We start from the raw sequence: 55,641 nt of genomic DNA on the forward strand, positions 1-55,641 counted from the left end.
TCCGTCCCGGGTAATAACGCCCAAGGTCTTGCACCACCTCAGCGAGTGTTGCCTTGTAGTAATTGAGCCATCCCTGACGCCACGCCAATTGCGCTTCGCTGTCGACCGCATGGAGTTTTTCCGCCGAACCCTCGCCATAGGCCACTTGCTGGCCAGCGCTGAGAATTTGTTGCTCGGCGTGCCTGTCCGCCGTCACGCCCACCCGCCCGGACAACACCGTGACCTGCGCACCGAGCGGTTGCAGCCGCACTTCGAACTGAGTCCCCAGCACCCGCGCCTGGCCTTTTTCAGCGTCCACCACGAACGGCTCGCCGGTGTGGGTCACGCTGAAAAATCCGGCGCCGCGCCGCAGCTCAACCCGCCGCTCGCCACGACTGAAATCCACCGCAATCGCGCTGTCGGCATCAAGCGTGACGTGTGACTGATCCGCCAGCGTGACGGTGCGAATTTCCCCCGGCGCCGATACATAGTCCGCGCCCAGATCATCGACCCAGCGCGACGGTTGCCAGCCAGCACCGACGCCGATCATCAACACCATGCACGCGGCCATCGCCAACGCACCGGACCAACGCAGAACGCGGGTACGGCGCGAGCGATTCATGGCGCTGAGGTAACCCTGCAAGGCAAACGCCTCTTCGTCGGCCAACGTTCGGGCCGGTGTTTCGGTCAACTCCCACACCACTTGCGCCTGGGCGTAAGCCTCGGCATGGGCAGGGTCGGCCTGTAGCCAATGGCTGAAGGTGGCCTGATCGCCGCTGCTGGGCTGGTCATGCAACAGACTCAGCCAGGCGAAGGCCGCCTGTTCCTGAGCAGGCGTCGGGGTGACGCGTTCGGTGTTGTTCACGGTGCTTTCCCTGGCGTGCGCGGTTCGGGTTCCCGCAGGCTGGCCTTGCAAGCCTCGAGGGCGCGCATCATATGTTTTTCCACCGCGCTTTGGGACAACCCCATGGCCTTGGCGATTTCGGCGTATTTGCGCCCGTGGATACGGTTGAGCAGAAAAATCTGTCGGGTGCGCTCAGGCAGCGCACGCAACGCCGCTTCGACGTGACGCAAATCGTTGCCCGCCTCCAGCGCCGCTTGCGGTTCGCTGCCGTGACTGTCGGGTTGATCCGGCATCCAGCCCTCGTTGACCCGCACCCGCGTGCCTTCGCTGCGCAAATGATCGATGGCGATGTTGCCGGCGCACCGCAACAGGTAAGTGCTGAGCTCTTCGACCTGCACCAGCGGCCGACGCCAGAAACGCAGGAACAAATCCTGCACCAGATCCGCGGCGGTCGCCCGACAACCGACACGGCGGCTCACCAGTGCTTCCATTTGCGACCGCTGGGAAAGGAACACCTGCAGGAAATGCGCACGCGCACCGCGATGTTCGTCGTCATGGGATTCCGGGGGGCTGCTGATCATCAGGTCAGCCTTGCGCAAACACGGCGACGGGGCTGGCGAGCACGCTCAACCCGGCCAACGCCAGGGCCAGGCGCGGGCGATACGGCATCAACAACACCAGCAGCAAAGCGCTGAGCATCAACACCGCAAACCACTCCACCAATCCAAGTCCCCAGCCCGTCGACGACACTGCGGCCCACAGCGATAACGCCAGCAACAGCCAGCCACTGAGTTTCATCCCTTGTCGGCGACGGGCCGAGGGCTTGCGCCCGAGCAGTTCGGCGTGATGCCGATCCATCGATAAACAGAGCGCGGTGAAACCGCCGTAGCACAGCAACAAGGCCAGGAACATTCAGTGCGCCTCTTGCGCAAGCGCTATCGATTTCGCCCGCGGCCGGGTGACGATTCCAGCCTGCCCCGCGCGCTGTTTTTTCCACGCAGCCCACGCGAAAAACAGACCGCTGCCCAGGCACGTCAGATCGAAACCGGCCATGGCCCAATCGCCCTGCATGAGGGTGACGCCCAAGTGATAAGGCGTGGTCAGCGCGTTCAGCAGCGGCAGCGCACAGAACAGCAACGCCGTCAGCGCCAACTGTTCGACCCACGCGGCGCGACCACGGCGGACCATGGCGTGCAACACACTCAAGCCCCAGACGATAAAGAAGCTGTTCACTTCCCAATCCGCCCGCCCGGCCATTCCTACCGGTAACAATCGATTGGCCCAGAAGAACGCCGCCACCGCGACCATCAACCCCGACATGCTGGCGATATTCAGCACTTCCACCAACCGCAACTCAAACGGCATCACACCGCTCTTCGCATGTTTGAGCTGACGCTTGCCGAGCCAGATCACCAGCCCGGTACCGATCATTGCGGTGCCCGCCAACCCACAGATGAAGTACAGCCAGCGCAACACCGGACCGGCAAAATGGCCCATGTGCAAGCCGTAGAAACTGCCGGCAATCGCCATGGGCAATGCTTGCTTCGGCGTTGCGCCGAGCAACTGCCCGGTCATCCCATTGAATGTCAACGCGCTGCCAACGTCGTGGACCACTCGGTCGGCGCCGTCCCGCGCAAGAATGACCGAGGCATTCGCATCGCCCGGATTGTTCACCGTCAGCCGCCCGGTTCGCCCGCCCCCCCACTGCTCGCTGGCCTGTTCCAGCAGCGGGGCCAACGGCGCCAACTGACCCGGTTTGCCTGCCATTTCAGGCGGATTGGACGCTGGAAGCACCTCATCGTAAAACGCCTCGACACCACCTTCGTACGAGGCAAGGATGCTCGCCGGCATCACCATCACCATGAAAATCACCAGGCTGCTGTAGGTGATCATCAGATGAAACGGCAACACCAGAACGCCCACCGCGTTGTGCCCGTCGAGCCAGGAGCGCTGGCCTTTGCGCGGGCGGAAGGTGAAGAAGTCCTTGAAGATTTTCTTGTGGATGATGATCCCGCTGATCAGCGCGACGAACATCACCATCGCTGCGATCGTCGACAGCCAGCGCCCCCACGGATAGGGCATCTGCAGCTGAAAGTGGAAGCGGTAAAAGAACTCGCCACCGCGGGTGTCCCGGCCCTGCACTTCTGCGCCGGTTTGCGGATCGAGGAGTTTTTCGGTGAATTGACCGCGCGTGCCGGGCTTGGCCGCTGCTTGCTGCCAGCGCACCGACAGCCCGGGTTCGCGAGCATCCGGCAATTCGATGAGCCATCGCGAGGCACCCGCAGCGTGCTGCTCGAGGTACTGCTGGGCCAGGGTCAGACTGGCTTCGGAGGACAGCGAGCGGGCGGGAATTTCCGGCTGCATCCAGTGGCTGATCTCATCCTTGAAATAGGCGAGCGTGCCGGTAAGGAAAATCGCGAACAACAGCCAGCCGAAGATCAACCCGGCCCAGGTGTGCAGCCAGGCCATGGCCTGTCGAAAGCCCTCTTTCATCAGTGGCCCATCCAGAACGCCAGCCCCGACACCGCCGCCAAAACCACGCTTGGCACGATCAACCCGAACCAGGCTTGCCACGCACTGCGACAGGCAAAACACCAGAGTACGGCGACCAGATAGACCAGAAACGAGGTCATCATCCCGGTGACCACCGATTCACTACGAGCCAAGGGCAGCCACATTGCCAGGGTGACACTGGCCAATGCCGCGACGACGTACCCTCCCAGCACAGCGGCCAACACTCGGGAAGTGACGGCCAGTCGGTAGGAAACGGGGAGCGCAGTGATTTTGCCTTTCATGTTTCGACCTTGAAACGGGTGAGACCCCGTGAATGTCACGGAGCCGACAAGGTCGCAATATTAATGATAAATATTCTCATGTGCAAAAGAGATCCGACGGGATCGTTGTTACAGCAGTCAACGTTCAGTCAGCACGAACAAAAACGGGCCTGCATAAGCAGACCCGTTTGTCAGTGGTGGAAGGTAAAAACCTAATCAAATATCAGCCGTTTTGAGCAGCCTGTTCGTTCTCGAGAAACTCGTCTTCCAGCAGCGCATCGGCTGCAACTCTCTCGAACGGCACCACAGCGGCACGTGGTTTGCCCCGCAGTTTGCCGAACAGGTGCTCAAGCGCATGTTCAAGTTTTTCGGCCGCCCCGTCGATCGCCAGTTCCAGGGAGTCGGCTTTATGGGTTACAGAAATCGGTTGGTGGCCTTTTGGCCGCGCTTCCAGCTGACAGCGCATGTCATGGGGACCGGGCTTGTCGCCGTTCTCGTCCCGCAGATGAACCTCGACGCGTGTCAGGTCCTCCTCATAACGTTCGAGCGTGCTCTCAATGGTAGTACGTACCCACTCCTCCAGTCGGATGCTGCTTTGAATATGGTTATCGCTGTTGACTTGGATTTGCATAGTTCATCCCTTATTTCAGCTAGCTCGCGAGAGGCACATCGGCTGGCCCTTGGGCGTCATCACCGTGACCTCTTACTTACACAATCGGTCTGCGCGCAGAACAATTCAACCCCTAAAAAAAGATAAATTTTGATTCGCAAAAAAAGCCGGACAAGGAGCAAAAGCGCTGTTAAGGTCGGGAGTTGGGTCGCCGGACTCTTTTGTCACAATTGCTCACATCTGCCGCTCCGCCAGCGGATGCAGGCTTCGAAATATCCCCGCCTCTTCCACCAGCCAGTCATGCACCGCGCGCACGCCCGGATGGCTCAGCGCCCCCGGCGCATAGAGCAGCACGTAACGCTTGTGATTGGGTACCGCCAGGCCAAACGGCACGATCAACGTCCCCCGCTCCAACTCGTCATTGAGCAAGGTTCGCCGCGCAATCGCCACGCCCATCCCGGCAATCGCCGCTTCGATGGTCAGGTGATTGCGATTGAAAGTGTGCCCGCGCCGCACGTCCGCACCTTCGAAGCCGATGGCATTGAGGTAAAACTCCCATTCCGCGTACTCGTAACTGCCGCGCCAGGCGGTAATGTCGTGCAGCAACGGGAAATGCACCAGGTCCGCCGGACCATGCAGCGGCGGCCGACCACGCAGCAGGCTTGGGGCACAGACCGGGAAGATCTGCTCGTCGAGCAAGGTTGTGGATAACAAACCGGGATAGCTGCCGTCATTCAGGTCGATGGCCAAATCGAAGTCGCCTTCGTGCAAGGGCACGCTGCTGTCCTCGGCCACCAGCCGTAATTGAATGTCCGGAAAGCGCTGCTGCAAGCGCGGCAACCTTGGGGTCAGCCATTTGCTCAGGAACGATGGAATCGAACGCAGCCGCAGGATGCCGCTGATCATGCCCGCATCCAGTCGTCGCAATTCCGCATCGATGCTGCCGTAAGCCTCGTTGACGGTGATGGCCAGTCGCTGGCCTTCGGCGCTCAATTCCACGCCGCGAGCGCGACGATGAAACAGGCGAAAGCCCAGTCGCTCTTCCAGCTGTCGGATTTGCTGGCTGACCGCACCCGGCGTGATGTGCAGTTCTTCGGCGCAACGGGTGAACGACAAGTGCCGCGCGGCACAGGAAAACACGTGCAGCCAGACGTAAGTCTGGGCGTGCAATTGGCGACTCATTGTTTAGTCCTGCTAAAGGCTGTCTTAGGAAGTTTCGTTGGTCACGTAGGACCGAGGTAGGCAGTATCGCCGACATTGCGCTTGTCCTACAAAAATGGCAGCGATTTCTCTTCCATTGCTTGTATAGGCTTTAGCATGGCTATCAGTGTTTTCGATCTCTTCAAAGTCGGCATCGGTCCGTCCAGTTCCCATACCGTCGGCCCGATGCGCGCCGCCGCGACCTTCGCCCAAGCCCTGATTGACCAACAATTGCTGGCCGACGTACGGCGCGTAGAAATCCGACTGTATGGCTCGCTGTCGGCGACCGGCGTCGGTCACGCCACCGACCGCGCCTGCGTCATGGGCCTGATGGGCGAGTGGCCGGACAGCATCGATCCCACGTCCATCGACAGCCGAATCCAGACCCTGCGCGAAACCGGCGAACTCTCCCTGGCAGGCAAAACCTCCATCGCCTTCAACTGGCAAACCGACCTCCTGCTGCTCGACGAGAGCCTGCCCTACCACCCCAATGCGATGTCCCTGACGGCCTTTGGCGAAACCGGTGAATTGTCGGAGCAAACGTACTACTCGATCGGTGGCGGTTTTATCATCGAAGCGGCCGAAGCCGAGTCCGGTATCGCGCCCACCAGCGATGTGGTGCTGCCGTACGATTTTTCCAGCGCCGCCGAACTACTCAAGCTCTGCAACCAGCACGGTCTGCGCGTTTCCGAGTTGATGATGGCCAATGAACTGGCCTGGCGCAGCGAAGCGGAAATCCGTCAGGGCCTGTTGCACATTTGGTCGGTGATGCGCGAATGCGTCGAGCAAGGGCTGCGCCATGAAGGCATCCTGCCCGGCGGTCTGAATGTTCCGCGTCGCGCGGCGAAATTGCACCGCAGCCTGTTGGAAATCGGCAAGCCGAATGTCATCACCTCCACGCTATCGGCCATGGAGTGGGTGAACCTGTTTGCCCTCGCCGTGAACGAAGAAAACGCAGCGGGCGGGCGCATGGTCACGGCGCCGACCAATGGCGCGGCGGGGATCATTCCGGCGGTGCTGCACTACTACATGAAATTCAACCCGGACGCGTCGGACGATGACGTCGTCGCGTTCTTCTTGGGCGCTGCGGCCGTAGGAATTCTCTGCAAGAAAAACGCGTCCATCTCCGGTGCCGAAGTCGGCTGCCAGGGCGAAGTCGGCTCCGCCTGCGCCATGGCCGCCGCCGGGCTGGCGGACGTACTCGGCGCCACGCCCGAGCAACTGGAAAACGCCGCCGAAATCGGCCTTGAGCACAACCTCGGCCTGACCTGCGACCCGGTCGGCGGCCTGGTGCAAGTGCCGTGCATCGAGCGCAATGCGATTGCTGCCGTCAAGGCGATCAACGCTACGCAAATGGCCCTGCGCGGCGACGGCAAACACTTCATTTCCCTGGACCGGGTCATCCGCACCATGCGCGATACCGGCGCCGACATGCATGACAAATACAAAGAGACTTCACGGGGCGGCCTGGCTGTCAGCTGGGTGGAGTGCTGAGGAGCATTCCCGACGCCCGTAACACGTGAGCCCGAGCAAGAACAATAACGAGGCCAAACGATGACCGATGTACGTACACCTGCTGCCGATAATCCTGCTGTAGACCTGACACGCAATAGCGAAATAACCCACAAAGGCTGGAACAAACACGACACCACCTGGATGCTTGGCCTTTATGGCACAGCCATCGGCGCCGGCACGCTGTTCCTGCCGATCAACGCCGGCGTAGGCGGTTTCTGGCCGCTGCTGATCCTGGCAGTGCTGGCATTCCCGATGACCTTCTTCGCCCACCGCGGCCTGACCCGTTTCGTGTTGTCCGGGCGTTCCGGGGACATCACCGAAGTGGTGGAAGAACACTTCGGCATCGGTGCCGGCAAGCTGATCACGCTGCTGTATTTCTTTGCGATCTTCCCGATTCTGCTGGTGTACAGCGTGGCGCTGACCAACACCTTGAGCAGCTTCATGGAGCATCAGTTGCACATCGCCCCGCCACCACGGGCGATTCTGTCGCTGGCGCTGATCCTCGGCCTGATGGCCATCGTCCGTTGCGGCCAGGGTGTCATCGTCAAATGCATGAGCGTGCTGGTTTATCCGTTCGTTGCAGCGTTGCTGCTGCTCGGTTTGAGTCTGATCCCGAACTGGAACGGCGCATTCTTCGCCACCGCCAGTGAAGGCATGCCGATGCCGCTGTTCTTCAAGACGTTGTGGCTGGCGATCCCGGTGATGGTGTTTTCGTTCAACCATTCGCCGATCATCTCTGCCTTCTCCGTCGATCAGAAACAACGTTACGGCGAACAGGCCGAACGCAAAAGCAGCGGCATCCTCGCCATCGCCCACGCCATGATGGTGGTGACGGTGATGTTCTTCTGCTTCAGTTGCGTGCTGGCCTTGTCGCCGGCTGATTTGGCGGCGGCGAAGGCGCAGAACATCTCGATCCTGTCGTACCTGGCCAACCACTTCCAGACGCCGGTCATCGCTTACGCGGCGCCGCTGATTGCGCTGGTGGCAATCACCAAGTCCTTCCTCGGCCATTACATCGGCGCCAGCGAAGGCTTCCAGGGGCTGATCGTGAAAAGCCTGCGCGGTCGTGGCCGGGTGATGTCAGCGAACTGGCTGAACCGCGTGACCGCGCTGTTCATGATCCTCAGCTGCTGGGCCGTGGCGACGTTCAACCCGAGCATCCTCGGCATGATCGAAACCCTCGGTGGGCCAATCATCGCGTGCCTGCTGTTCCTGATGCCGATGTACGCCATCCGTCGAGTGCCGGCCTTGCGCCAGTATTCGGGTCAGGTGTCGAACGTGTTCGTGGTGTTGATCGGTTTGATTGCACTGTCTGCGATCATCTACTCATTCATGCCCTGAAACGGGCAGGAAAAAAGAAGGCGGGCCACAGAGTCCGCCTTCTTTTTTGCCGTGTCTATTGTTCGACAATTTTTGCGGCATGGCCCTTGCTACGTCACCTGTGAGGCAAAAGGACTTTTGAAAACCTCAGCGAGAGCGATGTGCCGGTGGTCTGGTGTTGCGAACTAACCCCGATCATGGCCGGTCAACAACTGCACGTTCAATTCAGGCGGTGACGCATCATGGACAACCCTTTTCAGCTCATTACTGATGCTTTTGCAGCGGATTATCAAATCAACCTGAGCATTCAGGGCCTGGATGGCAGCATCATGCTGACCCTGTCCAACAACGGTCATGTGGTCGCCAAACGGATGATCAGCGCCGAACAACGCAATGACCCCCTGCGCCTCAAACGCCTGGTGCAAAGCATTCAGTTCGGCATTGCCATCGAACAGGGCCACAGCGCCGTGGCCATCCTCGAAGCCATGACCGACGGCGACCACAACCTGCCGCCGCCACGCGTCAAAGGCCACAGCCGGCCCGCGATGAGGTTCTAAATCTCGCCCTTCTCCACTTCGGGATGCTCACCGGAACCCGCACCGATCTTGCGTTGCGGGTGTTCGATCTTCACCGAAGGGAATTGCGACGAAGCGTAACGCACCACCAGAATCGCAAACGCCAGCAGCAAAATCCCGCCGCACAGGTAGATGATGCCGATGTCCGGCGGGTTGTGATGCGAGACGTTGGAGATCAGCAGTCGCGTCAGCGCGGTGATCGCCACGTAGATCAGGAAACGCACCGGCATGTGGTTGGTCTTGACTCACCCTTCACCTTCCAATCCGCTATCTTGAGGTAGTTCTTTACCCCCTCGCAGTGATATCAATTTGACACTAAAGCCCTGGCTATTCAAACTCCAACCTGCATTCTAGTGCTCAAATAAATTAGATTCATGTCAGGGAAATAATATGATTATCGGTACATTCATAAAAAACTACAAAATATATCAGAACATTACATTTCTTCCATTTATAAAAAACACAGATCATAAATTAAGCATTTTTATTGGAAAAAATGGTGCTGGCAAATCGTCAATTTTAGAAGCACTAGATACCCTATTTAACGATAGAGAGTGGAACTCAAACATACACTCTAGAAAATCAGACGGCTTTATTTGCCCTGTTTTTTTGATTCCCAAAAGGCTATTTCGCACTAGCAAATTCATAGAGGCACTCAGCGATTATTTCTGGAACTATCAAATCCCGGAGAATACAGGAGCTGTACGCAATGAAATGTGGAAGGATTTTATAGTTTTCCGAGAGTCTCTAAAAATAAAAATAAACACTTCCGATTACTACCTAATAATTATAGGTTGTAACGAACAACGCAATCTGAGTTACACATCAACACATAACCATCTAGAAAAAAAACTGAGAGATCAAGGAATCAATCTCAACGAACAAACCAAAGCTCTTGAGCTGATTTTGAACCGGTATGTCTACACCTATCTACCAATCCATAGCTCCCCCACAAGACTACTAGACTTAAAAGCAAAAGAGCTCCAAGCACTTCTTGATAAGAACTTCATAAAAGAAATAGAATCCATACTAACCAAAGATGATGAAACTATAAGCCCTATTAAAAATATAAATACAAAACTAGAAAATTTCATTTCAGACATCAACAAAAAATTCCAAGACATGGATGGCAGCTATCAATATAAAAACCCACACACAGGAAGAGTTACAGCCTCAGACATCACTGACACCATAATAAATAAATTCATTTCAAAAAGACCTTTACAAAAAGACGGAAAACCGATTCAACACCTAAGCTCCGGTGAGCAGAGAGTGGCTATTATTGATGTGGCGTATGCATTCTTAAGCAAAAGCACAGACACAAGTAAAGAGCTGATAATCGCCATAGATGAACCAGAAGTAAGCCTTAGCCCTACCAACTGCCTCAATCAATTCAAAAGAATTTTTAGTATTTCTAAAGACTTCAAAAAACAAGTTTTAGTCTCTACGCACTGGTACGGCCTTTTAATGGCACCCGCAGAAGCCACATTAAACCATATAAACAGAGACAGTGAACAACCGACACTAAAATCTCTGGACCTTTCTAAAATACAAGAAGAACGCAGACACTTCCCTGACTCCTTTGAGATGAAGAGCTATTTCGATCTTGTCTCTTCAATATTATCAATAATAAAAGGCAGTCCGCAAAATTGGATTATTTGCGAAGGAAATGACGACTCAAACTATTTAAAAACCATTATTTCCGATCAGATAAAAAACTTAAACATACTACCAATCGGGGGCCGAGGCGGAGTAATAAAAGTTTATGAATATATGCGAATCGCAGCGGAAGACAAGGCAGAAAGAGGTCTATTACAAGGCAAGGTTCTGTGCATTATTGATAGCGACCCAGAGATAATCGAAGTATCTTCTTGTTCGTCAAACGCCCAAAAGTCATTAAAAATCCTTAGATTCCAAAATTTTAAAAACGAGCAATCCGATCTAGTTCCTATCGCACCAAATGGACACTACACAGAGACTGAACTTGAGGACACTCTCGACCCTGAAGACTTTTATAATGCGGCTAAGCATATCGTTCGCAGCCAAGCTCCTGAAGCAGTTAAAAAAGCATTCTTAGCTGGGCAGGCGAACAAAAACGCTAAATACGCCGGAATAAACTACGATCTTGATTTCCTATTATTAGAGAATGGGGATCACTACCTAAAAAACGACATCAAAGAATTCTTTTTACAAGATCATGTAAAAAGCGATATATCGAAACGATATTCTGCAATCCATACAACACCAAAATGGGCTTCAACAATTATAAAGTTCTTTAACCCTCAAAGCACTAAAGCATCGACCAATAAAGAAACAGCAGAGCAACCAGCAAAACTATCCGAAAATGCAGATCACGCCTGACCGATTAAGCAGCTCCACAAAAGTAGAGCTGCTCCCCACCACCAAAACCGAAGACTTCCAGAGGAAAATATCATCCAAGCAGTTACCAACTCCACTGCAATCTTAAGTTTATGCTTTTTAGGTTTCAACTTTATCTTTAACTGACGGATATTTTGACGAGGCGAATCGAACGATAAGAATTGCAAAAGCAAGTAGTAAAATCCCACCACAAACATACAAAAGGCCAGCATCAGGATCTTTGTGGTGCGACACATCACCAATCAACAACCTTGTCAAAGCGGTAATGGCGACATAAAGAAGAAATCTGATCGGCATGTGATTTGTTTTAAAATAAATTCCTACCATAGCCCCTAGTTCTAGATAAATAAATAGCAAGAGAATGTCATCAACACTCACACTGCCTTCGCCCAGCATCCTGATAAACGTGACAACGGCAGCGTAGGCGGTGATAGCTCCAATGCCAAACAAGGCTAGGTAGTGGAAGGCCTCAACACATAAATTTCCCAGCGAATCAGCCGAGCAATGAAGGTTTTTGCGGAGCTTATCAGCCCAATTCAGGTTATCCATTTTCTGCTACTCCAATCAGATACAACACCAAGACGAGAATACAAAGTCAAGCTGGGAGAAGCCCGTTTTGGCTAATTTTTGATTCTATTCCGAGTGTTAGTATCGTGTGGTTGGTCTTGAAGTAAATCCCGACCATCGCCCCCAATTCCAGGTAGATGAACAGCAGCAAGATGTCATCGATCTTGATATGCCCTTCTTCGATCATCCCCAGAAATTCCATCACCGCCGCCCACGCGGTGACTGCACCGATGGCGAACAGCGCCAGGTAGTGGAAGGTCTCGACAAACAGGTTGCCCAGGGACTCGGCCAATTGATGCACGTTCTGCCGCAGTTTCTCGGCCCAGTTGATTTTCACGGTGATTCTTCCTTAGCTCGGTTCGAGCGGATGATGCGGGTTTGACGTGACGGTTGTTCTGCATGCAGAAAAAAGGCCAGAGGCGCCTGCCACATGATGGCGAGGTGCTCTAAAACGCGCTCCGTGGCGTTTGGTCGCACCTGCACCTCACAAACCCTGATTTCGGTCTACATTAAAAAGCCACTACCCAAAGCGCAGGGATTCGCTTATCCTTTTCGCTGTATATAAATACAGTAGTCAACAAGACAACTTAATGTGAAGGCATGTGAGGTGGTGAATGGCCGTCGAAGTGGTATACCGCAGCAGCCGAGATCTGGAGCGCTTGTTCATGGATAAAGCCGAAGCTGACCGTCATGACAAAATGCTCGAACTGGCCGAGTTGCTGGCCGAAGTGTTGCAAAAAGCCGTTCCGTCCCTGACCGAACAGCAAGTGGAAGAAGCCGGGATCTACATGGCGAAGAACCGCGATGTGTTCGCCAAGGCGTTCAAGAGTCAGCCGGATGCTCTGTCCGAACTGCTGAACGCACCTGCTGAAGTCGTTGAAAAGGCTGCCCCCGTTGAAGCGCCTGCACCTGTTGAAGTCGCTGAGCCGATCAAGCCAGCTAAAGCGCCCAAGGCTGCCAAGTAAGCAACGCCCGAATTGAATAGGCCCTGAGTCAAACGACTCAGGGCCTTTTTCATGCCTGCAAAAAGTCAGGCTTCGGGTTGTTCCAGCGAAAGCGGCTGACTAATACGCCTATACATTGCTTTCACGTCAATTCACGTTCTCTGCATTAGCCTCTCAAATCCCTGTCGGCAAGAGGGCTGATTATTTTTTGGGGAGCGATGCGATCATTTGATCAAAGGCCGTTACCGAGTATCTTTCATCAAGGTTTTCTACGGTGGGCATTTTTGAAGGGAACCCGAATCGCACTCTGCCGGGAAGCGCTTCATTCATAGCTGAGTACCAGGTCAGCAGAGCTTGTTGGAGGCGCACGTGTAGCTCGAATCTACTCCGTCGGCGGGTGGTGTCTGCTTTGGCTCGTTCGCGCGCGAGCTGAGGATCTATGCGGCCAACAATGTAACAGTCAGCAAAGCCAATACGTCCTTGTGCGATCGTTTCTCTTGTAGCGTCCAACTCTATTCGCCAGTCGTGTTCGCTCGCCTCGTCGATCTGCCAAAGACTCCAAATGTAGTGGAGCTTGAGAGGGTCACTGTCACACAAAGCCCACGAAGAAATGTCTTCCATGGCCAGCGCCGTTTGCCAGCGATCCACGTTTCGCTCTGCCCAAAAAGTTGCCGCTCCGACCGGATCCTTTATCCGATCTGGCTCGTTTTCAAAACGGCCGTTTTCAGGAATGACATGTTGCCCTCCATGCTTATCGCACCAAGTGGTTTTCCCACTGGCGCTGATACCCTCAACAACCAATATCATCGTTATGACTACTCCGTTAATTGCGCCATGATCTCACTTGCTCGCTGTGTCGGCAGCCGCATCAGCACATTTTTAAGATAGGCATACGGGCCATACCCATTCATGCGCGCTGACTGGATCAGGCTCATGATCGCCGCCGCCCATTTTCCGCTGCATAACGACCCGGCAAACAACCAGTTCGAGCGCGCAAGTGCCCACGGTCGGATTCAGCTGTTCCATAGTCATCTGGTCGTGAGGACGTCATGCCGCTGATTGTGCCAGAGCAGGCGATCAGCAGCGATAAACCGATGGGCTACCGGAAGGTGTCAAAGCACTGTGATCGATCCGACCGCACCGCCTCGCTGCCTTGGGCAGCCCCAGCACAAGGCCTGAAGCTGCTCGCTATTCACTATGACTTTCGGGGCATGCCGAATGCTGCTGGCTGACCCCGGTGGAGCGGCATCCACTTGCGAATGACGTTGGCATTGATGCCGTGGCTGATAGCAGCGCTGGAGATGATTGCTCCGGGTTGCAGGCAATCCTGAACAACCTGGGCCTTGAACGATTTGGGACAACAGCGTCGTAGGCACATGAAAAACCTGGCGATAAGGGTGATCGCGTCCGCTTAAAATACGCGGACACCATCGTCCCTAAAGCTGGAGTTCGGAAGGTGATTTGGCCGGATGCTAACGCTCCAGCGCCTCGACCAGCGCCTTGAAGAAACGCGCCGCTTCGCCCCCCGTGACCACGCGATGATCGAAAGTCAGGGACAGCGGCAAAACCGGATGCACCACTACAGCGCCGTCGACCGCCACCGGTTCGTCACGGATCGCGCCAGCGGCGAGGATCGCCACTTGCGGCGGCACCACCACCGGGTTGGCATAGCGGCCGAACAAGGTGCCGAAATTCGACAGCGTCAGGGTCGCTCCCATCATTTCCTTGGGCGGAATCGATCGCGCCTGCACGTCGGCCCTTAATCGCATGACGCCTTCCTTCAAATCAGCCGAAGTGCGATGACCGACATCGCGCAGCACTGGCACGAACAAGCCGTCCGGGGTGTCCACGGCGATGCCCAGGTCGAGCCGTTCGTGTTGTTTGATCGACAGGCTTTTGCCGTCGAAAGCGCTGTTGAGCACCGGCTCCACGGCGCACGCGGCCGCCATCGCCTTGGCGAGACGAATCAGCGGTTCGCGGGCCTGCCCCCAGCGATGCAGGTCGGCGTCACCGAAAATCGTCACCGGCACGACTTCGGCGTGGGACCGGGCCATGTTCAGCGCCATGCTGCGCCGCACACCGCGCAACCGTTCGCCGCCAAAGCGATCCAGTTCAGTTTGTGCCGCGTTTTCCACATCCGTACGGGTGATTTGCCCCTCGTGGCCAGAACCCGTCACCCCGCTCAACTCCACGCCGAGTTGCCGGGCCAGTTGCCGCACGGCCGGGGTGGCGCGAGTCGCCAGGTGCTCTCGGGTCGAGGGAGCCGCGCCGATGAAAAACGAGTCTTCCTGACTGCTGCCGCCACCTTCGAGTCGCCCCACTACGGTGCCCGCATCGGCTTCGCCTTCGTAACCGAGCAAGGGTTCACCGACGTGAACGATGTCGCCCTCGCCGCCGTAAAGTTTTGCCACTACGCCGTCGTAGGGTGCGGGAATATCCACCAGGGCTTTGGCGGTTTCTACCGATACCAGCAATTGATCGGCCTTGACGGTATCGCCGACCGCGACGTGCCAGCGGACGATTTCCGCTTCCTGCAAACCTTCGCCCAGATCCGGCAGTTTGAAATATTTCATCGCGACCTCCTTGGGCTCAGGCAAAGTGAAGAACGCTGTCGCAGGCCTGAAGAATGTCCTCGACGTTGGGCATGTACAGCGATTCCAGTCGATACAGCGGCGGCGGAATGTCCGGCGCCGTGACTCGCTGGATCGGTGCCTGCAAATCCAGCAGCACCCGTTCATAAAGGCTCGCGGCGATTTCCGCACCGACGCCACAGGAGCGCGGCGCTTCATGAACGATCACGCAACGGCCGGTCTTGCGCACCGAAGCTTCCATCGTGTCGAGGTCCAGCGGCTTGATACTCGCGACATCGATCACTTCCGCCGAGACGCCCCGCTCGGCCAATTCGGTGGCGGCTTGCAGGGTTTCCATCACACTGGCGCCCCAGCTGATCAGCGTGATGTCGCTGCCTTCGCGCAGAGTGAAACAGCTGTCCAGCGGCAGGCGCTTGCCATCGTCCAACAGAGGTTGCGGGTTCATGCGATAGAGCCGGGTCGGTTCGAGGAACAGCACCGGGTCCGGGTCATCGATGGCCGCCAGCAACAAGCCATAGGCCCGGGCCGGCGATGACGGAATCACCACCCGCAGCCCTGGAACGTGGGCGAACAATGCTTCAGTGCTTTCGCTGTGATGTTCCGGCGCGCGAATCCCTGCGCCCATCGGTGTGCGCATCACCATCGGGCAGGTGATCCGCCCGCGGGTGCGATTGCGCATGCGGCTGGCGTGGGACACAAGGTGTTCCATGGCCGCGTAGATGAAACCCATGAACTGGATTTCCACCACCGGTTTCAAGCCCTGAGCGGCCATGCCGACCACCAGTCCGCCGAGCATGGTTTCGGCCAGCGGCGAGTCGATGACGCGCTTGAAGCCAAAGCTGTCGCGCAGCCCTTGGGTGGCGCGAAACACGCCGCCGTTCACTCCGACATCCTCACCGAGGACGATGACGTTCTCGTCTTCGCTCATCGCCCGATGCAGCGCGAGATTCACCGCTTCCAGCAACGTGACTTTGCCGTTACTCATGGCTCGCATCTCCCGCGCGGCGCGCCGCCCTTTCGAGCAACTCTTCACGCTGCCCGGCGAGGGACGCCGGCCATTGGGCGTAGACGTGATCGATGATCGATTCGGGCGCCTGAAGACCCGCCGCTTCGAAGTTATCCACAGCGCGCTGCACCAAGCCCTGGCATTCGCTGATCAGCGCCTGTTCGCGGCCTTCGTCCCACACGCCCTGGTCGACCATGAAACGTTGCAGGCGTTTGACCGGTTCTTCGAGCCAGGCCTGCTTGACCTCGTCTGCCGACCGGTAGCGTGTGGCATCGTCGGCTGTCGTGTGGTCGCCGAGGCGGTAGCTCAGGCATTCCAGCAACACCGGGCCTTTACCGTGACGCGCCCGTTCGAGGGCCGCCTGCACCCGGTCGTAAACCGCGAGCATGTCATTGCCGTCGACCTGCTCACCGTGAAACCCGGCTCCGATCGCTTTCTGTGCCAGGGTCGGGGCGCCGCACTGAATCCGTCGTGGCACCGAGATCGCCCATTGGTTGTTATTGACCACGAATACCACCGGCAACTGCCAGGCACCGGCGACGTTGAGGGCTTCGAGGAAATCGCCCTTGCTGGTGGCGCCGTCGCCGCAGGTGGTGACAGCGACCCGATGTTCGCCGCGGATTTTGAATGCACTGGCCACGCCGCAGGCATGCAGGGCCTGGGTAGCAATCGGCACACAGATCGGAAAGTCTTGGGCCGCCGCCGGTTCGGCAAAGTCGCTGCCGCGCTCGTCACCGCCCCAATACAGGAGAATTTCTTCCATGCGCACGCCGCGCATCAATTGCACGGCGGTGTCGCGGTAATACGGAATCAGCACGTCTTCGGCGTGCATCAAGCTGCCCACCGCCACGCCAATGGCTTCCTGGCCCAAGGTCGGCGCATACGTGCCGATGCGCCCGGTGCGTTGCAGGGCGACGGCTTTCTGATCGAACAGGCGGGTCAGGACCATCTGCCGATAAAGGCGCGTCAGCAAATTGAAATCGTCGGCCCAGGCAGGAAGTTCGCCGAGCAATTGGCCGTCAGGGGATAAAAATCGGGTGTAAGGCAGCTCAACCTTGTGAGGCATCACAGGGGCTCCTGGCACGCCGCGTCAGCGTGCGTCAGTCAAGCCTGACGCTCGTGGCGCCAAGGCTTTGGGAGCAAGTCTGCCGGATAGGCCCTCACTCCTTCATCGGTTCAACTTCATCGATACAGCACTTTCTCCGCCAACTCGTCAGCCACTCGGGCCGGCGAGCGTTTTTCCGCTTGGGCATGGGCGAAGACTTCGGTCAGCCGGGAGCTGATTTTCGACAGGTGTGCGGTGATGGTCGATAGCTCTTCACCACGGTGCTTGAGCGAGACGTAGATCAGCCCGCCGGAATTGATCACGTAATCCGGCGCATACAAAATGCCCCGCCGCTCCAGTTGATCCGCGACTTCCAGGTGGGTCAGTTGGTTGTTCGCCGAGCCCGCCACCGCCGCGCAGCGCAATTGCGTCACGCTGTGGCTGTTGAGCACGCCACCAAGACCGCAGGGCGCGAGAATATCGCAAGGAGTGCTGAGCAGCGCGTCGTTGGCGATCGGATGAGCGCCAAGTTGTTCCATCGCCAGTTGGACCTTGCCGTGATCGATGTCACTGACCAGCAGTTCGGCACCGGCGGCGTGCAGCTGTTCGGCGAGGGCAAAACCAACGTTGCCAAGCCCTTGAATCGCCACTCGCAGGCCTTCGAGGTTATCGCTGCCCAGCCGGGCCATGGCGGTGGCACGAATACCGGTGAACACGCCCATCGCCGCGTGCGGTGCCGGGTCGCCCGCCGCGGTGGTGCTGGTGACGTACTGGGTCTGTTGGGCGATGCAATCCATGTCCGCCACTGAGGTGCCGCTGTCGATGGCGGTGATGTAGCGGCCGTCGAGCTGGTTGATGCAACGCCCGAAAGCTTCGAACAGCGCGGCGCGGTTTTCCACATGCACCGGGCGGACGATCACCGCCACGCCGCCGCCCTGAGCCAGGCCGGCCAGCGCCGCCTTGTAACTCATGCCTTGAGCGAGACGCACCGCATCCTCGACGGCGGATTCGTCGCTGGGATAGGCAAGGTAACGACACCCGCCCAGGGCTGGTCCCAGACGGCTGTTATGAATGGCAATGACCGCCTTCAACCCGGTGACCGAGTCGACGCTCAGATGCAGGGATTCAAGGCGAGTGCTTTGCATGAGAGCGAACATCGTAGGGCTCCCGAATCACTTCTAGTAGTCGCCAGTATAGGCTTGCGCCCGAAAATTGCAGAAGCGCGCCGGAATAAGCGACCTCGCCTTGCAGACTTTCGGACATAACCGGCAACCGCCCATGTCCGGCACTGGACGAATGCCGGAGACGGGGCTAAAACGAGGCATTAGCCGGAGATTTTGATGACCCCCCGCCAACGTTTTTTCGACTGTCTGCAACGTTCACCGCCCGCGCTGTTCGAGGCGGCGCTGTGGATTGCCGCCGAACACGACAGCGAAGTCACTTCCGAGGCAGTGCTGAACGATCTCAAGGACCTGCAACAACGGGTCAGTCTAGGCTTGCCGATGTTGCCGGTGAGCGAGTTGGCCCAGCCGTTGTTACGGCGTATGAATGACCTGGGATTCGCTCAGGACTCCTCCACGCCATTGCGCCCGCAAGTCGCGCTGGTCAATAAAGTGCTGGAACGCAGGCGCGGGCAGCCGCTGAGCCTGGGATTGGTTGCCCTGGAACTGGCCAGAGGTCTGGAGATCCCCATGGTCGGGGTCAACTTCCCCGGGCATTTCCTGTTGCGGGTACCGGGCGCCGATCACTTGCTCGACCCCTGCGGCGGGCGTCGTTTGTACCCCAACGACTGCCGGGAACTGCTGCAACGCCAATACGGCCCGAACATGAAACTCAGCGCCGAGCATTTGCTCACCGCCGAGCCGGTGCAAATGTTGCAGCGGTTGTCGCGCAACCTGCGTCAGTTACACCTTTCCAACGATGACTACATCGGCGCCCTGATCGACGCCGAACGCGTGCTGGAACTGGGCAACGCCAGTGCTTCCGACTACCTGGCCCGGGCCAGCCTCTATCAACGGCTGGATTGCCCGAACGCCGAGCGCTTCGACCTCGAACATGCCCTGCTGCTCAGTGACGACCCGATTCAGCGGATTCGCCTGACTGAACGATTAGGGCATTTGCCGCCAAACTCCATCGTCCATTAAAAGCAAAAGATCCGATGGTTTTAAGGGGTGTCCGGCTGGTTCGCCGGATGCGCCTCGATGAATGCCGGATGCGTCGCCGCCAACGCCGCCACTCGACGAATCCGCGGATACGCTTCAAGTGAAATGCTGAAGCGCTCGGCCGCGTACAGCTGCGGGATCAGGTAAACATCCGCCAGCCCAGGTGTCGGACCAAAGCAATAACCCTCGTCGCCGATCAACTGCTCCACCGTCGCCAACCCTTGGCTGATCCAGTGCCCAATCCACTCCACCACTTGCGGTTCATCGTGGCCCAACTGCCGCAGCTTGTTGAGCACGCTGACGTTGTGCAGCGGGTGCACGTCGCAACCAATCACTGCCGCCACGCCACGCTCATGGGCGCGAGCGGCGAGGTCTTTGGAGAGCAGCGGAACCTGTGGATAACGTTCCTCCAGGTATTCAATGATCGCCGGCGACTGGATCAGCAGCTCGCCTTCGTCGGTGCGCAAGGCCGGCACGCGGCCTTGTGGATTAATGCTCAGATACGGCGGCTGCCGATGTTCACCACCTGGCGGCGCGATCAGGTTGATTGGCAACGCCTGGTAATCCAGGCCCTTGAGCGCCAACGCAATGCGCACCCGAAAGGACGAAGTCGAACGATAGTAGGTATAGAGTTCCATGACCCGATCCTCTTAGCGCGCTGGCAGCACTTTGCCGCGGCATTCGCCGAAACCGATGGAGGCAAAACCTTCGCGGTTGCAACGGGCACGCAGGATGATTTCGTCGCCGTCCTCAAGGAATTTACGCACCTCGCCAGACGCGAGTTCGATCGGCTTTTTTCCGCCCTCGGTGATTTCCAGCAGGCTGCCGAACTGACCGTTCTCCGGCCCCGACAAGGTGCCCGAACCGAACAGGTCACCAGCCTGCAACTGGCAGCCGTTGACGCTGTGGTGCGCGACCATTTGCGCCACGGTCCAGTACATGTGCTGGGTGTTGCTAAGGGTCAGGCGATGGGCCGGCAGATTTTGCTCGCGCAGGCCTTCGGTGAGCAGCAGCACTTCCAGTTCGATGTCGAAGGCACCCGCCGCTTGATCGCGTTTGTCGAACAGGTACGGCAGCGGCTGTGGATCGCCTTCCGGACGTGCCGGCTGAGCACGACGGAACGGCTCCAGCGCTTCGGCCGTCACCACCCAAGGCGAGATGCTGGTGATGAAACTCTTGGACAGGAACGGCCCCAGCGGCTGGTATTCCCAAGCCTGGATGTCCCGCGCCGACCAGTCATTGAGCAGGCAGAAACCGGCGATGTGATCGGCAGCGTCACCGATGGCGATCGAGTCGCCCATCTCGTTGCCCTGACCGATCCAGATGCCCAGCTCCAGCTCATAGTCCAGACGCGCGCACGGACCAAAGGTTGGCTCGGTCTGGCCGGCTGGCAGCGTCTGGCCTTTCGGACGGCGAACATCGGTGCCCGACGGGCGAATGGTCGAGGCGCGGCCGTGATAACCGATCGGCACGTACTTGTAGTTCGGCAGCAACGGGTTGTCGGGACGGAACAGTTTGCCGACGTTCTGCGCGTGCTCGATGCCGACGTAGAAGTCGGTGTAGTCGTTGATTTTCGCTGGCAGGTGCATCTCGCAATTGGCCGCCAAGGGCAGCAGTTTTGCGCCTTGGGCTTCGATCTTGCCGCGCTGGGTGCTGCCTTCCTTGAACAACTCGATCATGCGTTGACGCAGGGCGACACGAGCCTCGCGACCCAGCTCGAAAAATGCATTCAACTGGCCGCCACGGGTGGCTTCAACGGCGGTCCGCGCGGCACCGTCGTCGAACAGCCCGGCATCGAGTGCCGCTCCCAGATCAAAGATATGGTCGCCGATCGCCACGCCACTGCGCGGCGCGCCGCCCTTCACGCTGAACACGCCCAACGGCAGATTTTGCAGCGGGAAATCCGCATGGCCGTTGGCGGAGGCAACCCAGCTACGAGTGATGGTTGTCTGAGTCATGGGTTATCTCCGGGTCGGGTCGAAAGTGGCGGGCAGCGTGGCCCAGCAGGCATCGTAATTGTTTTGCAGTTGCGGGCAATCGAGGGCGAATTGGCTCGGGCGCAGCACCTGGCTGGTCTCGAACATGAACGCCATGGTGTTGTCGATTTTCGCCGGGGCCAGTTCGGCGTTGATCGCCTTGGTGCAGGTTTCGCCGTCCGGGCCGTGGGCGCTCATGCAACTGTGCAAGGACGCGCCGCCGGGCACGAAACCTTCGGCCTTGGCGTCGTATTCGCCCTTGATCAGGCCCATGAATTCGTTCATCAGGTTGCGGTGGAACCACGGTGGCCGGAAGGTTTTCTCGGCGACCATCCAGCGTGGCGGGAAGATCACGAAGTCGAGATTGGCCAGACCGGGGACGCTCGTCGGCGACGTCAGGACGGTGAAGATCGACGGATCCGGGTGATCGAAACTGACCGTGCCGATGGTGTTGAAACGGCGCAGGTCATATTTGTATGGCACGTTATTGCCGTGCCAGGCGACCACGTTCAGCGGCGAATGATCAAGCTCGCAGCCCCACAACTGGCCGAGGAATTTCTGCACCAGGGTGGTCGGTTGCTTGAGGTTTTCGTAATGCGCGACCGGGGTCAGGAAGTCCCGCGCGTTGGCCAGGCCGTTGCTGCCGATCGGCCCCAGATCCGGTAGGCGCAGTGGCGCGCCGTGGTTCTCGGCAATGTAGCCGCGAGCTTGCGGATCAAGCAGTTCGACGCGAAATTTCAGGCCGCGCGGCAGCACGGCGATTTCCAGCGGCTCCAGTTCCAGCACGCCCAATTCCGTTGCGATGCGCAAGCGTCCCAGTTCCGGCACCAGCAGCAATTCGCCGTCGGCGTTGAAAAACACGCGCTCCATGGAGCGGTTGGCGCGGTAACTGTAGATGCTGATCCCGGCCGGTTTTTCCGCGCCGGAGTTGGCAGCCATGCTCACCAGGCCGTCGATGAAATCGGTTGGCTCGCTGGGGATGTCCAGCGGGTTCCAGCGCAGGCGATTGGGGGTCACTTCCCCCAACGGGCCGCCGGCCAGTTGCCGATCCAGTTTGACGAACGCCGGGTGATTGGCCGACGGCTGAATGCGGTACATCCAGGTGCGCCGCGCTTCGCTGCGAGGCATGGTGAACGCGGTGCCGGAGAACAGTTCGGTGTAGAGACCGTACGGGGCTTTTTGCGGGGAGTTCTGGCCGACGGGCAGTGCGCCGGGCAGCGCTTCACTGCTGAATTCGTTGCCAAAGCCGGACTGATAAGCCAGCTCGGGCGCCGTTGAATCGAGGTTCATGGAGCCTCCTGAACAGGGAGTAGGCAATGGCCTGTCACTCCGTCGAAGAGCTCTCGGCACGCCTGGGTTATTTTTATCGTAATTCGATTACGCTTAACGTAATTTGATTGGTATTGACCGTCAAGCTATAAAGACGCCCATTCGTCCCGGGATCAGACCACCTCCATGGAAACGCCGCGCAGCAACGATAAACAGAAAGTCCGCTCGGCCGAGGTCGGCACCGACATCCTCAAGGCCCTGGCCGAGTTGTCGCCATCGACTTCACTGTCGCGCCTGGCCGAACACGTACAGATGCCGGCAAGCAAGGTTCACCGCTATTTGCAGGCGCTGATCGCCAGCGGTTTTGCTGAACAGAATGCGGCCACCAACCATTACGGTCTGGGCCGCGAAGCCTTGCGAGTAGGGCTGGCAGCACTCAACAGTATGGACGTGCTGAAAGTCGGCGCCCTGCCCCTGGCTGAATTGCGCGATGAGTTGAACGAAACCTGCTTTATCGCCGTGTGGGGCAACCAGGGCGCGACCGTGGTGCACATCGAGCCAGCAGTGCGCGCGGTGACGGTGGTGACGCAATTGGGTTCGGTGTTGCCGTTGCTCAGTTCGTCCACAGGGCTAGTGTTCGGCGCCTATCTGCCCAAGCGTGAAACCGTCGAATTGCGCGAGCGGGAACTGCACAGCAGCGCTTCACATGCGCTGGCGGACGATCAGGCCTACCAGGCGTTGTGCGAACAGATCCGCGAACGCGGTCTGCATCATGTGCATGGTTTGCTGATGCCGGGCGTGGACGCCTTGTCGGCCCCAGTGTTCAACGCGGTCGGACAGATCGCCGCCGTGCTGACCATCGTCGGTCCGGCTTCGTTGTTCCATGCCGACGAAAACGGCCCGGCGGCGCAGCGGTTGCTGGCTGCGACGCGGGCCGTGAGTTGGCGGATGGGGTATCAGCCGATCCCGGATTCATCGACATGAGATTTGTGCTGCACAAACTTTAAAAGACACTTTTAAAGTTAAACAACGTATGTATCAGACGACATCCGGGAGGGATGTCTTGACCCAGCCGTTACAGCAGACGAGTTTTGCTGTCGAGGGCTTGTGGATCATTGAGAATAGCTTGAATGACCTCGAGCGCCTGTAAAGGCAATTTCTGTTGCCCGGTCGCCTGGCTGTAAAACTTCTGAACCGAATACACATCGCCCAACAAGCCGATAAAGTCCTTCTGCAACTTGGTTGCCCCCCCCTTGCTCAAACCGGCTTTACCCAGCGACGCCAGTTCGATCAGTGCATCCAGAAAATGCCATGCGGCAGTGGCGCGATCACCGTCGTTATAGGCTTCGGCACCTTCCAGCACACTTCTGGTGAGCAACACCACACTCATTGCAATGCCCACCGGCGGAATCACCACGCTGACAACGGTGGCCGCAGCCTCCACCGCGCCGAACACCAGTTTGAAGATGATTTCGTCCAGGCTTTCGGTCTTTTCATCGACATCGGAAATCGTGCGATAAATCAGATCGTCATAACTCCTGCCCAAGTCCCTGACGCGACTGTCGCGTAGCAGAACCGGAGCCTCATTGAAGTTACCAAGCTCTTCCAAATCAGTGATGTACGTCCGCACCACTCGCTGATCCTTATAACGAACCCGGTCATAGAAATAGTTGCCGAATTTGAGTTTCTTGACGGCGGATACAAATTCCGAGAACGGACGAATCAGTCGGCCATCAGGTGCGTCAGGCGTATACAGGAACTCCTCAACGCGATCACCAATGATCAATCGGAAAACGAATACCCCGACCACCAGTTTTTCTCGCAAATGCAACTTGAACATTGCGCTGAAGCGAACATCACTCGGGTATTCACCCATCGGACTCATCGTTCGTGTGTCAATTTTTTCCAGGTTTTCAATAACAGTCATCAGTTGCCGATACTGCTCGGCAGTCAAACGACCGTTAAAACGCTCCTGCATCACCCCTACTTTCATCTGGCGGCGCTGTACCTCGAGGTGAACCATTCGTTTAAACGCACCCTCGGGATGGCTTCTATCCAAATGCTTCGAACGTAGCATCTCGATGTACTTTTCGCCCGGGCGCAGCGTACGCGACCAGCCGGCAATATCCCGGATATCAAGTTTACTGATCGGTGGATGATCATGTTCCAGGGTAAACCGTGGATAACTCCAAGGCGTTTGTTGTTCATCGGCGTAAAAATGCGTTTCGGTGCTGATCAGTTCGGTCAGCGTCATTCCCAATTGCGGACTGACGGAGACAAAGATGCGATCAGGATTGACCGTGGCCCGCTCCCCCCTGTCAGCCAGCACTTGCTCGATTCGCTGTTTAATCAGATCGAAGCAGAACTTGCCGTAGGTAATGAAACCGCCCTCACGTGTGGCAATGACCTGCAAGGCCTTGAGTTCACAACGAGTACGGGCAAAGTTCTGGCGTTGAGCATCAGAAGCCGTGCGATAAGCGTAAGGTGTCCGGGACTCTTCCTCCGCCACTCGCCATGCGCGAATGTTTTCAATGGTGGCGGTCAGGACTTCAGCGCCTTTGTAAGGCGATGCAACCAGGCTCACTCCTTTCCAGGTACTCGGCAGCCGTTCGACCTGTTTCAAATAGGTGGCAATGACTTCTCGATCCACAGCGTGAGATTGCCAGGTCAGGTAGTCCCGACCTTTGGCATCCATTGTCCATTCGCCAACCCGTATGCCTACATGTTGCAAATTCTGGAGTTCGTACCAGTCCTGTCCACCTGGCGAGCCTGGCGCATACAGCAAGAAACCGTCTTGCCCATCGAGTCTTGCAACCAGAATCAAATGCTGGAGCGCTCGTGTGTCGTCGATGAGGCGCACGCCATCAATAGTGAATGCCTGGTCGCCGTATAAGGCAGAGACAATCCGTGCGAAGTTCTTGTCGTTGATGTGCCCCTGATGGCGAGCAGCCAACGCACTCAGCAACAGGCGCTGGCTCATGACGTTCTTCAAGGCTTGCATGACGTCTTGACGCTCATACCGAGAACGGAACTGGGCACCATAGGCAGCCCGGGCATCAGAGCTCATCATCTCTTCAAACCATTGCTGATTCAGCTCGGCGGGAAGTTCGTCTCCCATGAATACGAGATGGGCTCTTTGCCCTTCCTCGTAAAGGCCGTAGATGAACTGCTCGGTCAGGGTGCGAGTATCTTCCTGCTCGATCTTCCGTCCTCCCACCTCGAATGTATAACGAGCATTACACACAATTTCATCGGCATCCCGATCCTGGCCAAATTCCAGTTTAATGTTCTGATTGACAATGCTACGGGCATAATCCTTAAGCGAACTGAAGTGCCCCAACTGCTTTGCCAATTCACTCTCCCTCGTAACTAGCCATGCTTCGTGGGCCAAATAGAGCTCGCGATCTTCCTGACTTATTCCGTCCAGCCACGGTTTTGCGCTAGCAATCAAAGTATCTGCATTAAATAAACTATTCACATTCATTGTCCTTTGTTAACACATTTATGCCTGACCTGATGTCAAAGCACTTAGCGAAAACTTATTCCAGAACAACACAAAGAAACACGAGTAAAAAAATACAAGATATGATAAACGCGAACAATTTATTACCAGAAACAACAACACACAAGTCCAACTCTATATAAATAAAATCAAGCACAGGCACTTTTACGAGCACACACCTAACAACTTAGCCTTGGCCACAGCTTGCGTTCTTCGCTCAACCCCCAACTTTCCATTAATTCTACGGGCATGAGTTTTTACTGTATGCAACGAGATAAACAACACATCGGCAATCTGTTGATTGGAGTTGCCCTGTGCGATCAGCTGCAAAACTTCAAGCTCCCGTTTACTGAGGGGACTGGAACTGTGCGCCTCAACAGACAATTCGGTGATCGACATTTCAGCTGTACGCAGCCACTGGGGTTGCCGCAATTGCAACTCACGCCACGCTTGCCGCCCTTGGCAACGGCTAATCATTTGCTCCCCTTCTTGCAAAGCTGCAGTGGCCAGATGCGATTCCCCCTCCAGCCAGATCACTTCGGCCCGCGCCAGATGCAATTCCGCTTCGAGGGCGTACATGCCATTGGCGTGCGCATTGTCGATCAGTGTTTGAAGCAACGCTTCGGCGTTGCTGAGCTGTTGCAGATAAACCTCGGCCAGAATCAACAGATACTCAATCCGTGGAATTAGCTCCAGTGTGGCCGGGGGAGCCTGGCGAGCCTGCGGCCCACAATAATGACGCAGTACCCGCGCCAGTGCCTCATGGGCCAGTTGCGGTCGCCCCTGCTGCAACCAGAACTGACTGCTGACTTGCAACAGGACGCCACGATAGACGGTATCCGGAATTTTCCGCTGCTGCATCAGCCGTTCAGCATCGCGCAATTGTACAAACGCCTGGGTGTAATCACCCTGATTGGCCGCCAGTTGCGCGAGACCAAGAAATCCATATAACACACGCTTGTCGTGACTGCGCAGACACAACTCAAGACCGCGCTGAAAGCACTCGCGTGCATGTTCATCCTGGCCCATGGTTAACGCCAGTCGCCCACGTCGTAAAGCGATACGCCCAAGCAACGGCGCGGGCCGGTCGGCCTGCTGGCAGAGCAGTTCATGTATGTTGAGCAATAAACTCTCGGCGCGAGCCGGGGCACCCCGCTGCTCCAGCCATTGCGCGTGATCGAGCTCCATCAGGCCCTCGAACACCAGCGAGCCTTGCGCCCGCGCCAGGCACAGCGCGTCGCGGTTGTGGGCTTGCGCCACGTCGAGTTCGCCCCTTAGCAATGCCTGTTGCGTCAAACCGGACAAACACATCAGGCGCGCCGTCCAACACTCGGGATCGAGCGCGCTCAACGCGTCAAGAAAGTGCGCGCGCGAAGCCTCCATTCGGCCCTGTAAATGCAGCAACCAACCTTGCAGGGCCTGCCAACGTGCAATCAGTTGACGCTCAAGCACTGCCGAGGGTTGAGGCGTGAAATGCGCCAAATGAGCGATGCAGGCAGTCGCCTGGTCGAAACGTCCGGCGAACAACAGCGCAGCTGTAATCAATCCGACCAATTGCGGGCTGCCCAGCGTCAGCTCTTCACCTTGCTGCTCATGCAAACGCAACAACAGCACCACCGTTTGCTCCTCGAACAAATGCTCGAAACTGAAGTGCTGCAACAGGCTGACCGCCACTTCGTACTCCTCGGCGAGCAAGGCCTGTTCGAAGGCCGATTTCCAGTCCTGTTCGGTACAGAACCATTGGCAGGCACGCCGATGCCAGGAGCGTCCCGCCGGCCATTGCTCATCGCGCAACAACTGGGTGAACGGGGTGAATATCTGCAGCCAATCGGTGGAGTCGCCCCAAGGTTCGATAAAACAGCCCAGCGTTTGCAAGGTCCGCAAGTACTGAGCGCCCTCTCCGGCCCCGAACAGGTGATCGCACAGCCGGGCATTGAAGCGGGGCAAGTGGGCCAGCACGCGCCAGGCTTCGCTCAACTCAGGCGTCAGCGAGTTGAACAACTCATGCTCCAGATAATCGAGCAAGGTGTCCGCCCGTCCCAGGGGTTTGTTCTGCCGCGACCAATCGCACTTTTGCAGCAATGCAATCCGCACACCGGCACACCAGCCGCCGGTGCGCTGGATGATCCGACTGGCCACTTTGCCGGCCTGCTCCGGTACCCAGGGCTGCACGATCTGCTCGACTTCATCTGCCGTAAAAGCCAGCGAGGTGCTTTCGCATTCGTACAACTCATCGTCGAGCAGCAATCTTGGCCAGTTGCAGGGCGGGCGGCGGCGAGCACCCAGCCACCAGGTCAGCATCGGGCTGCTGGTCGCCAGCATGCGATCGAGCAACAGGTCCAACTCCGGGTCAGGCAAGCGGCAATAATCATCGAGAAACAGCCAGGTCGGCGTCTGCAATCGGGCCAGATAGCCCAGCAACTCGGATTCGTCCGACGAAGCCAGCCCCAGGGTTTCCGCCAGACGATGACGAAAATCCGCCGCGCTCAACACCACGCCAGACAATGGCAACCAGAACACGCGGCAATGGGGCGGGGCCTGCAACAGGCATTCGGCGAGCAGCGCAGTCTTGCCGCTGCCGGCCGGCGCGCAGAGTAATTTCACCCGTGCCGTGGAGGCCAGTAACGGCTCGGTCAAGCGAGACCGTGACAGGTGATGGGTGGACAGACGGGGCAGGAATCCAGGACGGTCCAGACACGGGATCATGGCGGTCATTGCGGCGTGCCTTTTTATAATTGTCCGGCAACCCTAGCCCTCTCTTAGCCGCTTGTTGAGAAGTATTCAGCACGCTGATTGGCAGCCATAAAAAAGGCGACCACCCGGTCGCCTTTTGTACTGCTGATGTATCAACCCACTACCGAACGCCCTCGGCGCGCAAGGCCGATGGCGTGTAGTCGGCAGCCTTGGCTTCGAAGCCGAATTCGAAACTGCGCTTCTCTTCGTTCTTCATTCCCAGGGCAATGTATCGGCCGGCAATGATGTCGTAGAGCGCTTCGAGGGTGTAGGCCGGGGTCTGATGATCGTAGTAGTACTGAGCGTGCCCCTCGGCCACTCGCCACAGCTGACCGCGACCGTCGTAATGGTCCGCCAGCGCCACTTGCCAGCTGTCTTCGTCGAGGTACATGTGGCGTTTAGCGTAGATGTGCCGTTCGCTCGCCTTGACCGTACCGATCACTTCCCAGACCCGGTGCAATTCATAGCGGGTCAGGTCCTGATTGATATGCCCGGCCTTGACGATGTCGTCGTACTTGAGGCTCGGCGAGTCGAGTTTGTAGCTGTTGTAAGGGATGTACATTTCCTTCTTGCCGACCAGTTTCCAGTCGTAGCGATCCGGTGCGCCGGAGAACATGTCGAAGTTGTCGGACGTGCGCAGGCCATCAGCGGCAGTACCCGGCCCGTCATAAGCCACTTGCGGTGCGCGACGTACACGGCGCTGGCCGGCGTTGTAGATCCACGCCAAGCGCGGTTCTTTCACCTGATCGAGGGTTTCATGCACCAGCAGCACGTTACCCGCCAGGCGTGCCGGGGCCGTCACCGATTGCTTGAAGAAGGTCAGCACGTTGGCGGCTTTTTCCGGGTCCAGGTCCTTCATCAGTTGTGGTACGGCGATCTCTTCTTCGAAGCGGATCGGCGTGTAGCTGCCGTTCGTTTGCGGGGTCACCTGAGTGATGATGCGGCGCAGGTTGCCGCCGTGATAGCGGGTGATGTGGTTCCACAACACCTCGACGCCGTTCTTCGGAATCGGGAACGCGTAGTAGCGGTTGCCGGTGAAATTGGCCAGGCCGTTACCGTCGTTGATGCTGTTCACGTTCAGCGCACTGCGCTTGGCCGACTCGTAAATCTCCGGGGGCAGGCCCACGGTGCGGTGAGTCGGGTAGACCGGGATCTTGTAGGTTTCAGGGTAGCGTTTGAACATCGCTACCTGGCCATCCGACAACTTGTCTTTGTACTTGTCGACCGTCGCGGCGGTGATGGTGAACAGCGGTTTTTCACTGGCGAACGGGTCAGCCAGGAAACCTTTGCTGTCCACTGCGCCGGCATTTTTCGGGATGCCGCCGGTCCAGGCCGGGATCGAGCCGTCGGCGTTGCCGGCCTTTTCGGCGCCCAACGGCGTGAGGCTGGAGGCAAGCTTGTTGGCTTCTTCCGGCGAGACCGCCGCCATTACGTTGGCAGCCAACAGACTCAAGGCCAGGGCGCCGCATTGCAGAATCGTCTTGCGCATTGAAATCATCCTTCTCAGCCAGATCAGAAGTTCACGCCGAAACTCAGCGCCAGGAAGTCGCGGTCTTCCAGGGTGTTGTAGTCACCGCCGAAGAAATCGGTGTAACTGAGGCTCGCGGTATAGGTGTTGCGGTAGTCGGCATCGACGCCGACGCTGACGGCCTTGGCGCCTTCGTTGAACAGCCCGTTGGGGCCGTAGCCGGCGACGTCATGGGACCAGGACAGGTTGGGCTTGAGGTTGATCCCGCCAATCACGTTGGCGTAATCGAGGATCGCCCGGGCGCGGTAACCCCAGGAGGTCGAAGTGACAAAGCCGTCGGTATCGCCGCCAAAACCATACTGGCCATAGACCGAGTCACGGCCGTAACGCAATTCGGATCGCGACTCCAGGCCACCGACGTGCACCACCGCCGCCTCGCCAACCAGGGTCAACCGCTGGGCGCCCAGCACTTGGTCGAAGAAGTGCGTCAGGGTGCTCTGGACCTGTGTCACTTCCTTGCGGCGGTAGCCTTTGTTGTCGGCACCTGGCGTGGTGGCGACAGGCGATGCCGCGCCGCCTGCAATCGGGTTGAGCAAGGCCAGGGTCAGGTCGTTGGTGTTGACTTGCACCGGAGCGTTGGGGCGATAGCTGATCTCGCCGGTCCACGCCGTACCGGTAGGCAAGGTGGTGGAAAAGCTCGCGCCGTAGAGGCGAATGTCTTCCGGGTACTCGAGGTAATACTGGCCGCGTCCGAGCATCACACTTTGAGCCAGTGCCGACCCGGTGCCGGGCGCGATCCTGTTGGCGGCACCGACGATGGCCGGGATCCGTGCCAGCGTTGTCAGGCCGGCGGTGGTCGTGCCGACCGTCGGGCTACGGCTGTGATAGTTCATGAAGTACAGGCCGTACTCGGTGTCGTCGCCGAGCCAGCGCAGCGCCGTCCCCCACTGCCCGGAGTCGCGGGCATCGCGGTCACCACCACGCGGTACGATCACACCTTCCTGGCTGACTTCGAAGCCTTGGCCAAACGCGGCAGCGATCGGTTGCAACGGTGCGATCGCCGGGCTGGCCACCGTGTAATTCTTGTTGCAACCGTCTGCCACCACGTCGTTACCGAAGAAGGTGCCGCAGTTGTCGACGACGGTCTGGTCCCACTCAAGTTGATAGAAACCTTCCACCGAGAGTTGGTCGGTCAGGCCTTGAGAGGCGAACAGCATGTTCACCGGAATCAGGCCTTCCTTGATCTCGGCGCCAGGACGGCGAAACGCTGAAACATCGATCGGGTTGATGCTGTTGATCGAGTTGCCGATGAAGGTACTTTCACCCCAACTCACCACCTGCTTGCCGGCGCGCACAGTGCCCGGCAGGTCAGCGATGGAATAGTTGTGATAGACGAAGGCGTCGAGCAGTTGCGCCCCGGAAGACTTGGCGCCTTCTTTACGACCGCTGTCACTGATCGCTTTGAACTCGCGATCCTCGTCCTTGAGTTCGAAGTCGTACCAGTACTTGCCACGCACGAACACCCCGGTGTCGCCGTACTTCAATTCAAGGTCATGAATACCCTTGAAGATCTTGGAGAAGGTTTCGCCCTTCTTGAAGTTCAGCCGCCCGTCATCCCCGGTCGAAGACTGGCCGGTCCCGCCATTGACGACGCCTACCAGGGATTTGTCGGCATCACGCATGCCCCAGCTCGCGCCGACGGACAGCGAAGAGTCAAATGTCCCCTCGATTTCGCCAATGTTGAATGAAACAGCCTGCGCCTGGGCGCAGCAACCCAAGGCAACCGCAGCGGCGAGCGCTTGCGGCGTGAAGATGGCGCGCATTGTTGTTTTTGTCATGCGTCTTCCCCGGTGAGTGACAGAAGGCCCCACCCTACTGCCCCATGTTGGGAGCGATAAGCGCACCAAGGAGGTATTCGCGATGTACCTCCAAAGGATGAATGCCCGCATGGGACGGGGGTTTGCGCGGGTTATGGATGGGCTGGATGGGGGGTTATCAGCCAGGTGCATAGGGCGTTGTGCTCGCCAACCTGTTGCAGCAGCCGCCCCAGATCCCATGACAAATGGAACTGTTGCCGAGACTGCAACAGTGCATGTCTTGAATCGCTATTTTTCCTTTTGGCTCAACGCCTTATTCTTGCCGGGCTTTCACGGCAACCAGCCGCAAAGCACGAAGCAATGGCGGTGGCCAGTCCACGCCATTGGTATCAGATTTCAGATGAATTGAAGATGTTCGACTCATCGCCCCGTGTTCACTGACGTTGATTTATTGCTCCTTGATCAATCGTCTTACTTTGGCCGCTGCGTTTGCAGCGGCCTTTTTTATGCCTGTTGAAAACATCGAAGCTCACGTCCTACAACAAATTCCAAGACCACTATCGGACAGTTCTTTTTGTGCAGAAGAAATCTGCACGCCGATAGTATTACCCCGCGAAACCTCTCTCAAATCAACACCCTATTGCCTACCGCACTCTAAGAATCTTTAACCACGACTCTGCTGTAACTTGAAACATATCAAACATTCACTGGTGACACGGACATCACTACTGCCCGTAATCACGTACTTATCAGAACCTTAACAAGCACATTCAAAAGGATATGAATATGCAAAATCCCCCACCATGGGTATTAACCGAAGCCGTCCATATAAAAGCAACAGCGCCTCCGAACACCCCGGTAATTCGCGGAACATCCCCAACTCTCCCTCATAGCGGTATGTTTGGCATTCCAACGAACGTTGTAGTCAATTCGCGGGAATTTACTGCCCACAGCATGAAAACTGCTCGGGAGTTTCAAACGCGTACAGAACAACTAGCGCAATCTATCGAGCAAGATCTGGTCGCAACACGATTAGAAGGCCCCACTCACCCACTTCCTCCCGCAGAAGCAATAATTCGAGAGTTAGGAGTACGCCACACACTGATTGTCAGGAAGACAGCTGAACTTCACCAAAAGACCGCACTTGCCTATCAGTTCTTTGGGGGTGACCCGCTTAGTAAAGACTTTGATGACTACTTTCGAAAAGCACAGAGCATCGATAGGACAGTCAATGCGCGGGGGGTTGCAATGAAGGCTTGGGCAACCTCGTACAGAGCCGCCCACGAAGCGAATCTGCTGTCGCAATCAATCCAAATGCTCAACCAGCAACAAGTCGAAGTTCACAAGTGGCTGGCCGCCGTGCAGGCCAATGATCAAGCGCAAGCGGCAGCGGCGGAAGCCCAACGAGTAGCTGCCGAGCGCGCCCGGATCGCAGCTGAACAGCAACGTCTGAACGAAATCGCTGACGCGGCACGGCGAGAACAAGAACAAGTTCGAAGGCGCGAACAAGATCGGCTTGCAGCGCTGGCAGAAACCAAACGATTGGCCGTCGAGCAAGCTCGAATGGCTGCCGACAAGGCACACCGAGAGGCACAACTTAAAGCGCTGGCTGATTTTCAGGCTCAGAATCAAGCTCAAGAAAAAGCACGAATCGCTACATTGAAAACAGCGCTGGCCGAGGCTGAAGCTAATGCAGAAGCAGCCGCGCAGCATTTCGCAGCTGAGCAAGCTCGTCTCCAAGCCGAAATGGAACAGCGAATCGAGCAGATACAAAAGCAACTACAAACAGAAAGACAGAGTCTGGAGACTCGCAGGAAAGTCATTGATACAGCTACCGCCATGGCTCAACGCCAAGCTCAACTGGCGAATCTGAAAATACAGCAGCAAAAGGAAAAACAGGCGCAAGAGCACGAGCGACAACAGGCTCGTCTGGCGGCAGAGGCTGAGACCCAACGACAAATCGAGCAGGCACGCCTCCTGGCGCAATGGCGAGAGGAAACAGAGGCTCAGTGGCAAAGCCCCACGTTCGCCAATGTCGGCTCATTGGCGGCATTCGGTCCAACGTTTACCGGCACGCTCGGAACTGTCGGCATTAATCCAGCGACTTCCTTGGCGCTCAGGACCGCGTTACGTGCTGCGGTATCCGCGGCTATCGCAGCCCTCGCGTCAGTAGCAGCACCGGTACTCGTCGGGTTCGCCGCTCTATTGGCTCCCTCCAGGCTGGGTAGCGGTGATCTTTTCTCCGTAAGTGTTCCGCTGTCAGAACTCGCTCCTGATTCAACGGCCGACCTGTATGAACTGGCAGCTATCGGAGGGGAAATCGACCTGCCGGTGAGACTCGGCTCGAGGACCATAGGCAATAGCGTAGAGATTGTCGTTGTTGCCACTGACGGAGTGACAGTACCCGCCAGTGTGCCGGTAAAACTTGCTCAATTTGACGCACACAAGAATGTTTACGTTTCCGGCAGCACCGTCTCCAACGGCCCCGTCATCACCTGGACGCCGCTGGTAGAGCCGCAGGATCCTTCAACGGAATTTCCGCTGGTCGACACAGACCTGCCGATCTATGAAGGCGCTACCGTCACCCCCGACGCGGGACGAATCGATCCTTTTCCAGAGCTGGATCGCTACGGGTTTGGCGGCTTCATCACCGTCTTTCCGATCGACTCCGGGATCCCTCCGACATTCACGATGTTCAGGGATCGGCGACAGGATCCCGGTGTTGCCAGCGGGAGCGGACAGTCGGTTTCAGGAAATTGGTTGGGTGCCGCCTCGACGCTGGAAGGGGCGCCGATCCCCAAGCAGATTGCGGATAAACTTCGGGGGCGGGAGTTTTCGAGTTTCAAAGCGTTTCGCAGAGTCTTTTGGAAGACAGTAGCAAGTGAGAGATTTTTGAATAGACAGTTCACTCCACTCAATAGAATTGATTTGAGAGATGGATTATCACCAAGTGCCAAGTCTTCGGAACAAGTGGGCAGACGGAAAAAATTTGAAATACACCACGTTAAGCCTATCAGCGAAGGTGGCACAGTCTACGACATAGACAATCTTCGTGTACTGACACCAAAGCAGCACATCGAAGCCCACTCCCAAAAAGGAGAAATGTGAAAATGACACTTAAAGATAGATATGAAGATTACACAGAGTCCGAGTACCTGAACATTATAAAACGCTTGTTCCAGGGGAAGTTCTCATCAGAAGAAGAGCACGATGCTTTTGTGGATAACATTGTAAGCACTTCAGAACATCCAAACGGCACCGACATCTTATATTATCCAGAGAAGGGTGTGAAAGACGGTCCTGCCGGTGTACTAAAGGCCATAAAACAATGGCGGGCAGCCAACGGCAAACCCGGTTTCAAACCTGAAGCACAGTAATCCAAACAAAGAAGCAAGCATTCGTGCTTGCTTCTTATACTGCACACTCACCGCCAGTCTTTATGCAAACCCCCAACACTTCCGACCACTTACACACTTCTCGGAAAGCGACTACATAACTCTGTAATCACGCGAAGCATCCCAGCGATTAAGGTTAATCACAAGTCAGCCGCTCATTTAAAACCTTTTCTGACTTCAACCTAATTAATCGCGAGCAATATCCCCATGAAACCTATTAACTACAACAAATACCGCGACACTAAAAACATCAACACGCCCGTACGCTTTCTGATCTTCCACTACACCGCCGGCAACTTCTCCAGTTCAGTCAATGCCCTCACCGGCCCGAATGTCAGCGTCCACTATCTGGTTCCCGACATCACCGATCCGAGCTACTTGAAAGCAGGTTATACCAGGCAGGAAGTCTTCAACCTCGTCGACGAAACCAAGCGCGCGTGGCATGCCGGCGTCAGTGCCTGGGGCAATCGAAGTAATCTGAACGACACGTCCATCGGCGTTGAAATCGTCAACCTTGCGACGTTTAGCCAAGGGGTTTTCAACTTTCCGCCCTATCAGCCGGAACAAATTGCTGCCGTTGAAGAGCTGGCGTTGGACATCCTCGAACGCTACCCGGACATCAGCCCGACCCAGGTTCTCGGGCATTCGGATATTGCGGTCGGCCGCAAGAGTGACCCAGGGCCGAAGTTCCCCTGGCATGCCCTTTACTTGAAAGGGGTGGGTGCCTGGTTCGACGAAGTCACCCGGGACACTTATCTGCAGCAATACAACGAGACCGGCATTCCAGGCCGAAGCGACTTGCTCAAACTGTTCAAGACATACGGATACGACGTCTCCGGCGCGTCAACCGAACAAGGCTTCGCACACTTGGTCAGGGCCTTTCAGTTGCACTTTCGCCCGGAAACCTACAACGGGATCATGGATGCGAAAACGGCCGCGAATCTGGCGGCATTGGTTCACAAGTATTTTCCTTGATGACCGCTGCAAACCAGATGTCGGGGCCGGCTATCAAGAACCGGAAAGGTCAAGAACGATGACCTTGCTGGCTTGATTAAATCGAATACTTCTGCAAATTCGCCATCATTTCCTTCAACGCTTCAAGGTTGTCCTGCGGGTGCGCCGCGCCTTCGAAGTCGCAGATCTGTTGCCAGTGCGCCGCCACATCTTCGGGGGAAAAACCAACCCGCGGATCAAACCCGGCGCCGAGGCTTCGCTCCCAACGCACCTTGCCCATCCAGCCGCCACCGACTTCAAACAACCCGGAGGTTTCCTGGCAGTTCTCGCTGGCGAGGTACACCACCAGCGGGCTGACCAGTTCCGGCTTGAGTTGTTCGAAGACTTGCGGCGGGATCAGGCCTTCGGTCATGCGCGTGCCGCCTGTAGGCGCGATGGCGTTGACCAGGATGTTGTTTTTGCGGCCTTCAATGGCCAGGGTGCGGGTCAGGCCGTAGAGGCCGAGTTTGGCCATGCCGTAGTTGGACTGGCCGAAGTTGCCGTAGATGCCCGAGGTCGAAGCGGTGAAGATGACGCGGCCATAATTTTGCTCGCGCAGGTGCGGCCAGGCGGCGCGGGTGACTTTGTAGGCGCCTTCGACATGGACGCGGTAAACCAGGTCCCAATCGCCGTCTTCCATTTTGTGGAAGGTTTTGTCCCGCAGAATCCCGGCGTTGTTGACCACAACATCGACACGGCCAAAGGTGTCCAACGCGTTTTGAACGATTTTGTCGCCGTCGGTGACGGAGTCATGGTTGGCCTCGGCGACGCCACCGGCCTCACGAATTTCCGCCACTACCCGGTCGGCAGCCGAAGCGTTTGCGCCTTCGCCCTGAGCCGAACCGCCGAGATCGTTGACCAGCACTTTGGCGCCCTGTTTGGCGAACAGCAACGCGTGCGCCCGGCCCAGGCCGCCGCCGGCCCCGGTGATGATCACGACTTTATCTTCGAAGCGCACAGACTCATTCATTGGGGGACTCCAGCAGGCCAGGGGACAATTAGTTCGAGTGTCAGGCACGACAATGCGAGCCACAATGAACTGGGGTGAGGCTGAATGGTGCGCGATAAGTCAGCGGGATAGTCAGGAACAAGCGACCTTGCGCGGCGGTGAAACCAGCTGATCGCGAAACTCCAGGTAATGCTTGAGCACCTGCCCCGGCGCCTCGGTCTGAGGGTAGTGGCCAATGCCAGGCAACAAGACCGTGTCCGGATTCGGGATCAGTTCCCGGTAACGCTCGACCATGTGTGCGCCGGAGATGGGGTCGACCTCACCATCGATCACCCGCAATGGCACTTCACCACGCTGCATCGCGCTGACCCAACGCTCGCGCCGGGCGCGCCGCTCAGGGATATAGGCGATCAGTTTGTGAATGATCCGTGGCCCGTGATTGCTCTCGATCAAGCTCCAGAAATCGTCCATCTCGCTCTCACTGGGGCGGCTATGCGGACCGAAGATCTGGTGGAAACTCTTCACCAGGCTGTCACGGGAAAAGGCTCGCCCGATCATCCAGCCCAAGGGACTGAGCAGGAGTTTTTGCATCAGTATCGGGCGATGGGTTTCAGGAAACAGGCCGCCATTGAGGAACACACAACTGGCGATATCAATGCGCGCTTCGTAATGCCGGGCCAACAGTTCCTGGGCCACGCTGTCGCCATAATCGTGGGCCAACAGGTGCACCGGCTGCTCGACCTTCACATGCGCCAGCAAGGCCTGTTGCAGATCGGCCTGCTCCAGCAGGCTGTATTCGTGGTCCATCGGTTTGGCAGAGTCGCCAAAGCCGAGCATGTCGCAGGCAATCACCCGATAGCGCTGGGTGAGCGGTTGCCACAGGAAATGCCAGTCCCAACTGGCGGTCGGGAAGCCATGAATGAGCAACAGTGGCTCACCCTGCCCCGCCGTCCAGTAACGGATGGTCTGGCCACGGAATACGAACGTCTGGCCGCGTTTGCGCCAGACACACAGAGGGATCTCGGCGAGAGGCATTAGAGTTTATAACCCGGGTCTTGTTTATCGAGTTTGCGCAGCAACGCTGGCCAGGCCAGTGCGCCGCCCATCCCTTGAGCACTTTTGGTGACGCCGGCGATCATCGCCTTGGCGCCCGCCAGGATCTGCGGCTCGATGGCGATCAACTCGGCGCCGCCGTTCTGCGCCAGCACCTGGATATCGCAGGCACGCTGGAAGGTGAACATCATCAGGAATGTGTCGGCGATGGTGCTGCCGCAGGTCAGCAGACCGTGGTTGTGCAGCATCAGGAAATTGTTTTCGCCGAGGTCGGCCTGCAGCCGCGCTTTCTCTTCAGGGTTAAGCGCAACACCTTCGTAGGCGTGATAAGCCAGGCTGGACAGGACAAACAACGATTGTTGGCTGATCGGCAAAATGCCTTGTTTCTGCGCCGACACGGCGACCCCGGCAGCGGTGTGGGTGTGCAGCACGCAGACGACATCGTGACGAACCTCGTGCACCGCGCTGTGGATGGTGTAACCGGCCGGGTTGATCTCGTAGGGGCTGTCCATCAGCTTGTTGCCGGCCTGATCGACCTTGACCAGGCTGGACGCAGTCATCTCGTGGAACATCAGCCCGAACGGGTTGATCAGAAAGTCTTCGGTACCGGGGACCTTGGCCGAGATGTGGGTAAAAATCAGGTCATCCCAGCCATGCAGGGCGACCAGACGATAGCAGGCGGCAAGGTCGACGCGGGTCTGCCACTCGGCGGCGCTGACCTGGTCTTTGACACTGTGTGGCGATTGGACGGGGGCAACGTTCACGGCAAGGAACCTCTGATTTTTATTCTTGGGGTTTCTATTGTTTACCGACGTTACACCAGTCTAGTCACGCCCCGGGGATCGTGTAGTTGCATTGGCAGCCAGCTTGATGGCCTGGCGAGTCAGTACGCCAATGAACGTGGATCCATGTCAAAGTACTGCCGCCAACAAGGGGGCGGCGAACAGATTCAGCAGCCCCGTCAGAACCATGACTAACCCCGCCACCGTGCCCTCTTCCCCCCCCACTTCATGTGCTCGACTGACTCCGGCACCGTGAGCACCGACACCAAACAGCGCCCCTCGAGCCAAGGCACTGCGCAGGGGCAACCACTTGAGCAGAATGCCGCCGAGCATCGCCCCGAACACCCCGGTGAACATCACAAACACCGCGGTCAGTTCCGGTACACCCCCCAGGTCATGGGCCAGCGGCATGGCAAAAGGTGTGGTGATCGAGCGCGGCACCAGCGACATCGTCACCGAACTGTCCAGTGCCAGCGCCTTGGCCAACCCGAACGAACTGCCGATGGACGCCGCGCTGCCCGCCAGCATCCCCAGCAACAACGCCGACCAATGCCGCATCAGCATCTGCCGCTGCTGCCAGATCGGTACTGCAAAAGCGACGGTCACCGGGCCCAGCACCAGCATCAGCCAATGGGTGTTGCTCGAATATTCGGCATACGCGGTGTGCAACGGCACAGCGAGCGCCAACAGCATGGCTGGAACCAGAATCAGTGGCGACAACACATAGCGCCCGGTGCGCCGATAGATCCAGCGACTGAACAGATAGGCCAGCAGCGTGAAGGCCAGCCAGAACATTGGCATCAGCTCAAGCTTCACGAGACCTCCTCAACCGCACCACCAGTTCCACGGTAAAGGCAGTCACCAGCATCACCATCAGCGTGCTGACGCCGATCACCAGCAAAATTCGCCAACCGTCGTTGCGCAGCAGGCCGCCGTAATCGAGCAGGCTCATGAGCGCCGGAATGAAGAACAACAGCATCTCGGCCATCAACAGGCCGGCGCCCATTTGCAGCGCTGCTGGTTTGACCACACCCAAAGCGAACGCCAGCAGCAACAGCACCATACCGATGACACCACCGGGAATCGGCCAGGCAAACCACACGGCCATCTGGCAGCCGAGCAGGTAGATGGCGAGTAGCACGGCCAATTCGGTCGCCAGTCGAGCCAATTTTTTAAAGGTTGATGCATTCATGTCTTTGATCCTCACAGGTGCTCATGTTAAGGAGTGGGCTGTCATACCCGAAGCGAATTGTTAGACTCGAAGCCATTCCAAAATGGAATCATGCAGATGGAATTCAAACAGCTACGCAGCTTCGTCGAGGTCATGCATCAGGGTGGTTTTACTCAAGCCGCCAAGACCCTGCACATCAGTCAATCAGCGGTGAGCAAACAGATCGCTCAGTTGGAACAGAGCCTCGGCACTGCGCTGCTCGAACGGCAAGGTTCGCAGCTGCGCCTGACTGCCGCCGGCCGCGTGGTTTTGCAACGGGCCGAAGGCATGTTGCGGCTGCGCAACGAACTGCTCAGTGAGCTGGATGACTTGAGCCAACTGGCCCGCGGGGAATTGCGCCTGGGTTTGCCGCTGCTGGGCAGCGACGCGCTGTTCGCCGGACTGTTCGCCGAGTACCGGCGACGCCACCCCAACATCAGCATTCAATTGCTTGAAGGCGGTAGCCTGAGCATCGAACAGGCCGTTTTGAGTGGAGAGCTGGAACTGGGTGGCAGCCTGTTGACGAAGGACCCTCAGTTCGCCTTCCAGCCTTTCTGCGATGAACCGCTGGACGCCCTGCTGCCGGCCGATCATCCGCTGGCGTCGAAGACTGTGATTGGGCTGGAGGAATTGGCCGACACGCCATTCCTGCTGTATCAGCGCAGCTTCGTGCTCAACGACCGCTTGCTGCAAGCCTGCCAGCAACTGGGTTTTACGCCGAAGGAAGGTGGTCGCAGCGGCCAGGCTGACTTTCTTGCGGCGCTGGTGGCGGCCGGTCAAGGAGTGGTGCTGTTGCCGCGCGTGGTGGCTCGCGGGCTGGTGCGGCCAGGCGTGGTGCGCCTGACCTTGAACGCGCCGAGCTATCTACGCTGGGATATCGCCTTCATCTGGCGTCAGGGTGCGTACTTGTCAAAAGCCGCGCAAGCCTGGCTCGCCCTTCTGCGCGAGCGGCCGGTCAGCCCCGCAGAGCGCTGACCAACTCTGCCAGCCAAGGCTCGGCGTCGGTTTCCGGCGTCACGCTTTCGCTGGCGTCCAGGCGCAGCATCGGCAGGGCTTCGCGCAGGCCCAGTTCGCCGAACAATTCGCGCATCAATTCGCCGCCACCGCAGAACGTGTCGCCGTAACTCGCATCGCCCAGGCCAATCACAGCGCCCGGCAAGCCACGCCAGGCAGCCGGCAACTGGTCGCGAATAGCGAAATACAACGGTTGCAGGTTGTCCGGCAACTCGCCCATGCCGGTGGTCGATGTCACCGCCAGGAAGGCTTCGGGACCAAAGGCCTGGACCTCGGCGAGACTTGCACGCGGGTTGTGCCAGGCTTCGAAACCTGCTGCTTTTAAAATATTGGCAGCGTGGCGGGCGACTTCTTCTGCCGTGCCGTACACCGAGCCGGAAAGGATGGCGACTTTCATCAATCTGATCCTGAGCTGAATAAAAAGACGGGGGATATTAACAGCCATGGCAAAAAAGCTGCGATTGACTCTCAATTAACGTTGGTGGCCAGTAGACAGCAATGAGTCTTCTTCTAGAATGCAGCGCTCAATCAAATTGGAAAGGATTCTCCGATGATTAACGCCCAACTGCTGCAAATGGTGATCAACGCCTCCAATGACGGCATCGTGATTGCCGAAAAGGAAGGCGAGCAAGACAACATCCTGATTTACGTCAACCCGGCATTCGAACGCCTGACGGGTTACACCAGCGAAGAAATCCTCTACCAGGATTGCCGTTTTCTTCAGTCCGGGGATCGCGACCAGGAAGCGCTTCCATCGATCCGCGAAGCCTTGAGCAGTGGCCGTTCCTGCCGGGAAATCCTCAGGAATTATCGCAAGGACGGCACGCCGTTCTGGAACGAACTGTCCCTCTCGACGATAAAGAACCCTGATGACGGACAGACTTATTTCATCGGTGTGCAGAAAGACGTCACCCTTCAGATCAAGGCCCAGCAGCGTGTCGCGCAGTTGGAGGCGCAATTGGCTGAGGTCCAGGCCGAGCTTGCCGCACTAAAAGCGACGAACGGCGAAAACAAAACGAAGAATTGATTGTCATTAACTACAATCACCGGTGACTTTGTAACTTTTTCTGTCGAGCAGATCATGCAACGCGACGCACTCCTGACTCAGGATGAACTGGATTTTATCCAGACCATGCAACACAACCCGCAACTCAATGTGCGGGATGCGACGTCGAGCCTGCTCGTCAACGGTGGTTCACAGATCCGTGACCTGCTCACGCGCCTTGCCGCGCATGAGCAAGTCACCATCCAGGCCAACTTCGAAAACCAGCAAATGACTTTTCCTTTGCACTTGGTGGAAGACGAGTTTCACGCGATGCATTTACGCCTCGGCGTCCCCAGCATCTATGAAGACGGACCGATGATCCGGCCATGGCGCCTGGTCCTCGACGAACCGGTAGCGCTGGAGAATGCCAATGGCCAGCCCGGTACGATGTGGGTGCACGAAGTGTCTTTCAAAGGGGTTTTGCTGGAAGTTCGCAACAAGACCAAACCGCCCAAACATTTTGCCTTGTGGTTCAGCCCGTCTGGCTACGAGCGCATCGCGTTGCGCGGCACCTTAGAGAAAGAAACCGAGAACGGCTTCTATGCCTATCAGTTGAGTCAGGATGACAAGGACGAAACCGAACGCCTGCGCCAGTACATCCTTCAACAGCATCGGCTGACGCATCCGGCCATGCATCTCTGATTCAGGTGTCCAGGTTGCCTGTCAGGAATTGTTTCAAACGCTGACGCATGACCAATCCTTCGTTGCCCAGACATCCAATCGACGATCCCGCCAGGCTTTCCTGCACCAGATCGGACGCATCCCCCGCCAGCAACAACTGACAATCCAGGCTCAAGGCCAGGCGCTTCAGTCGCCGCGGCAACTCGAGCGCAGGCGCGTGATTGGAAATCAGCACCAGCGCCTGGGGTTTGACTCTTTCGCAGACCAGGGCCAGTTCATCGAATGGCTGACCGATAGCCAACACTTGAATAGCCGAATCGACACTGCTCAAAAACAGCGCCGTTACCAGCACATCGAGTTCACGACACTGATCGCTCAGGGCGCAGACAATCACCCGTCGCGGTTGCAGGACACGCACCAGCAGCAGGCGTTGCAACACTCGAGAACGCAGAAAACCATCCAGGAAAAGCCACTCGCTGGCCTGGCCGAATGCTTCATGGCGCTGGCGCAGTTGCTTCCAGAGTGGAAGCAGAATGTCCTGAAACACGACAGTCAGCGGATAACTGGAAAAGATCTGTCCATAAACCTGTTCCAGTTGCACCTCGTCGAATGCATTCACCGCCGCCTGAACCTGTTGCTGCCATTGCGTGTAGTCAGCCTGTACCAGTTCATTGGGGATGATGTGCGACAGAGCCTGAAGCGGCGCAATCCTGGCCAGGATCTTGCCGACTTTGCCGACCGCAACGCCGCGTTCGATCCAGCCAAGGATGCTGCGGATACGGTCGATATCGGTCAACGAATACAGCCTGTGCCCACTTTCGGTGCGCGCGGGCTGGATCAGCCCATAGCGGCGCTCCCATGCACGTAGCGTGACCGGGTTGACCCCCGTCAGGCGCGACACTTCGCGTATCGGAAACAGGTCTTCCTGTTCGAGTGGAAGACTGGGCTGCAATCCAGGGACAACGTCAGTCAGGACAGGCATTTAATTCTACGTCCATGTATAAATTGGATCCCATTCTACCTCCCTTGCCCCCATACCATTCAAGACGTTGCTGGCGACAAATCACTGACGTACCCAGCAGAATCAGGAATAATCCTTGCTTGTTCCACGACGCAGCCCATCACCCCGGCGCTGCGCCTGGCGAAACTCCTACCCGGAGCGACGCGATTGTTATACGGAGATGCACAATGTCTACCTCACCCGTCACGCTGATGGTTGCGCGCCGCGTCGCCGTTGGGCGTTATCAAGACCTGATTACCTGGTTGCGCGAAGGCGAACAACTGGCCACCGATTTTCCCGGCTATCTCGGCTCTGGCGTGCTCGCTCCGCCGCCCGACGATGACGAATTCCAGATTATTTTCCGCTTTGCCGACGAGCAGACTTTGCACGCCTGGGAGCATTCCGCCTCGCGCACCGCATGGCTGGCACGCGGCAGTGACCTGTTTGCCGATCCAACGGAACATCGAGTCAGCGGCATCGAAGGCTGGTTCGGCGCGGCTGGCCAGCGCCCGCCACGCTGGAAACAGGCCGTGGCGATCTGGTTGGCATTCTTTCCGGTTTCCCTGCTGTTCAACTTTATCCTCGGGCCATTGCTGAGCGACATGGGTTTGCTGAGCCGGGTGTTCATCAGCACCTTGTGCCTGACCCCGCTGATGGTCTACTTCTTCATTCCGCTGTCGACCCGTCTGCTGGCCGGTTGGCTGAACACCACGCCGCAACGGCCGCTGCCCGCTGCACCCACTCCTCAAAACCACTAACTTCCCTGTGGGAGCGAGCCGGCTCCGGGCGGCTCGCTCCCACAGGGAAAGCCCCACGGTAGGTGAATGCCGCCGCGCGCTGGTATAGTTTTGCTCTTACCGCGACGCGAGCCGTTCATGACCTCTTCCGTAGCCCCTATCCTCATCACTGGCGCCGGCCAACGTGTCGGCCTGCATTGTGCGCAGCGTTTGCTCGAGGATGGCCAGCCGGTGATCTTCAGCTACCGCAGTGAACGCCCCGGCGTGCAAGTCCTGCGCGACCTGGGGGCTATCGCGGTGTTTGCCGACTTCGCCACTGAAGCCGGGATCTTCGCGTTCATCAGCGAACTGAAAAACCACACCGACAGCCTGCGGGCAATCGTCCACAACGCCTCCGAGTGGCTGGCCGAAACCCCGGACACCGACGCCGCAGCCTTCACCCGCATGTTCAACGTCCATATGCTGGCGCCCTACCTGATCAATCTGCATTGTGCCGACTTGCTGCAACGCTCAAGCCCCGCCGACATCGTGCACATCAGCGACGACGTGACCCGCAAGGGCAGCAGCAAGCATATTGGCTACTGCGCCAGCAAAGCCGGGCTCGACAGCCTCACCCTGTCCTTCGCCGCGAAATACGCGCCGACAATCAAGGTCAACGGGATCGCGCCAGCCCTGCTAATGTTCAACCCCGACGATGACGCGGCATACCGCGCCAAGGTATTGGCCAAATCCGCGCTGGGCATCGAGCCCGGCGGCGAAGTGATCTACCAGAGCCTGCGTTATTTGCTCGACAACCCTTATGTCACCGGCACGACCCTGACCGTCAACGGCGGACGGCACATCAAATAAGCGGCCCCCGCGAGGATGTTCCATGACGTTTTCCCTGCCCCAGAACGCCTTGTCCCAGAGCTACCGCGAGATCCTCATCGGCCTCGGTGAAAACCCCGACCGCGAGGGTCTGCAAGACACCCCGGTTCGCGCGGCAAAAGCCATGCAGTACCTCTGCCGTGGTTATGAGCAAAGTGTCGAAGAAATCGTCAACGGCGCGCTGTTCGCGTCCGACAACGATGAAATGATCATCGTCGACAACATCGAGCTGTATTCGCTCTGCGAACATCACATGCTGCCCTTCATCGGCAAAGCGCATGTGGCTTATATTCCAACGGGCAAAGTACTGGGCCTGTCGAAGATTGCGCGACTGGTGGACATGTTCGCCCGTCGCCTGCAAATCCAGGAAAACCTCACTCGGCAAATCGCCGAAGCTGTACAGCAAGTGACCGGCGCGGCGGGCGTTGCGGTGGTCATCGAAGCCAAGCACATGTGCATGATGATGCGCGGCGTCGAGAAACAGAATTCGACCATGAACACCTCGGTGATGCTCGGCGCCTTCCGCGAGTCGAGCAATACCCGCCAGGAGTTCCTGCAATTGATTGGACGGAGCAAGTAGCAATGCCACAACTTCAACCAGGAACCGCACGCATCCGGGTCAAGAACCTGTGCCTGCGGACCTTCATCGGGATCAACGAGGATGAAATCCTCAACAAGCAGGATGTGCAGATCAACCTGACCATCCTGTATGCCGCTCAGGAAGCGGTACGTGACAACGACATCGATCACGCGCTGAACTACCGCACCATCACCAAGGCGATCATCGCCCACGTGGAAGGCAATCGCTTCGCGCTGCTCGAACGCCTGACCCAGGAAATTCTCGATCTGGTCATGGCCAACGAGTCGGTGCTGTACGCCGAGGTCGAAGTCGACAAGCCCCACGCCCTGCGTTTCGCCGAGTCGGTATCGATAACGCTTGCAGCGAGCCGCTGACCGCGTCTGGCGCATTGTTCGTCAGACTTTTATCATCCGCGCCACGATTTGATTGCACAGAGCCCGCCATGAACGATCAACAACGCCTGGAACTCGAAGCCGCCGCCTTTCGCCGGCTGGTCGCCCATCTGGACAGCCGCAAGGATGTGCAGAACATCGACCTGATGAACCTTTCCGGCTTCTGCCGCAATTGCTTGTCCAAGTGGTACAAGGCCGCTGCCGATGAACGCCAGATCGAGGTCAGCCTCGATGAAGCCCGCGAAGTGGTTTACGGCATGCCGTACGCCGAGTGGAAAGCCCAATACCAGCAAGAAGCCAACGCCGAACAACAAGCGGCGTTCGCCAAAGGAAAACCCAATGAGTGATTTGACCACCCTGCGCGCCAGCCTCAAGAGCGGCGAACACGCTTTTGCCGACACCCTGGCTTTCATCGCCGCCGGCTACGACTATCAGCCTCAGGCTTTCAACAACGGCGGCGTGGAAAACGCAGCCGGGCAGAATGAAGGCTCGTGCAAGACATTGGGTCTGGCGCTGCTGGAAGGCTTGAGCGATGAAGAAGCGCTGTTGGCGTTCGGCGAGCATTACCGTTCGGTGGTGGCGACGCCTGAGGGCAGCGATCACGGCAATATCCGCGCGCTGATTGCTCATGGCCTGGCCGGTGTGAAGTTCACTCAACAGCCGCTGACTCGCCGCTGATTCAACGCCCGCAAAATACGTCACAAACGACACTGAACCTGTGGAGAGGGAGCTTGCTCCCGCTGGACTGCGCAGCGGTCCCCTTCTTTTTAGATAAGCAGGGTCGCTTCGCGACCCAACGGGAGCAAGCTCCCTCGCCACAGGTTACGCGTCGCCATCGATCGGTACAGGCAACATCCCGACTTTTAAGATTGACCCGGCCACTTTATTTCGTTTGCCCCAAACCACTGCTCACGGCTTAGATAAAAAGAAGCATCCCTTCTTCAGAGTCGGTCATCCATGAGCAGCGAAACCATCAGCCAGTCGATCAACATCGTTCATCCCGTCACGCTCAGCCACGGCAAAAATGCCGAGGTCTGGGACACCGATGGCAAACGCTACATCGACTTCGTCGGCGGCATCGGCGTACTGAACCTCGGCCATTGCCATCCGCGCATCGTCGAGGCCATTCGCGAACAAGCCACGCGGCTGACCCACTACGCGTTCAACGCCGCCCCGCATGTGCCCTACATCGAACTGATGGATCGCCTCACCGCGTTTATTCCGGTGGACTACCCGGTCAGCGGCATGCTCACCAACAGCGGCGCAGAAGCGGCCGAAAACGCCCTGAAGATCGTGCGTGGCGCCACCGGTCGCACGGCCGTCATCGCCTTCGACGGCGCCTTCCACGGCCGTACCCTCGCCACGCTCAACCTCAACGGCAAAGTCGCGCCCTACAAACAGAAAGTCGGCGTGCTGCCGGGTACGGTTTTTCACTTGCCATACCCGAGCAAGGACAACGACGTGACCTGTGCCGAGGCCCTGAAAGCCATGGACCGGCTGTTCAGCGTCGAGATCGACGTTGATGACGTCGCCTGTTTTATCGTCGAACCGGTGCAGGGCGAATCGGGCTTCCTGGCGCTGGACGTGGAGTTCGCCCAGGCGCTACGTCGCTTCTGTGATGAGAAAAACATCCTGCTGATCGTTGATGAAATCCAGTCCGGCTTCGGTCGCACCGGCCAGCGCTTTGCATTTTCGCGACTGGGGATTGAGCCCGATCTGATCCTGCTCGCTAAAAGCATTGCCGGCGGCGTACCACTGGGCGCAGTGGTCGGGCGCAAGTCGTTGCTCGACACCTTGCCCAAGGGCGGACTGGGCGGCACCTATTCGGGCAACCCGATTGCCTGCGCCGCGGCACTGGCCACCCTGGACGAGATGACCGATGCGAACCTGCACGCCTGGGGCTCGCAACAGGAAGAAGCCATTGTCAGCCGCTACGAGGCCTGGCGCGCCAACAAGCTTTCCCCGTTTCTGGGCCGCTTGACCGGCGTTGGCGCGATGCGCGGCATCGAGTTGATCAATGCCGACGGCACACCGGCCTCGGCGCAATTGACGCAGCTATTGGCGTTGGCACGAGATGCCGGTTTGCTGCTGATGCCAAGCGGTAAGTCGCGCCACATCATTCGGCTTTTGGCGCCGTTGACCACTGAGGCCGCGGTGCTGGAAGAAGGGCTGGATATTTTCGAAGCCTGCCTGGCGAAGCTTTCCTGAAAGCAAACTGCGATCCGGGACTGACATAGCGAATTATGTTCGCTTGTAGTCCCCGATTTTGCGTCGCAATACTGACCAAATACCCCTCTTACCAAGCGAGATCACTACCACTTACAAGCCTGAGGCAGTCATGTATCACGACAATATAATTTATAAAAAAAAGTCCAATGATCCTCAATTCCTGCTTGGCGTAGCCGTGGTGCTGTTTCTCGGCTCCTACCTGATGAACCTGGGTAACAGCGCCCTCAGTCATTTCCTGCATCCGCTGCTGGGCAGTGCCCCGGACAGCTTGACTGCTCGCAATATCGCCATCGGCCTGGCGATTGCTGCACTGGGCACGCTGAACTTTCACGTCCTCGGGCGCTTGAAATTCAAGGTGCAGACCAGCGTGGTCTGGATCGAACTGCTGATCCTGTTCCTGGCGTTCTTCGACACCTTCGACCTTTCCTACAGCTTCATCCTCGACAAGATCGGTTTCCTGATCATCCAGGGCGCCGCGACCACGCTATACATTTCCGCCATCGCAATTGTGATTGCCTTCGTGCTTGCCTTGATCGGTGCTGTGGCCAAGCTGTCGAACAACGGCCTGGCCAATGCCATCGCCTCGTTCTACACCTCGTTCTTTCGCGGTGTTCCGCTGCTGATCCAGATCTACCTGATTTACCTCGGACTGCCGCAACTGGGTTATGTGGTGGACGCCGTGCCGGCCGGCATCCTCGCGTTGTCGCTGTGCTACGGCGCTTACATGACCGAGATTTTTCGTGCGGGGATCCAGAGCATTCCGGTGGGTCAGTGGGAGGCCTCGCGAGCCCTGGGCATCAGCCCGTTCAAGACCCTGAGCCGGGTGATCATGCCGCAAGCCTTGCGGGTGATCATCCCGCCCACCGGCAACCAGTTCATCGCCATGCTCAAGGACAGTTCGCTGGTGTCGGTGATCGGTGTCTGGGAATTGATGTACCTGGCCAAGACCCAGGGCCGCGCGGACTTCCGCCACCTGGAAATGCTGATCACCGCCGCGATGATTTACTGGGCCCTGTCGTTCATCCTCGAACGGGTGCAGGCGCGGATCGAAAAACGGGTCAACCGATCCATTGCAAGGGGTTGATGAGTGATGACCACGGCAGAACGACTCGACCTGGCACCTGTTGCGCAGGCCAGCCCTTCGATGATTTCCATCACCGGCCTGAACAAGTGGTACGGCGATTTTCACGCCTTGCGCAATGTCGACCTGAACGTTGCCACGGGCGAAATCCTGGTGGTGTGCGGGCCGTCGGGCTCAGGCAAGTCGACGATGATTCGTTGCATCAACCATCTGGAGAATTTCCAGGAAGGCCACATTCAGGTCAACGGCATCACCCTCACCAGCGAGGCAGAAAGTGTCAGCGCGGTGCGCCGGGAAATCGGCATGGTGTTCCAGAGCTTCAACCTGTTCCCACATTTAAGCGTGATGGACAACCTGACCCTGGCCCCGCAACTGGTGCAAGGCGTGTCGAGCGCCGAGGCGAAAAAACGCGCTCAGGTTTACCTGGAGCGGGTGCGAATTGCCGAACATGCCCACAAGTACCCTTCGCAACTGTCCGGCGGCCAGCAGCAGCGCGTGGCGATTGCCCGGGCGCTGTGCATGAACCCCAAAGTAATGCTGTTCGACGAACCAACCTCGGCCCTCGATCCGGAAATGGTCCACGAAGTGCTGGACGTGATGGGCGAGTTGGCCACCGACGGCATGACCATGATTTGCGTGACCCACGAAATGGGTTTTGCCAGCAAGGTCGCCGACCGCGTGCTGTTCATGGACCAGGGCCAGGTCATCGAACAAGCCACCCCTTCCGAGTTCTTCAACAACCCGCAAACCGAACGCGCGCAGAAATTCCTGTCGCAGATCATTGGTCACTGAGCAGCGCTTTGCCCCTTCATAACAAAAACGAAAAGTGGAGATGGACATGGTCAGCAAAAAACACGTAATCGCAGCCGCAATGTCGCTGGTGTTCGTCGGCGCCGCCAATGCCGGAGCTGTTCTGGACAAAATCCAGAGCAGTAAAACAATGACCGTCGCCACGTCGGCAACCTGGCCACCCCAAGGGTTTATCAACGACAAGAATGAAATCGACGGGTTTGATATCGACGTGTCCAAGGAGATCGCCAAGCGTCTCGGCGTCGAGGTCAAGTTCATCACCCCCGATTGGGACGTGATCACCGCCGGCAAATGGAATGGGCGCTGGGACATGTCCGTGGGCTCGATGACCGCCACCAAAAGTCGCGCGCGAATTCTCGATTTCCCCGCGACCTATTACTACGTGCCTTACGTGTTTGCGGTTCACAACAAATCCGCCCTCACCGACCACAAAGCGCTCAATGGCAAAACGATCGGTGTCGAAGGCGGCACCACGTCCGAGGACTATTTCAGCCAGGCGCTGGCCATCGAAACCACTGACGTGCCGCCCGTCGTTTATGACGTAAAGACCACAAAAATGAAGACTTACTCCGGTTCCGTCGGACCGCTGGACGATCTGCGTCTGGGTGACGGTACCCGGCTCGACGCCATCCTCACTCAACGCAGCACACTGGACGCCGCTGTGAAGAGCGGTTACCCCCTGCGGGCCGTCGACAATGCAGTGGCGTTCTACGAACCCCTGGCCATTGCCACCGACAAGGGTGACGCGGAATTGAAGGCCAAGCTCGGCCAAATCATCGGCGAGATGCACAAGGACGGCACGCTGACCAAGCTGTCGAACAAGTGGTACGGCGTCGACTACTCAACCGTCAAATAACCCCACCTACCCCTGTGGGAGTGAGCCGGCTCCGGGCGGCGATCCGACGATGGCGGCCTAACATTCAACATTGATACTGAATGTTATGGCCTCATCGTCGGATCGCCGCCCGGAGCCGGCTCACTCCCACAAAAAAGCAATTTTTCAAGGATTGACCATGTCCTTCCCCATCACCTGGTATTCCCAAACCTCGCTGCCCCGCGCGGCCAGGTCCGAATTGAACGCCGACGAAAGCTGCGACGTCTGCATCATCGGCGCCGGGATCGCGGGCCTCACCGCTGCCCTGGAGCTGACCCGGCGCGGCAAACGCGTGATCATCCTCGAAGCCCAGCAAGTCGCCTGGGGCGCGTCCGGTCGAAACGGCGGCGTGGTCTCGCCAGGCTGGGCTGAAGGGTCGGGGGCGATCCGCAAGAAACTTGGTCTGGAGCAGGCCAAGGCGTTATTCCAAATGTCAGTCGAGGGCGTCGAGATCGTCCGCCACAACATTGCCGAACTGGCTCTGACCGGTTGCGCGCCATCGGCAGGCACGATCCGGGTCAAGCGTTACGACGACGGCGCCGAGGTGCAAAACCATATCGAGACCATGCGCCGCGACTTCGGTTATGAACTCAATTTCCTCGATACAGCCCAGGTTCGCGAACGCGCACACACCTTGCGTTATTTCCAGGGTGTCGAAGATCCGAACGCCCTGCACTTCCATCCGCTGAATTATTGCCTGGGCCTGGCTCTCGCCATCGAAGCGGCTGGAGGCCGGATTTACGAACAGTCAAAAATGCTCGCCTGGCATCGCGAAGGCGCCGACAAAATTGTCCAGACCGCCAACGGCACCGTGCGCTGCCAGGACCTGGTGTTCTGCGCCGGCGGCTACGGCGGCCCGGAGTTACAAAAACTCAGCCGCGCCTACCTGCCCATCGCGACCTATGTGGTGCTGACTGAACACCTGGGCGACTCGATCAAAAACGTCCTCGACTCCGGCGCCGCGTTCTCCGACGACCGTCGCGCCTCGGATTACTACCGCGTGGTCGAAGGCGACCGCCTGCTCTGGGGCGGACGCATCACCACCCGCAACGAACAGAACGAAAAGGCCCTCGCGACCATGCTCAAGGCCGACATGGTGTCGGTCTATCCACAACTGGCCCCGGTCAAAATCGAATTGGCCTGGTCGGGCCTGATGGGTTATTCCACCAACAAGATGCCCAACCTGGGATTGCTCGAACCGGGCGTCTGGGCCTGCACCTCGTTTGGTGGCCATGGCCTGAATACCGGTTCGATTGGCGGCAGGGTCATCGCCGAAGCGGTGTGCGGGGAAAGTGCGCGTCATCAGCTGTTCAAACCGTACTTGCTGGACTGGAACGGCGGACCGTTCGGACGGATTGCCGCCAATGCCATTTATCAATCGTTGAAGGTCATGGATTTCGTTCAGGAACGGCTGAAGGGTTGAAGGGCTGAACTGTATCCACCAAGGTAAACGCACTCCTGTAGCAGCTGGCGAAGCCTGCGTTCGGCTGCGAAGCAGTCGTAAAACTTGAGTGCGAGTTCTGCCTGACACACCGTATTGTCTGATTTCGCGACTGCTTCGCAGCCGAACGCAGGCTTCGCCAGCTGCTACAGGGATCTTTTGTGGGCACAAAAAAAACCGGCCGAAGCCGGTTTTTTGTTTCTACAGAATCAGAATCAAGCGTTCTGCAGGTCGTCGAGGTAGCGCTCGGCGTCCAGTGCCGCCATGCAGCCAGCGCCGGCCGAGGTGATGGCCTGACGGTAAACGTGGTCAGCCACGTCACCGGCGGCAAAGATACCTTCGAGGCTGGTGGCAGTGGCGTTGCCGTCACGGCCGCCCTGCACAACCAGGTAGCCGTCTTTCAACGTCAGCTGGCCTTCGAACAGCGACGTGTTCGGGGTGTGGCCGATGGCGATGAACACGCCGTCGACGGTCAGCTCGTCGAAGCTGCCATCGTTGTTCTTCAGGCGGGCACCGGTCACGCCCATGTTGTCGCCCAGGACTTCGTCCAGCGTCGCGTTCAGCTTCAAGACGATTTTGCCTTCGGCAACCCGGGCATTGAGCTTGTCGATCAGGATCTTCTCGGCGCGGAAAGTTTCGCGACGGTGGATCAGGGTGACCTTGCTGGCGATGTTGGCCAGGTACAGCGCCTCTTCAACCGCGGTGTTACCGCCACCGACCACAGCCACTGGCTTGTTGCGGTAGAAGAAACCGTCGCAGGTCGCGCAGGCCGAAACGCCTTTGCCCATGAACGTTTCTTCCGACGGCAGGCCCAGGTAACGAGCGCTGGCGCCGGTGGCGATGATCAGCGCGTCGCAGGTGTAAGTTGCGCTGTCACCGGTCAGGGTGTACGGCTTGGCAGCGAAGTCCACGGCATTGATGTGATCGAAGACGATTTCGGTTTCAAAGCGCTCGGCGTGCTCTTTCATGCGGTCCATCAGCGCCGGGCCGGTCAGGCCGTGGACGTCGCCAGGCCAGTTGTCGACTTCGGTGGTGGTGGTCAGTTGACCGCCGGCTTGCATGCCGGTGATCAGCAGTGGCTTGAGGTTGGCACGGGCGGCATAGACTGCGGCGCTGTAACCGGCAGGGCCGGAACCGAGAATAATCACTCGCGAATGACGGACTTCAGACATGACCTGCTCCTGTTGACCGGCCCGAAACTTCTGGCGCGGAACGCCGGGTTGCCGGCGGGAATAAAAAAGGACCGTTGAAAGCACTTGGGGAAGGCTTGGGTTCGACAGTCCTGTAAAAAGTATGGGGTGCAGCGTATCGAGGGGGCGAAGATTAAGGAAATACGGTTTAACAATCCAGCTCATAGGCGGTCTCTATCCGGTCACGATGGATACATAGGCGCCTTTGTTACAGTTAATGTCGATGCTGCTACCGCGCTTTCGTCTGTCAGGCAAAGCCGGTAAGGTCGGCGCGTTTCCCCTTTGCTCGGAGCACGTTATGCCCGCCCCCGTTCTGTCCGGCCCGCAATACCTGCGCGAAGGCCTCAAGTTGGTCTTGAGCCCAAGCCTGCGTTTGTTCGTGCTGTTGCCCTTGGTGATCAACCTGGTGCTGTTCGTCGGATTGATCTATCTGGCGAGCCATCAATTCAGCCTGTGGGTCGATACGTTGATGCCGTCCCTGCCCGATTGGCTGAGTTTTCTCAGTTACATCCTGTGGCCGATTTTTGTCGTGCTTGTCGTTTTTATGGTGTTTTTCACCTTCACCATGCTCGCCAACGTCATCGCTGCACCGTTCAATGGCTTCCTCGCCGAGAAAGTCGAAGTGGTGGTACGCGGCACCGACGACTTCCCGGCCTTCAGCTGGGGCGAACTGATCGCCATGATCCCCCGCACCCTGTCCCGCGAGATGCGCAAACTCGGCTACTTCCTGCCTCGCGCCATCGGGCTGTTCATCCTTTCGTTCATCCCGGTGGTGAACATCATTGCCGCGCCATTGTGGCTGCTGTTCGGGGTGTGGATGATGGCGATCCAGTACATCGACTACCCGGCGGATAACCACAAACTGGGCTGGAACGAGATGCTCGCCTGGCTGCGCGAGAAGCGCTGGCAGAGCATGAGTTTTGGCGGCAGCGTTTATCTGGTGCTGCTGATTCCGGTGGTCAACATCCTGATGATGCCGGCCGCGGTGGCGGGTGCGACGCTGTTCTGGGTGCGTGAACACGGCGCGGAAAACCTGGTGGTCCAGCGCTGATCCGGTCACAAATTCATCATCCCACCGTCACATTGACGACATGGCCTCAGC

56 protein-coding genes and 3 pseudogenes (2 of these 59 running past the window's edge) are annotated in these 55,641 nt (G+C 57.8%); 27 read left to right on the forward strand and 32 right to left on the reverse strand.

What is annotated here, in order from left to right; translation table 11 throughout:
- The 7 genes from AC3WP4_RS03930 to AC3WP4_RS03960 all read right to left on the reverse strand — a co-directional run.
- On the reverse strand, positions 1–844 hold the 5' portion of the coding sequence (locus AC3WP4_RS03930) for a FecR family protein (protein WP_102615043.1). 146 nt of this gene lie to the left of the window's left edge; 844 of the gene's 990 nt are visible here — the first part of the coding sequence; its start codon is at positions 842–844; the stop codon falls past the left edge of the window.
- A complete protein-coding gene (locus AC3WP4_RS03935) occupies positions 841–1,404 on the reverse strand; it encodes an RNA polymerase sigma factor (protein ID WP_102615086.1) in 564 nt (187 codons plus the stop codon). Before AC3WP4_RS03935 ends, AC3WP4_RS03930 begins: the two co-directional genes overlap by 4 nt.
- Before the next feature lie 4 nt (positions 1,405–1,408).
- Entirely contained in the window at positions 1,409–1,735 is a 327-nt protein-coding gene (locus AC3WP4_RS03940; protein ID WP_102615044.1) for a DUF3325 domain-containing protein, read from the reverse strand.
- A complete protein-coding gene (locus AC3WP4_RS03945) occupies positions 1,736–3,316 on the reverse strand; it encodes a PepSY-associated TM helix domain-containing protein (RefSeq protein WP_102615045.1) in 1,581 nt (526 codons plus the stop codon).
- A complete protein-coding gene (locus tag AC3WP4_RS03950) occupies positions 3,316–3,618 on the reverse strand; it encodes a DUF3649 domain-containing protein (RefSeq protein ID WP_102615046.1) in 303 nt (100 codons plus the stop codon). Before AC3WP4_RS03950 ends, AC3WP4_RS03945 begins: the two co-directional genes overlap by 1 nt.
- Before the next feature lie 202 nt (positions 3,619–3,820).
- Positions 3,821–4,228 (reverse strand): HPF/RaiA family ribosome-associated protein, encoded by a 408-nt coding sequence (locus tag AC3WP4_RS03955; RefSeq protein ID WP_074873857.1) that lies wholly within the window; start codon positions 4,226–4,228, stop codon positions 3,821–3,823.
- A gap of 213 nt (positions 4,229–4,441) precedes the next feature.
- On the reverse strand, positions 4,442–5,389 hold the full coding sequence (locus tag AC3WP4_RS03960; protein ID WP_074873856.1) for a LysR substrate-binding domain-containing protein: 948 nt from the start codon (positions 5,387–5,389) through the stop codon (positions 4,442–4,444).
- Positions 5,390–5,524: 135 nt separating this feature from the next.
- On the opposite strand from AC3WP4_RS03960, the gene AC3WP4_RS03965 reads away from it, so the two are divergent.
- The 3 genes from AC3WP4_RS03965 (at position 5,525) to AC3WP4_RS03975 (ending at position 8,799) form a co-directional block, all read left to right on the forward strand.
- Complete coding sequence (locus AC3WP4_RS03965; protein WP_102615047.1) at positions 5,525–6,901, forward strand: L-serine ammonia-lyase; 1,377 nt, start codon at positions 5,525–5,527, stop codon at positions 6,899–6,901.
- A gap of 60 nt (positions 6,902–6,961) precedes the next feature.
- Positions 6,962–8,263, forward strand: a complete 1,302-nt coding sequence (locus AC3WP4_RS03970; RefSeq protein WP_102615048.1) for a serine/threonine transporter — start codon at positions 6,962–6,964, stop codon at positions 8,261–8,263.
- A 221-nt stretch (positions 8,264–8,484) separates the two neighbouring features.
- Positions 8,485–8,799, forward strand: a complete 315-nt coding sequence (locus tag AC3WP4_RS03975) for a DUF3509 domain-containing protein (RefSeq protein WP_074873853.1) — start codon at positions 8,485–8,487, stop codon at positions 8,797–8,799.
- Here the strand turns inward: AC3WP4_RS03975 and AC3WP4_RS03980 are convergent.
- Positions 8,796–9,059, reverse strand: a pseudogene (locus tag AC3WP4_RS03980) (phosphate-starvation-inducible PsiE family protein); the annotation flags it as partial. The gene AC3WP4_RS03975 and the pseudogene AC3WP4_RS03980 sit on opposite strands and share 4 nt — an antisense overlap.
- 148 nt (positions 9,060–9,207) lie before the next feature.
- On the opposite strand from AC3WP4_RS03980, the gene AC3WP4_RS03985 reads away from it, so the two are divergent.
- Complete coding sequence (locus AC3WP4_RS03985; protein ID WP_102615050.1) at positions 9,208–11,178, forward strand: ATP-dependent nuclease; 1,971 nt, start codon at positions 9,208–9,210, stop codon at positions 11,176–11,178.
- 117 nt (positions 11,179–11,295) lie between these two features.
- Here AC3WP4_RS03985 and AC3WP4_RS03990 read toward each other — a convergent pair whose 3' ends face one another.
- Positions 11,296–11,745 (reverse strand): phosphate-starvation-inducible protein PsiE, encoded by a 450-nt coding sequence (locus AC3WP4_RS03990; RefSeq protein WP_102615051.1) that lies wholly within the window; start codon positions 11,743–11,745, stop codon positions 11,296–11,298.
- 46 nt (positions 11,746–11,791) lie between these two features.
- Positions 11,792–12,100, reverse strand: a complete 309-nt coding sequence (locus AC3WP4_RS03995) for a phosphate-starvation-inducible PsiE family protein (protein WP_102615052.1) — start codon at positions 12,098–12,100, stop codon at positions 11,792–11,794.
- 277 nt (positions 12,101–12,377) lie between these two features.
- Between AC3WP4_RS03995 and AC3WP4_RS04000 the strand changes: the two are divergent.
- Positions 12,378–12,632: pseudogene (locus tag AC3WP4_RS04000) on the forward strand (YebG family protein); the annotation flags it as partial.
- Positions 12,633–12,908: 276 nt separating this feature from the next.
- Here the strand turns inward: AC3WP4_RS04000 and AC3WP4_RS04005 are convergent.
- Positions 12,909–13,514 carry a hypothetical protein gene (locus AC3WP4_RS04005; RefSeq protein WP_102615053.1) on the reverse strand — a complete coding sequence of 202 codons (606 nt, stop codon included), beginning with the start codon at positions 13,512–13,514 and terminating at the stop codon, positions 12,909–12,911.
- 8 nt (positions 13,515–13,522) lie between these two features.
- A pseudogene (locus AC3WP4_RS04010) lies at positions 13,523–13,720 on the reverse strand (transposase domain-containing protein); the annotation flags it as partial.
- Between the two features lie 36 nt (positions 13,721–13,756).
- Here AC3WP4_RS04010 and AC3WP4_RS04015 point away from each other — a divergent pair.
- Positions 13,757–13,939 (forward strand): hypothetical protein, encoded by a 183-nt coding sequence (locus AC3WP4_RS04015; RefSeq protein ID WP_173860438.1) that lies wholly within the window; start codon positions 13,757–13,759, stop codon positions 13,937–13,939.
- Here AC3WP4_RS04015 and AC3WP4_RS04020 read toward each other — a convergent pair.
- The 5 genes from AC3WP4_RS04020 to AC3WP4_RS04040 form a co-directional block, all read right to left on the reverse strand.
- Positions 13,903–14,085: a transposase gene (locus AC3WP4_RS04020; protein WP_102615054.1), complete on the reverse strand. Its 183-nt coding sequence runs from the start codon at positions 14,083–14,085 to the stop codon at positions 13,903–13,905. The genes AC3WP4_RS04015 and AC3WP4_RS04020 overlap by 37 nt on opposite strands.
- 94 nt (positions 14,086–14,179) lie before the next feature.
- Positions 14,180–15,280, reverse strand: a complete 1,101-nt coding sequence (locus AC3WP4_RS04025) for a dihydrolipoamide acetyltransferase family protein (protein WP_102615055.1) — start codon at positions 15,278–15,280, stop codon at positions 14,180–14,182.
- 16 nt (positions 15,281–15,296) lie between these two features.
- Positions 15,297–16,283, reverse strand: coding sequence for an alpha-ketoacid dehydrogenase subunit beta (locus AC3WP4_RS04030; RefSeq protein WP_102615056.1), 987 nt, complete (start codon positions 16,281–16,283; stop codon positions 15,297–15,299).
- Positions 16,276–17,370 carry a pyruvate dehydrogenase (acetyl-transferring) E1 component subunit alpha gene (gene pdhA / locus AC3WP4_RS04035; RefSeq protein WP_102615057.1) on the reverse strand — a complete coding sequence of 365 codons (1,095 nt, stop codon included), beginning with the start codon at positions 17,368–17,370 and terminating at the stop codon, positions 16,276–16,278. Before pdhA ends, AC3WP4_RS04030 begins: the two co-directional genes overlap by 8 nt.
- 116 nt (positions 17,371–17,486) lie before the next feature.
- On the reverse strand, positions 17,487–18,506 hold the full coding sequence (locus AC3WP4_RS04040) for a Glu/Leu/Phe/Val dehydrogenase family protein (RefSeq protein WP_102615058.1): 1,020 nt from the start codon (positions 18,504–18,506) through the stop codon (positions 17,487–17,489).
- Positions 18,507–18,689: 183 nt separating this feature from the next.
- Here AC3WP4_RS04040 and AC3WP4_RS04045 point away from each other — a divergent pair, with 183 nt between their 5' ends.
- Complete coding sequence (locus tag AC3WP4_RS04045; protein ID WP_074873846.1) at positions 18,690–19,493, forward strand: SirB1 family protein; 804 nt, start codon at positions 18,690–18,692, stop codon at positions 19,491–19,493.
- A gap of 20 nt (positions 19,494–19,513) precedes the next feature.
- Here the strand turns inward: AC3WP4_RS04045 and maiA are convergent, their stop codons facing one another.
- From maiA to hmgA, 3 genes are read right to left on the reverse strand one after another with little or no spacing between them, the layout of a single operon-like run.
- Entirely contained in the window at positions 19,514–20,149 is a 636-nt protein-coding gene (maiA, locus tag AC3WP4_RS04050) for a maleylacetoacetate isomerase (RefSeq protein WP_074873845.1), read from the reverse strand.
- A 12-nt stretch (positions 20,150–20,161) separates the two neighbouring features.
- Entirely contained in the window at positions 20,162–21,469 is a 1,308-nt protein-coding gene (gene fahA, locus AC3WP4_RS04055) for a fumarylacetoacetase (RefSeq protein ID WP_102615059.1), read from the reverse strand.
- Between the two features lie 3 nt (positions 21,470–21,472).
- Positions 21,473–22,777, reverse strand: coding sequence for a homogentisate 1,2-dioxygenase (hmgA, locus tag AC3WP4_RS04060; RefSeq protein ID WP_102615060.1), 1,305 nt, complete (start codon positions 22,775–22,777; stop codon positions 21,473–21,475).
- A gap of 165 nt (positions 22,778–22,942) precedes the next feature.
- On the opposite strand from hmgA, the gene AC3WP4_RS04065 reads away from it, so the two are divergent.
- A complete protein-coding gene (locus AC3WP4_RS04065) occupies positions 22,943–23,740 on the forward strand; it encodes an IclR family transcriptional regulator (RefSeq protein ID WP_074873842.1) in 798 nt (265 codons plus the stop codon).
- A 91-nt stretch (positions 23,741–23,831) separates the two neighbouring features.
- Here the strand turns inward: AC3WP4_RS04065 and AC3WP4_RS04070 are convergent, their stop codons facing one another.
- The 4 genes from AC3WP4_RS04070 to AC3WP4_RS04085 all read right to left on the reverse strand — a co-directional run bounded on the left by AC3WP4_RS04070 (position 23,832) and on the right by AC3WP4_RS04085 (position 32,297).
- Positions 23,832–26,240, reverse strand: a complete 2,409-nt coding sequence (locus tag AC3WP4_RS04070; protein WP_219732400.1) for a dermonecrotic toxin domain-containing protein — start codon at positions 26,238–26,240, stop codon at positions 23,832–23,834.
- Positions 26,241–26,423: 183 nt separating this feature from the next.
- Complete coding sequence (locus AC3WP4_RS04075) at positions 26,424–28,973, reverse strand: LuxR C-terminal-related transcriptional regulator (protein ID WP_102615061.1); 2,550 nt, start codon at positions 28,971–28,973, stop codon at positions 26,424–26,426.
- Positions 28,974–29,112: 139 nt separating this feature from the next.
- Complete coding sequence (locus AC3WP4_RS04080) at positions 29,113–30,480, reverse strand: DUF1329 domain-containing protein (protein ID WP_074873839.1); 1,368 nt, start codon at positions 30,478–30,480, stop codon at positions 29,113–29,115.
- A 23-nt stretch (positions 30,481–30,503) separates the two neighbouring features.
- On the reverse strand, positions 30,504–32,297 hold the full coding sequence (locus AC3WP4_RS04085; protein WP_074873838.1) for a DUF1302 domain-containing protein: 1,794 nt from the start codon (positions 32,295–32,297) through the stop codon (positions 30,504–30,506).
- 765 nt (positions 32,298–33,062) lie between these two features.
- Here AC3WP4_RS04085 and AC3WP4_RS04090 point away from each other — a divergent pair.
- The 3 genes from AC3WP4_RS04090 to AC3WP4_RS04100 all read left to right on the forward strand — a co-directional run bounded on the left by AC3WP4_RS04090 (position 33,063) and on the right by AC3WP4_RS04100 (position 36,646).
- Positions 33,063–35,384, forward strand: coding sequence for a pyocin-S2/colicin E7-DNase domain-containing protein (locus tag AC3WP4_RS04090; protein ID WP_102615063.1), 2,322 nt, complete (start codon positions 33,063–33,065; stop codon positions 35,382–35,384).
- Positions 35,385–35,386: 2 nt separating this feature from the next.
- Positions 35,387–35,653, forward strand: a complete 267-nt coding sequence (locus AC3WP4_RS04095; protein ID WP_074873835.1) for a bacteriocin immunity protein — start codon at positions 35,387–35,389, stop codon at positions 35,651–35,653.
- 225 nt (positions 35,654–35,878) lie between these two features.
- Entirely contained in the window at positions 35,879–36,646 is a 768-nt protein-coding gene (locus AC3WP4_RS04100; protein ID WP_102615064.1) for an N-acetylmuramoyl-L-alanine amidase, read from the forward strand.
- A 76-nt stretch (positions 36,647–36,722) separates the two neighbouring features.
- Here the strand turns inward: AC3WP4_RS04100 and AC3WP4_RS04105 are convergent, their stop codons facing one another.
- The 5 genes from AC3WP4_RS04105 to AC3WP4_RS04125 form a co-directional block, all read right to left on the reverse strand.
- The gene (locus AC3WP4_RS04105; protein ID WP_074873833.1) at positions 36,723–37,634 is read right to left on the reverse strand and encodes an SDR family oxidoreductase; all 912 of its coding nucleotides are present in this window, start codon (positions 37,632–37,634) and stop codon (positions 36,723–36,725) included.
- A 111-nt stretch (positions 37,635–37,745) separates the two neighbouring features.
- Positions 37,746–38,648 carry an alpha/beta fold hydrolase gene (locus tag AC3WP4_RS04110; RefSeq protein ID WP_102615065.1) on the reverse strand — a complete coding sequence of 301 codons (903 nt, stop codon included), beginning with the start codon at positions 38,646–38,648 and terminating at the stop codon, positions 37,746–37,748.
- Entirely contained in the window at positions 38,648–39,430 is a 783-nt protein-coding gene (locus AC3WP4_RS04115) for a class II aldolase/adducin family protein (RefSeq protein WP_074873831.1), read from the reverse strand. Before AC3WP4_RS04115 ends, AC3WP4_RS04110 begins: the two co-directional genes overlap by 1 nt.
- Before the next feature lie 147 nt (positions 39,431–39,577).
- Positions 39,578–40,264 (reverse strand): LrgB family protein, encoded by a 687-nt coding sequence (locus tag AC3WP4_RS04120; protein WP_102615066.1) that lies wholly within the window; start codon positions 40,262–40,264, stop codon positions 39,578–39,580.
- On the reverse strand, positions 40,254–40,640 hold the full coding sequence (locus AC3WP4_RS04125; RefSeq protein WP_074873829.1) for a CidA/LrgA family protein: 387 nt from the start codon (positions 40,638–40,640) through the stop codon (positions 40,254–40,256). The genes AC3WP4_RS04120 and AC3WP4_RS04125 overlap by 11 nt, the downstream gene beginning before the upstream one ends.
- A 96-nt stretch (positions 40,641–40,736) precedes the next feature.
- On the opposite strand from AC3WP4_RS04125, the gene AC3WP4_RS04130 reads away from it, so the two are divergent.
- The gene (locus tag AC3WP4_RS04130; protein ID WP_076028614.1) at positions 40,737–41,633 is read left to right on the forward strand and encodes a LysR family transcriptional regulator; all 897 of its coding nucleotides are present in this window, start codon (positions 40,737–40,739) and stop codon (positions 41,631–41,633) included.
- Here the strand turns inward: AC3WP4_RS04130 and AC3WP4_RS04135 are convergent.
- Positions 41,614–42,069, reverse strand: a complete 456-nt coding sequence (locus tag AC3WP4_RS04135; RefSeq protein WP_074873827.1) for a flavodoxin — start codon at positions 42,067–42,069, stop codon at positions 41,614–41,616. The genes AC3WP4_RS04130 and AC3WP4_RS04135 overlap by 20 nt on opposite strands.
- 153 nt (positions 42,070–42,222) lie before the next feature.
- On the opposite strand from AC3WP4_RS04135, the gene AC3WP4_RS04140 reads away from it, so the two are divergent.
- Together AC3WP4_RS04140 and AC3WP4_RS04145 are read left to right on the forward strand one after the other, a co-directional pair.
- Complete coding sequence (locus AC3WP4_RS04140) at positions 42,223–42,699, forward strand: PAS domain-containing protein (protein WP_102615067.1); 477 nt, start codon at positions 42,223–42,225, stop codon at positions 42,697–42,699.
- A gap of 54 nt (positions 42,700–42,753) precedes the next feature.
- Positions 42,754–43,359: a hypothetical protein gene (locus AC3WP4_RS04145; protein WP_074873825.1), complete on the forward strand. Its 606-nt coding sequence runs from the start codon at positions 42,754–42,756 to the stop codon at positions 43,357–43,359.
- 1 nt (position 43,360) lies between these two features.
- On the opposite strand, the gene AC3WP4_RS04150 is transcribed toward AC3WP4_RS04145, so the two are convergent.
- A complete protein-coding gene (locus AC3WP4_RS04150; RefSeq protein WP_102615068.1) occupies positions 43,361–44,320 on the reverse strand; it encodes a MerR family transcriptional regulator in 960 nt (319 codons plus the stop codon).
- 206 nt (positions 44,321–44,526) lie between these two features.
- On the opposite strand from AC3WP4_RS04150, the gene AC3WP4_RS04155 reads away from it, so the two are divergent.
- The 11 genes from AC3WP4_RS04155 (at position 44,527) to AC3WP4_RS04205 (ending at position 53,331) form a co-directional block, all read left to right on the forward strand.
- On the forward strand, positions 44,527–45,096 hold the full coding sequence (locus AC3WP4_RS04155; RefSeq protein WP_074873823.1) for an antibiotic biosynthesis monooxygenase: 570 nt from the start codon (positions 44,527–44,529) through the stop codon (positions 45,094–45,096).
- Between the two features lie 117 nt (positions 45,097–45,213).
- Complete coding sequence (folM, locus tag AC3WP4_RS04160; protein WP_074873822.1) at positions 45,214–45,924, forward strand: dihydromonapterin reductase; 711 nt, start codon at positions 45,214–45,216, stop codon at positions 45,922–45,924.
- A 22-nt stretch (positions 45,925–45,946) separates the two neighbouring features.
- The gene (gene folE / locus AC3WP4_RS04165) at positions 45,947–46,522 is read left to right on the forward strand and encodes a GTP cyclohydrolase I FolE (protein ID WP_074873821.1); all 576 of its coding nucleotides are present in this window, start codon (positions 45,947–45,949) and stop codon (positions 46,520–46,522) included.
- A gap of 2 nt (positions 46,523–46,524) precedes the next feature.
- The gene (folX, locus tag AC3WP4_RS04170) at positions 46,525–46,896 is read left to right on the forward strand and encodes a dihydroneopterin triphosphate 2'-epimerase (RefSeq protein ID WP_008150698.1); all 372 of its coding nucleotides are present in this window, start codon (positions 46,525–46,527) and stop codon (positions 46,894–46,896) included.
- A gap of 68 nt (positions 46,897–46,964) precedes the next feature.
- On the forward strand, positions 46,965–47,261 hold the full coding sequence (locus AC3WP4_RS04175) for a DUF1244 domain-containing protein (protein ID WP_074873820.1): 297 nt from the start codon (positions 46,965–46,967) through the stop codon (positions 47,259–47,261).
- Positions 47,254–47,592, forward strand: coding sequence for a HopJ type III effector protein (locus AC3WP4_RS04180; protein ID WP_074873819.1), 339 nt, complete (start codon positions 47,254–47,256; stop codon positions 47,590–47,592). Before AC3WP4_RS04175 ends, AC3WP4_RS04180 begins: the two co-directional genes overlap by 8 nt.
- A 279-nt stretch (positions 47,593–47,871) precedes the next feature.
- Positions 47,872–49,122 carry a 2-aminoadipate transaminase gene (locus AC3WP4_RS04185; protein ID WP_102615069.1) on the forward strand — a complete coding sequence of 417 codons (1,251 nt, stop codon included), beginning with the start codon at positions 47,872–47,874 and terminating at the stop codon, positions 49,120–49,122.
- 130 nt (positions 49,123–49,252) lie between these two features.
- Positions 49,253–50,227 (forward strand): amino acid ABC transporter permease, encoded by a 975-nt coding sequence (locus AC3WP4_RS04190; RefSeq protein ID WP_074873817.1) that lies wholly within the window; start codon positions 49,253–49,255, stop codon positions 50,225–50,227.
- A 60-nt stretch (positions 50,228–50,287) separates the two neighbouring features.
- Positions 50,288–51,016: an amino acid ABC transporter ATP-binding protein gene (locus AC3WP4_RS04195; protein WP_139273434.1), complete on the forward strand. Its 729-nt coding sequence runs from the start codon at positions 50,288–50,290 to the stop codon at positions 51,014–51,016.
- A gap of 46 nt (positions 51,017–51,062) precedes the next feature.
- Positions 51,063–51,890: a transporter substrate-binding domain-containing protein gene (locus tag AC3WP4_RS04200; protein ID WP_102615088.1), complete on the forward strand. Its 828-nt coding sequence runs from the start codon at positions 51,063–51,065 to the stop codon at positions 51,888–51,890.
- A 157-nt stretch (positions 51,891–52,047) separates the two neighbouring features.
- Complete coding sequence (locus tag AC3WP4_RS04205; RefSeq protein ID WP_102615070.1) at positions 52,048–53,331, forward strand: NAD(P)/FAD-dependent oxidoreductase; 1,284 nt, start codon at positions 52,048–52,050, stop codon at positions 53,329–53,331.
- 233 nt (positions 53,332–53,564) lie between these two features.
- On the opposite strand, the gene trxB is transcribed toward AC3WP4_RS04205, so the two are convergent.
- Positions 53,565–54,521, reverse strand: a complete 957-nt coding sequence (gene trxB, locus AC3WP4_RS04210; RefSeq protein ID WP_074873813.1) for a thioredoxin-disulfide reductase — start codon at positions 54,519–54,521, stop codon at positions 53,565–53,567.
- A gap of 316 nt (positions 54,522–54,837) precedes the next feature.
- Between trxB and cysZ the strand changes: the two genes are divergently transcribed.
- Together cysZ and AC3WP4_RS04220 are read left to right on the forward strand one after the other, a co-directional pair.
- Positions 54,838–55,590: a sulfate transporter CysZ gene (gene cysZ / locus AC3WP4_RS04215; RefSeq protein WP_102615071.1), complete on the forward strand. Its 753-nt coding sequence runs from the start codon at positions 54,838–54,840 to the stop codon at positions 55,588–55,590.
- A 40-nt stretch (positions 55,591–55,630) separates the two neighbouring features.
- Positions 55,631–55,641, forward strand: partial view of a glycosyltransferase family 4 protein gene (locus AC3WP4_RS04220; RefSeq protein ID WP_102615072.1) — the 5' end (the start) only. Its footprint extends 1,189 nt past the window's final position; only the first 11 of its 1,200 coding nucleotides appear in the window; the start codon lies at positions 55,631–55,633; its stop codon lies beyond the right edge, outside the window.

The organism is Pseudomonas sp. FW305-20, assembly GCF_058788075.1.

Bases quoted from the DNA above. Each gene is read 5' to 3' on its own strand.
- AC3WP4_RS04020 (WP_102615054.1), bottom strand. From the start codon at position 14,085: ATGTGCCTACGACGCTGTTGTCCCAAATCGTTCAAGGCCCAGGTTGTT.
- AC3WP4_RS04095 (WP_074873835.1), top strand. From the start codon at position 35,387: ATGACACTTAAAGATAGATATGAAGATTACACAGAGTCCGAGTACCTG.
- AC3WP4_RS03990 (WP_102615051.1), bottom strand. From the start codon at position 11,745: ATGGATAACCTGAATTGGGCTGATAAGCTCCGCAAAAACCTTCATTGC.
- folM (WP_074873822.1), top strand. From the start codon at position 45,214: ATGACCTCTTCCGTAGCCCCTATCCTCATCACTGGCGCCGGCCAACGT.
- AC3WP4_RS03945 (WP_102615045.1), bottom strand. From the start codon at position 3,316: ATGAAAGAGGGCTTTCGACAGGCCATGGCCTGGCTGCACACCTGGGCC.
- AC3WP4_RS04110 (WP_102615065.1), bottom strand. From the start codon at position 38,648: ATGCCTCTCGCCGAGATCCCTCTGTGTGTCTGGCGCAAACGCGGCCAG.
- AC3WP4_RS04195 (WP_139273434.1), top strand. From the start codon at position 50,288: ATGATTTCCATCACCGGCCTGAACAAGTGGTACGGCGATTTTCACGCC.
- AC3WP4_RS04100 (WP_102615064.1), top strand. From the start codon at position 35,879: ATGAAACCTATTAACTACAACAAATACCGCGACACTAAAAACATCAAC.
- AC3WP4_RS03940 (WP_102615044.1), bottom strand. From the start codon at position 1,735: ATGTTCCTGGCCTTGTTGCTGTGCTACGGCGGTTTCACCGCGCTCTGT.
- AC3WP4_RS04030 (WP_102615056.1), bottom strand. From the start codon at position 16,283: ATGAGTAACGGCAAAGTCACGTTGCTGGAAGCGGTGAATCTCGCGCTG.
- AC3WP4_RS04045 (WP_074873846.1), top strand. From the start codon at position 18,690: ATGACCCCCCGCCAACGTTTTTTCGACTGTCTGCAACGTTCACCGCCC.
- AC3WP4_RS04025 (WP_102615055.1), bottom strand. From the start codon at position 15,280: ATGAAATATTTCAAACTGCCGGATCTGGGCGAAGGTTTGCAGGAAGCG.
- AC3WP4_RS04205 (WP_102615070.1), top strand. From the start codon at position 52,048: ATGTCCTTCCCCATCACCTGGTATTCCCAAACCTCGCTGCCCCGCGCG.
- AC3WP4_RS04125 (WP_074873829.1), bottom strand. From the start codon at position 40,640: ATGAATGCATCAACCTTTAAAAAATTGGCTCGACTGGCGACCGAATTG.
- AC3WP4_RS03965 (WP_102615047.1), top strand. From the start codon at position 5,525: ATGGCTATCAGTGTTTTCGATCTCTTCAAAGTCGGCATCGGTCCGTCC.
- pdhA (WP_102615057.1), bottom strand. From the start codon at position 17,370: ATGCCTCACAAGGTTGAGCTGCCTTACACCCGATTTTTATCCCCTGAC.
- AC3WP4_RS04090 (WP_102615063.1), top strand. From the start codon at position 33,063: ATGCAAAATCCCCCACCATGGGTATTAACCGAAGCCGTCCATATAAAA.
- AC3WP4_RS04180 (WP_074873819.1), top strand. From the start codon at position 47,254: ATGAGTGATTTGACCACCCTGCGCGCCAGCCTCAAGAGCGGCGAACAC.
- AC3WP4_RS03960 (WP_074873856.1), bottom strand. From the start codon at position 5,389: ATGAGTCGCCAATTGCACGCCCAGACTTACGTCTGGCTGCACGTGTTT.
- AC3WP4_RS04155 (WP_074873823.1), top strand. From the start codon at position 44,527: ATGTCTACCTCACCCGTCACGCTGATGGTTGCGCGCCGCGTCGCCGTT.
- folE (WP_074873821.1), top strand. From the start codon at position 45,947: ATGACGTTTTCCCTGCCCCAGAACGCCTTGTCCCAGAGCTACCGCGAG.
- AC3WP4_RS04005 (WP_102615053.1), bottom strand. From the start codon at position 13,514: ATGATATTGGTTGTTGAGGGTATCAGCGCCAGTGGGAAAACCACTTGG.
- maiA (WP_074873845.1), bottom strand. From the start codon at position 20,149: ATGGAACTCTATACCTACTATCGTTCGACTTCGTCCTTTCGGGTGCGC.
- AC3WP4_RS04145 (WP_074873825.1), top strand. From the start codon at position 42,754: ATGCAACGCGACGCACTCCTGACTCAGGATGAACTGGATTTTATCCAG.
- AC3WP4_RS04185 (WP_102615069.1), top strand. From the start codon at position 47,872: ATGAGCAGCGAAACCATCAGCCAGTCGATCAACATCGTTCATCCCGTC.
- AC3WP4_RS04135 (WP_074873827.1), bottom strand. From the start codon at position 42,069: ATGAAAGTCGCCATCCTTTCCGGCTCGGTGTACGGCACGGCAGAAGAA.
- cysZ (WP_102615071.1), top strand. From the start codon at position 54,838: ATGCCCGCCCCCGTTCTGTCCGGCCCGCAATACCTGCGCGAAGGCCTC.
- AC3WP4_RS03935 (WP_102615086.1), bottom strand. From the start codon at position 1,404: ATGATCAGCAGCCCCCCGGAATCCCATGACGACGAACATCGCGGTGCG.
- AC3WP4_RS04130 (WP_076028614.1), top strand. From the start codon at position 40,737: ATGGAATTCAAACAGCTACGCAGCTTCGTCGAGGTCATGCATCAGGGT.
- AC3WP4_RS04105 (WP_074873833.1), bottom strand. From the start codon at position 37,634: ATGAATGAGTCTGTGCGCTTCGAAGATAAAGTCGTGATCATCACCGGG.
- AC3WP4_RS04085 (WP_074873838.1), bottom strand. From the start codon at position 32,297: ATGACAAAAACAACAATGCGCGCCATCTTCACGCCGCAAGCGCTCGCC.
- fahA (WP_102615059.1), bottom strand. From the start codon at position 21,469: ATGACTCAGACAACCATCACTCGTAGCTGGGTTGCCTCCGCCAACGGC.
- AC3WP4_RS04075 (WP_102615061.1), bottom strand. From the start codon at position 28,973: ATGACCGCCATGATCCCGTGTCTGGACCGTCCTGGATTCCTGCCCCGT.
- AC3WP4_RS04200 (WP_102615088.1), top strand. From the start codon at position 51,063: ATGGTCAGCAAAAAACACGTAATCGCAGCCGCAATGTCGCTGGTGTTC.
- AC3WP4_RS04080 (WP_074873839.1), bottom strand. From the start codon at position 30,480: ATGCGCAAGACGATTCTGCAATGCGGCGCCCTGGCCTTGAGTCTGTTG.
- hmgA (WP_102615060.1), bottom strand. From the start codon at position 22,777: ATGAACCTCGATTCAACGGCGCCCGAGCTGGCTTATCAGTCCGGCTTT.
- AC3WP4_RS04175 (WP_074873820.1), top strand. From the start codon at position 46,965: ATGAACGATCAACAACGCCTGGAACTCGAAGCCGCCGCCTTTCGCCGG.
- AC3WP4_RS04150 (WP_102615068.1), bottom strand. From the start codon at position 44,320: ATGCCTGTCCTGACTGACGTTGTCCCTGGATTGCAGCCCAGTCTTCCA.
- trxB (WP_074873813.1), bottom strand. From the start codon at position 54,521: ATGTCTGAAGTCCGTCATTCGCGAGTGATTATTCTCGGTTCCGGCCCT.
- AC3WP4_RS04015 (WP_173860438.1), top strand. From the start codon at position 13,757: ATGCCGCTGATTGTGCCAGAGCAGGCGATCAGCAGCGATAAACCGATG.
- AC3WP4_RS04140 (WP_102615067.1), top strand. From the start codon at position 42,223: ATGATTAACGCCCAACTGCTGCAAATGGTGATCAACGCCTCCAATGAC.
- AC3WP4_RS04190 (WP_074873817.1), top strand. From the start codon at position 49,253: ATGTATCACGACAATATAATTTATAAAAAAAAGTCCAATGATCCTCAA.
- AC3WP4_RS04065 (WP_074873842.1), top strand. From the start codon at position 22,943: ATGGAAACGCCGCGCAGCAACGATAAACAGAAAGTCCGCTCGGCCGAG.
- AC3WP4_RS03970 (WP_102615048.1), top strand. From the start codon at position 6,962: ATGACCGATGTACGTACACCTGCTGCCGATAATCCTGCTGTAGACCTG.
- AC3WP4_RS03955 (WP_074873857.1), bottom strand. From the start codon at position 4,228: ATGCAAATCCAAGTCAACAGCGATAACCATATTCAAAGCAGCATCCGA.
- AC3WP4_RS04070 (WP_219732400.1), bottom strand. From the start codon at position 26,240: ATGAATGTGAATAGTTTATTTAATGCAGATACTTTGATTGCTAGCGCA.
- AC3WP4_RS03975 (WP_074873853.1), top strand. From the start codon at position 8,485: ATGGACAACCCTTTTCAGCTCATTACTGATGCTTTTGCAGCGGATTAT.
- AC3WP4_RS04040 (WP_102615058.1), bottom strand. From the start codon at position 18,506: ATGTTCGCTCTCATGCAAAGCACTCGCCTTGAATCCCTGCATCTGAGC.
- AC3WP4_RS03985 (WP_102615050.1), top strand. From the start codon at position 9,208: ATGATTATCGGTACATTCATAAAAAACTACAAAATATATCAGAACATT.
- folX (WP_008150698.1), top strand. From the start codon at position 46,525: ATGCCACAACTTCAACCAGGAACCGCACGCATCCGGGTCAAGAACCTG.
- AC3WP4_RS03950 (WP_102615046.1), bottom strand. From the start codon at position 3,618: ATGAAAGGCAAAATCACTGCGCTCCCCGTTTCCTACCGACTGGCCGTC.